Here is a 57,671-nt window from a genome sequence, read left to right as displayed (position 1 = left end):
GGCGGCAAGCCCGCCAAGAAGGCGCACGGCGACTGCGAAGTCTGTCACCACGCGGTGCAGGCTTCGGTGCCGGCCGCCGAAGCGCCATTGATGGTGGCCGGCACGCGCACCTACGCCGCGCCGCCGGCGTCGCAATACCTGTCGCATATCTCCGAAGGGCCGCCCCGGCCCAATTGGTCGCTCGTCGCTTAACGCGGCGGGGCCCATACCTATCTTCCTTTAAGTTCGAGCCTCGTCGGATTCTTTTCCCTATTGTTCGGAGAATTCGATGTTCAAGTATATTTTGCCGCTATGCGTAGCGGCATGGCCTGCCTATGGGCGAGCCGAAATCGAGCCGGCCGCGCCGTTGACGCTGCCGGCCGCGCTGGCGCTGGCCGCCGGCGCCAACCCGGAGCTGTCGGCCGCGCGCCATGAAGTGCAGGCGGTGGACGGCGCGGTGCTGCAGGCCGGTCTGCTGCCCAATCCTTCCTTGTCCGTGGAGCGCGTCGACACCCGGCGCGATACGCGCGAAACCACGCTGTTACTAAGCCAGCCGCTGGAGCTGGGCGGCAAGCGCGCGGCGCGGCTGCAGGCGGCCGAGCGCGGGCGCGACAGCGCCACGGCGGAGCTGGCGCTGAAGCGGGCGCAGGTCCGGGCCGACGTCATCGCCGCATACTTCGCGGTGCTGGCGGCGCAAGAGCATCTGCGGCTGGCGCGCGAGGCCGACGAGCTGGCGCAACGCGCGGCGGCGGCGACGGCGCGGCGTGTGGTGGCCGGCAAGGTGTCGCCGGTCGAGGAGACGCGGGCGAGGGTGGCCGCGTCCTCGGTGCAATTGGAGGCGATGCGCGCCGCCAGCACTCTGACGACAGCGCGCAAGCGCTTGGCCGGCTTGTGGGGCAACGCCGCGCCGCGCTTCGAGCGGGCGGAGGGCGCGATGGACGTGCTGCCCACGGCTTCCGCGCTGGGCAAGCTGGGCATGCCGGGCATGCCGGGCGCTCAGGGAGCTCAGGGCGCGCATGGAGCTCAGGGAACTTTGGGCGTTCAGGGCGCTCTGGGTGCTCAGGGCGTAGCGGGTATGCCGGGCGCGCTGGCGGATCCGGCGAATCGCGCGGCGCTACGGGACCGCTTGTCGCGCTCGCCGGCAATGGCGTTGGCGCGCTCGCAACTGGGGCGCTCGCAGGCGCTGGCGCAGGTGGAGTTGTCGCGCCGCGCGCCGGATCTGACGCTCAATGTCGGCAGCAAGCGCTCCGAGGAATTGGGACGTACGCAGGCGGTGTTTGGCGTATCGGTGCCGCTGCCTTTCTTTGATCGCAACCAGGGCAATGTGCTGGAGTCGGCGCGTCGCGTCGACAAAGCGCGCGACGAGCTGGCGGCGACCACGCTGCGGCTGGACGCCGAGTTGTCGCAAGCCTGCGAAGAGTTCGATCTGGCGCGCCGCCAGGCGCAAGCGCTGCGCGACGACATCCTGCCCGGAGCGCAAAGCGCCTACGACGCCGCCAGTACCGGCTTCGAATACGGCAAGTTCGGCTTCCTCGACGTGCTCGACGCGCAGCGCACCCTGCTGCAAGCGAAATCCCAATATCTGAACACCCTGGCGGAGGCGCACCGCGCCATGGCCGCCATCGACCGCATACTCGGAGTAGAAAATGACTAAGAAACAAACCATCGCCATCGCCGTCATGGCGGCGGTCGGCGCGCTGCTGGCCGTCCTGATGCTGCTGCCGAAGCGCGAAGCCGGCGAGCACGCCGACGCCGACCACGCGGACGCCGGCCACGCCGACGCAACGCAAGCCGTCAACGCCGACGCCGACCACGCCGGCGCCTCGGGTCACGGTCACGCCGCCGCAACGCATGCCGCCAGCCCCGACGCCGCAGGCCCAGCCACTGGCGGCGAGGCTGATGCCGGCCATGCTGGCGCCGCCCATGCCGGCGCCGCCGGCCACGCCGACGCAGTTAGCGCCGGTGCCGCCGGCCGACCCGCCGCCGCCCAACCGGAAATGATCAAGCTGGACGACGCGCAGGTGAAAGCCGCCGGCATCGTGCTGGCCACCGCCGCCCCGGCGAAGATCGGCACCGCGATCACGCTACCGGGCGAAATCCGCTTCAACGAAGACCGCACCGCACACGTCGTGCCCAAGCTATCCGGCGTCGTGGTCAGCGTCAGCGCCGAACTCGGAGAGAACGTCAAACAAGGCCAAGTGCTGGCGGTGGTCGCCAGCAGCGGCCTCTCCGACCAGCGCAGCGAACTGCTGTCGGCACAACGCCGGCTGGCGCTGGCCAACACCACCTTCGAACGCGAACGCCGCCTGTGGCAAGACAAAATCTCCGCCGAACAAGACTACCTGCAAGCCAAACAAGCAGTCAACGAAGCCGAGATCGCAGTGCAGAACGCGCGCCAAAAACTCAACGCCTACGGCGCCCGCCCCGGCACCGAAGGCGGCCAACTGAACCGCCTCGAACTGCGCGCCCCCTTCAGCGGCGTAGTGATGGAAAAGCACCTCGCACTGGGCGAAGCGGTCAAGGAAGACGCCAACGTCTTCACCATCTCCGACCTGTCCTCGGTATGGGCCGAACTGGCCGTACCACCGCGCGACCTGAACCGTGTGCGCGTCGGCGAAATGGTGGTGGTGCGCGCCGCCGCCTTCGACGTCAAGGCCGACGGCAAGATCACCTACGTCGGCTCGCTGCTGGGCGAACAAACCCGCACTGCCAAGGCGCGCGTCGCACTGGCCAACCCCGACCGCGCCTGGCGCCCCGGCCTGTTCGTCAACGTCGAAGTGCAAGCCGGCCAAGCCGACGTCGCCGTCACCGTCGCCGCCAACGCGCTGCAAACGGTCGAAGACAAACCAACCCTGTTCATCAAGACCCCGAGCGGCTTCGAAGTGCGCCACGTCGCCACCGGCCGCAGCGACGGCCGCCTGACCGAAGTGACGCAAGGCCTGAAAGCCGGCGAACGCTACGCCGTCGCCAACAGCTTCGTCCTCAAGGCGGAGCTGGGCAAAGGCAGCACCGAACATGAACATTGATGCGGGAGATAACCATGTTTGATCGCATCATCCACTTCGCCATCCAGCAGCGCTGGCTGGTCATGCTGATCGTCGCCGCGATGGCGGCGCTCGGCGCCTACAGCTATCAACAGCTGCCGATCGACGCCGTACCGGACATCACCAACGTCCAGGTGCAGGTCAATACCGCCGCACCGGGCTACTCGCCGCTGGAGACCGAACAGCGCGTCACCTTCCCGCTGGAGACGGTGATGGCCGGCCTGCCCAACCTCGAGCAGACCCGCTCCCTGTCGCGCTACGGACTGTCGCAGATCACCGTGGTGTTCAAGGACGGCACCGACCTGTTCTTCGCGCGCCAGCTGGTCAACGAACGAATGCAGCAAGCGCGCTCGGAACTGCCGGACGGCGTCACGCCCGCGCTCGGACCGGTGTCGACCGGCCTGGGCGAAATCTACCTGTGGACGGTGGAGGCCAAGCCCGGCGCCAAGAAAGTCGACGGCACGCCCTACACCCCGATCGACCTGCGCGAAATCCAGGACTGGATCATCAAGCCGCAACTGCGCAACGTCGCCGGCGTGGCGGAGATCAACTCCATCGGCGGCTACGCCAAGGAATTCCAGGTGGCGCCCGATCCGGGCCGGCTGGCGTCGCACGGGCTGGCGCTGGCCGACATCGTCACCGCGCTGGACCGCAACAACGGCAACGCCGGCGCCGGCTACATCGAAAAACGCGGCGAACAACTGCTGGTGCGCGCGCCGGGACAGGTCAAGTCGCTGGACGACATCCGCAACGTCATCCTCGGCAACGTCGACGGCGTCCCGGTGCGGATCCAGGACGTCGCCGACGTCGACATCGGCCGCGAACTGCGCACCGGCGCCGCCACCGAGAACGGCGAAGAAGTGGTGCTCGGGACGGTGTTCATGCTGGTCGGGCAGAACAGCCGCGCCGTCGCGCTGGCGGTGGACAAGAAGATGGTCGCCATCAACCGCACCTTGCCGGCCGGCGTGCAGGCGGTGACGGTGTACGACCGCACCGCGCTGGTCGACAAAGCCATCGCCACCGTCAAGCGCAACCTGCTCGAAGGCGCGGTGCTGGTGATCGCGGTGCTGTTCCTCTTCCTCGGCAACCTGCGCGCCGCGCTGATCACCGCGATGGTGATCCCGCTGGCGATGCTGTTCACCTTCACCGGCATGGTCTCGTACAAGGTCAGCGCCAATCTGCTGAGCCTCGGCGCGCTGGACTTCGGCATCATCATCGATGGCGCGGTGGTCATCGTCGAGAACTGCGTGCGGCGGCTGGCGCACGCCCAGGCCCGGCTCGGCCGGCCATTGACGCGCGCCGAACGCTTCGACGAAGTATTCGCGGCGGCCGGCGAAGCGCGTCGGCCGCTGCTGTTCGGCCAATTGATCATCATGGCGGTGTACCTGCCGATCTTCGCGCTGACCGGCGTCGAAGGCCGCATGTTCCACCCGATGGCGCTGACCGTCGTGATGGCGCTGGCCGGCGCGATGATCCTGTCGATCACCTTCATCCCGGCGGCGGTGGCGCTGTTCATCGGCGAACGGGTGGTGGAGAAGGAGCATCCGCGCATCACCGCCTGGTACGCGAAGGTGCTGGAGCGGGTGCTGGCCAATTCCCCGGTGGTGCTGAGCTTCGCCGGCATCGCGGTGGCGCTATCGCTGCTGCTGGCGACGCGCATGGGCAGCGAGTTCGTGCCCAGCCTGAACGAAGGCGACATCGCGATCCAGACCTTGCGCATTCCCGGCACCGGCCTGGCGCAATCGGTCGAGATGCAGAAACAGATCGAGCTGGCGCTGAAGCGCAAGTTCCCCGAGATCGAACGCGTGTTTGCCCGCATCGGCACGGCGGAAATCGCCTCCGACCCGATGCCGCCGAATATCTCGGACGGCTACATCATGCTCAAGCCGGAAGCCGATTGGCCCAAGCCAAGAAAGTCGCGCGACGCGCTGCTGGCGCAGATCCAGCAGGAAGTGGAGCGCCTGCCCGGCAATGCGTACGAGTTCTCCCAGCCGATCCAGCTGCGCTTCAACGAGCTGATATCCGGTGTGCGCAGCGACGTCGCGGTCAAGCTGTTCGGCGACGACATGGACGTTATGAACGACACGGCGGCGCGCATCGCCGCCATGCTGAACACGGTGGAGGGCGCGGCGGAGGTCAAGGTCGAGCAGACCAGCGGCCTGCCGATGCTGACCGTCGACATCGATCGCAGCAAGACCGCGCGCTATGGCCTCAACGTGGGCGACGTGCAGGAGACCATCGCCACGGCGGTGGGCGGCAAGCAAGCCGGCGCCATGTTCGAAGGCGACCGGCGCTTCGACATCGTGGTGCGGTTGCCGGAGACGATGCGCAACGACCTCGACGCGCTGGCGCGCCTGCCGGTACCGCTGCCGCGCGGGGCGGGTGCCGGCGCCGGCGCCGGCGGCGTCAACTTCATCCCGCTGGGCGAAGTGGCGACATTCAGCATCGCACCGGGCCCGAACCAGGTCAGTCGCGAAGACGGCAAGCGGCGCGTGGTCATCAGCGCCAACGTGCGCGGACGCGATATCGGCTCGTTCGTCGCCGAAGCCGAAGAGCGCCTGCAAAAAGTCACGATCCCGCCGGGCTACTGGACCACGTGGGGCGGCCAGTTCGAACAACTGCAATCGGCGTCGCGGCGCTTGCAGATCGTGGTGCCGGCCGCGCTGTTGCTGGTGATGGTGCTGCTGTTCGCGATGTTCGGCAATCTGAAGGACGGACTGCTGGTATTCAGCGGCATCCCGTTCGCGCTAACCGGCGGCATCGCCGCGCTGGCGCTGCGCGGCATCCCGCTATCGATATCGGCGGCGGTAGGCTTCATCGCACTGTCGGGGGTAGCGGTGCTGAATGGCTTGGTGCTGATCTCCTTCATCCGCAAGTTGCGCGAAGAAGGCCGAACGGTGGAACAAGCGATCCGCGAAGGCGCGCTGGGCCGCTTGCGTCCGGTGCTGATGACAGCCCTGGTGGCATCGCTGGGCTTCATCCCGATGGCGATCGCCACCGGCACCGGCGCCGAAGTCCAGCGCCCTCTGGCAACGGTGGTCATCGGCGGCATCCTCTCCTCGACCGCCCTGACGCTGCTGGTGCTGCCACTACTCTACCGCCTGCTCTACAGTGCCGACATTCGGACACGAGCTGCGCCATAGCCCCCCCATGGTGTCAGTGCCGACATTCAGACACGAGCTGCGCCGTACAACGATAAGGCCGGGCTCGTGTCCAAATGTCGGCACTGACACCTGGCTATTTGGTTGGGGTCAGGCGGATCGCTTGGCCGCCGCCGGGGGCGAGTTTGAGTTGCAAGGTGGTCTTGGCGGTGACTTCCTGCTTCTCGATGACGATGTCGAAGCGGTGGCTGGTGCGGTAGTCGGCCTGGTCGCCGTCGCGGTAGATCTCGGCGGTGTAGCGCTTGCCGGGATCGAGGAAGGTAAGCGGCAACGGCAGTGTGCGCGCCGCGCCGTCGGTCACCGAGCCGATATACCAGTCGTCCGAGCGCCGGTCCTTGCGCGCGATGGTCGCATATTCGCCCATCGCGCCGTTGATCACCCGCGTGTCGGACCAATCGGTCGGCACGTCCTTGATGAACTTGAACGGACCCGGATACTTTTCATAGTTCTCGATCAGGTCCGCCGCCATCACGATCGGTGAGTAGATCACCACGAAGCTGGCCAGCTGCTTGGCCTGCGTCGAGTTGATCGGCTTGCCCTTGACGCCTTCCAGGCTCAGGATCCCCGGCGTGTAGTCCATCGGTCCGCTCAGCATGCGCGTGAAGATCAGATTCACTTCGTGATCGACGCTGTTGATCGGATTGCCCCACGCGTTGTACTCCATGCCGCGCGCACCCTCGCGCGACACCCAGTTCGGATAGGTACGGCGCAAGCCGGTATCCTTGATCGGTTCGTGCGTGTCGATCGCCAGCTTGTAGCGCGCCGCCTCGGTCACCGCCTTCAGATAATGCCGCGAGCCCTCCTGCGAATCGGTATAGGCGAAATGCGTCGAGCCGTCCGGTCCCGCGAACAGCGCGGTGCCGGCGTCGGTCACGTAGCCGGACTTGATGCTGTCGACGCCGACTTTGGCGTACAACTGGTAGCCGGCGTCCATCTGCTTCTCGTAGCGCGCCACGTTGCCGCCGGTTTCATGGTGACCGATCAGGCGCACGCCCTTGCCGATGGCGTAGGCGCTCAGGCCCGGCAGATCGAAGTCGGGATACGACTCGGTGAAACTGAACGACGATCCGCTGCCCGACCAGTTGCCGTCCCAGCCCAGGTTCCAGCCTTCGACCAGCACGCCCCGGAAGCCGTTCTTCGCCGCGAAGTCGATGTATCGCCTGGTGTTGGCCGTGGTCGCGCCATGTTTGGCGCCGGAGCCCCAGCTGCTTTTCTCCAGATGCATCTCCCACCATACGCCGACGAACTTCGACGGATGAACCCACGACACATCGCCCAGCTTATTCGGTTCGTTCAGGTTCAGCACCAGGTCCGACATGTACAAGCCGCCGGCGCTGTCGGCGATCTGCATGGTGCGCCACGGCGTGGTGAACGCGCCCTGCCGCACCACCGGCGCGCCGGTGGCCGACGGCGTCAGATGCGCGCGCAGCTTCTGCCCCTCGACCTTGCGCAGCCACATCGACGCGTAATCGACCAGCGCCGCCTCGTGGAAGGCGATGTGCGTGCCGTCTTGGGTGCGGATAGTCATCGGCGTGTTCGCCATGCCCACTTCGCTCAGCGGCGATTTGTGCGTCGCGTACTCCAGCGCCGCCGTCTCGCCGGCCTGCTGCCACCACGCGGTGGCCGGCGGCGCAACCACGAACTCGGTCAGCTCGTCCGCGATGCGGGTTTCCTTCAGCTGCGGCTGATCCGGAATCTCGTAGCGGAAGCCGACGCCGTCGTCGAACACCCGGAACACCAGCGCCATGCGGCGGTTCTGCAATTCCTTCTGCACCAGCTCCAGCCGCAGCTCCTTGTAGTGGTTGCGCACGTAGCGGCGTTCGCCCCACGGTTGTTCCCAGGTGTCGTCATGTTCGCTGACGGACTGCTTGTCCAGCGTGAAGCCGTTGTCGAGCTGCGGTGCGTTGGCCAGCACGAAACCCAGACGCGACGGCGCGATCAGCGGCTTACCGCGCCGCTGGATCGCGTAGGCCAGCTTGCCGCCGGCGCCCAGCTGCACTTCGACGCTGATGGCGCGGTCGGGCGAGCTGACGCTGGCCAGCACTTCATCGGCCCAGGCGGCGCCGGAGCCGGCGCAGGCGGCCAGCAGCATGCAGGCGGCGGAGATCCGGCGGATGTTGACGGTATTGATTTGCACTGGTGATTCCTTATCTGGATGCGCAGCGCGCCGCGATGTAGGCGGCGTGCGACGGCATCTGGTTGACGCATGATCCAACCACCGAGGCGATGTCGCCCAGGTACTCGGTGATTTCTTTTTCATCCAGCAGGTCGGCCAGCGGATGGTGGCCGGCGGCCTGGACGCGCTGGCCGTGCAGCACCTGCAGCCAGCCGACTTCGGCGAACAGCTCGTTGTCGACGCGGACGATGCGCCCGCGCGAGCGGTACAAGTCCAGCTTGGCGCGCAGCGTGTCCGGGATTTCCATGGTGCGGCAGTAGTCCCAGAACGGCGTGTCGTCGCGCTCCGTTGCGTGATAGTGCAGGATCAGGAAGTCGCGGATGCGCTCCACTTCGAAATCGCACTGGCGATTGAACTCGGCGATGTCCGCAGCCTGGAAGCCCTTGTCGGGGAAGAAGGTCAGCAGCCGGGCGATGGTCGACTGGATCAGGTGGATGCTGGTCGATTCCAGCGGCTCCATGAAGCCGGATGACAGCCCGACCGCCACCACGTTCTTGTTCCACACCTTCTTGCGCTTGCCGGTGGCGAAGCGCAGCAGCTTCGGTTCGGCCAGCGCGCGGCCGTCCAGATTAGACATCAGGATGCCGGCCGCCTCGTCGTCGCTCATGTGCTTCGACGAGTACACATGGCCATTGCCGGTGCGGTGCTGCAGGCCGATGCGCCACTGCCAGCCGGCGGGCCGCGCCGTGGCGCGGGTGTACGGCGCGAGGTCGCCGCCGGCCAGCTCGCACGGCACCGCATACGCCCGGTCGCACGGCAGCCAATGGCCCCAATCCTCGAAGCCGGTGTGCAGCGCCTGTTCGATCAGCAGGCCACGGAAACCGGAACAATCGATGAACAAATCGCCGCCCACCAGATCGCCGTTTTCCATCCGCACCGCCTCGACATGCCCGTCCGAGCCGCGCAGCAGCGTATCGACCACCTTGCCCTCGATGCGGCGCACGCCATTGGCTTCGCTGTACTTGCGCAGGTAGCGCGCATACAGGCCGGCGTCGAGATGGAAGGCGTGCACGATGTCGCGCAGCGGCGAATTGCCGTGCGAACGGTCGGCGCGCATGAATTTGTTGGCCTTGGCCGCCATGCGGTTGATCGAATAGTGCTCGATGTCCGGCGCCTTGCCCGCCTGGTGCATGCGCAGCCAGTATTGGTAGAACGGCAGCGTCGCCAGATCCTGGCCGAAGATGCCGAAGCCGTGCATATAGCTGTCGCCGATGCGGCCCCAGTCGCGGAACTCGATGCCCAGCTTGAAGGTGGCCTGCGTCTCGCGCATGAACTCATCTTCGTCGATGCCCAGCACCGTGTTGAACAACTTGATCATCGGGATGGTCGACTCGCCGACGCCGACGGTGCCGATATCCTCCGACTCCACCAGCGTGATCCTCACCTTGCCGCCCAGGACGCGCGACAGGGCCGCCGCCGTCATCCAGCCGGCGGTGCCGCCGCCGACGATCACCACGCTGTTGATGTTTTGCTGTTCCATTATTCCGTCCCCACCAGGATCCTGTAGCTCCACGGCGCCATCTCGAAGCGGCTGCCTTCCCCGACGCGCACCGTTTCGCCGCTGCCGAAATCGCGGTAGACGCCGAAATGCAGATCGTCGCTGAAGCCGGCCTGCACCGGCTTCGCGCTCAGGTTGAATACGGCGAACACCTTGTCCTTGGCGTTGCGCCGCACGAAACTGAAGACCTGCTTCGGCGCGCTGTTCGGCACCTGCTCCATGGTCGCGCCCCATTCGCCGTTCCACAGCGCCGTATTCCGCTTCTTCAAGGCCAGCAGATTTTTATACAGCGCCTCGTACGGCGATGGCTGCCACTGTATCGCATCGCGCTCGAAGAAGGCCAGCCGCTTGCGGTTGCCGGCCTCCTGGCCGTTGTAAATCATCGGCATGCCCTCGCTGACGAAGGAGAACACGATCGCCGCGTCCACCGCCGGACCGAAGATCTCGAACTCGGTACCGTCCCACGCGTTCTTGTCGTGATTGGTGGTGTACAGCATGCGGTAGGCCTGCTTCGGATAGAACTTCTGGTTCCACGCGTAGTAGGTGTACAGCGAGGTGGCGTCGGCCTTGCCTTCGGTGACCGCGCGCAGGCCGTCCCACCAGGTCCAGGCGTAGCTGGCGTCGAAGGCCACCGCGTGCATGTCGCGGCTCTCCCACTCGGCCAGCATGAACACCGGCTTGATGGCGCGCAGCTGGCGGCTGGCGTGGTCCCAGAAGTCCTGCGGAATCAGGCCGGCGGCGTCGGCGCGGTAGCCGTCGACGCCGGCCTCGCGCACCCAGTAGGCCATCGCCTCCGTCATGTAGCGGCGCAGGCCGGGCTGGGCGTAATCGAGATCGATGATGTCGTCCCAGTCGAACCACGGCGTCGGATGCGGCTGGCCCTTGCGGTTCTTCTCGTACCACTCCGGATGGCTGGTGCGCAGCACGTTGTCCCAGGCGGTGTGGTTGCCGACCCAGTCGAGGATCACGTGCAGGCCCTGGCCGTGCGCGGCGGCGACGAAGTGCTTGAAGTCGTCCAGCGTGCCGAACTCCGGGTTGACCGCCATGAAGTCGCGCACCGCGTACGGGCTGCCCATGCTGCCCTTGCGCTTGACCTGGCCGATCGGGTGGATCGGCATCAGCCACAGGATGTCGACGCCGAGCGCCTTGAGGCGCGGCAGCTGCTGTTCGGCGGCGTGGAAGGTGCCCTCGGGCGTGAACTGGCGGGTGTTGATCTGGTAGATGCTGGCGTTGCGGGTCCACTCAGCGTGCTGGAACTGGACGTAGGGTTGCGGTTGATACGGATCGGCGGCGTGGGCGCAGGCGCCGGCGGCCAGCAGGGCCGCGAGGATGAAGGATTTGATCATGATGGACCGATAAAAAAAGCCGGATGCGCCGCGAGGGGGCGGCGCATCCGGTAAGCACGCGCTTAAAACTTGAAGTTCAGACCCGCCGTATAGGTCCGTCCGTACACCACCGTGTTGGTGATCTGGTTCGGGTCCGAGGTGTATTCGCGGAACGGCTCGTTGGTCCAGTTATGCCCTTGCAGGAATACCGAGACGCCCTTCAGCCAGCCGCGCTGGAACTCGTACGAGGCCTGCAGATCGACGATGGTCTCGCCCTTGATAAAGGTGAACTGCGAATCGCTGCGGTAGTCGAGGATCTGGCCGACGAAGCTGGAGCGGCGGTGCGCAGCCCACGCCAGTTGCAGGCCGTTGTTCTCGTAGTACAGACGCAGGCTGCTGACGTGCTTCGACAAGCCGGGCAGGCTGATGTCCGACACGGCGCCGTTGAACACCGGGCTGTTCTGCGGCGACACGAAGCCGCTGGTCGGCAGCCGCACCGAGCTGTCGGTGAACGAGTAGTTGGCCGCCGCGCCGAAGCCGTCGAGCCAATCGGTCGCCAGCGAGAACGGTACGTTGAGCGCGAACTCGTAGCCGTGCATATTGCCGCCCGAGCCATTCTGCGGCTTGGTCAGGAAGCCGACGGTCGAGCCGGCGAACGGGCCGGTGGTCGGCAGCGGCGTGTTGGCGCTGGTGTAGGGCTTGAAGTCGAACTGCTCCGGCGCGTTGATGATGTAGTTGTCCAGCTTCTTCATGAAGCCAGCGAAGCTGACATACCCCTTTTTGCCGAAGTATTTTTCATACGACAGGTCCAGCGAGCGCGCCTGGTAAGGCTTCAGCTCCGGATTGCCGGCGAAACCGCTCAGGGCCGGCGCCACCGAGGTCGCGTTCTGCACCGAGAAGTCCAAGCTGGCCTTCATGTTGTCCAGGTTGGCGCGCGAGATCTGCTTGCCGGCGCCGAGGCGCAGCTTTTGCTCGTGGCCCAGGTCGAACGCGATGTTCAGGCTCGGCAGCACATTGGTGTAGGAGGTGCCGCCGGTGCGCACGCTGTACGGGCAGGTTTCGACGGTGATGCCGGTGCAGTTCGCCAAGTCGACCTGGTTGCCGCTGGCCTCCTGCTTGGTGTTGACCACCTGCAGGCCGAAGTTGCCGCTGTACGGCAGCGACATCAGGCTGCCGTCGAGGTCGGCCATCGCATACGCGGTGGCGACCTTCTCTCCGACGGTCCAGTCGCGCGCCAGCACGGTCGAGTCGACCCAGCGGTTCAGTTCATAGATGCTGCCCAGCGTGCCGGTCGGGTCGAACGACGCCACCATGATGCCGGAGGCGCCGGCCTGTTCCACCGCCGTGCCCGGGATGGCGGCGCTGGCGTAGCCGTCGCTGCCCTTGACCGACAAGCGGCCTTCCTGCCCGGTGCGCGACTTGTCGCGCTTGGTGTAGTTGACGCCGAAATGGGTGCTGACCAGCGGACCCCAGTCCAGTTCGCGGTGCGCGGTCAGGCGCAGGCTCTTGACGGTGTCGTCGATGTTGGGCAGGCTGACGTAGCCGGCCTGCGGCGAGGTCGGTCCGCCGCCCCAGCCGTCGACGTCGGTCAGCACCGCCACGTTGCGGTTGGAGTAATCCAGGCTCGGCTTGTAGACCACGTTGGCGAAGTTGGTGCCGTTGAAGCCGCTGAAGGTGACCGAACCGAGCTGGCCGGCCGGCACGTTGCCCGGCTGGCCGGCGGTGGTTTCGTAGTTGGAGATGTTCTTTACACCGTGCGAGTACGACAGGTCGGCCTCGGCGCGCCATTTGTCGTCCAGCTTGAGTTCATTGTTCCAGCCGAACGAAGCCAGGCGGTCGGTGTTGGAGTACACGTGGTTGCGCACGTCGGCCTTGTAGTTGCTGATGGTGCCGCTGGTGGCGACGCCGTTGCTGACCACCGCGTTGGACAGCACGCCGATCGGATCGTACAGACCGGTGCTGCCGGCCACCGCGCCTTCGATACCGGTCTTCTTGGTGCTCTCGTCGCCGCGCGAGTAGAACACGTCGACGGTGGAGCGGAAGTTCTGGTTCGGCTTGTATTGCAGCGTCAGCGAGGCGCCGTCGCGGTCGTTCTTGCGGCGCGAGGTCTCGGCCAGGAAGCCGCTCGGCGCCTTGGCGGTGCCGCCTTCATACGGCATGTCGGTGGTGCCGCCGCCCCAGCTGTCGAACTTCAGCTCGCCGCCGTTGTCCTGCTTGAACTTGGTCAGACCAAGCGACAGGCCGATGGTGCGGTTGGCGAACTGGTCGACATAGGTGAAGGTGACGCGGTGGCCCGAGCCAATGTCGGAGCCGGAATCGAAGCCAATGCGCTCCTTGCGCGCGCTGGCGGCCAGCACTCGCTTGCCGAAGTCGAGCGGGCGCAGCGTGCGCAGGTCGATGGTCGAGGCCAGGCCCTGGCCCATCAGGCTGGCGTCCGGGGTCTTGTACACCAGCACCGAGCCGGTCAGCTCGGACGGGAACAGGTCGAACTCCGGGCTGCGGGCGTCGCTGGTGGACGCTTGCTCGCGGCCGTTGAGCAGCGAGCCGTTGAAGCTCGGCGACAGGCCGCGCACGCTGACGTCGGTGGCCTTGCCGTTGGTCTTGTTGCGCTGGGTGGTGACGCCGGACAGGCGCGAGATCGACTCGGCCACGGTGTTGTCGGGCAGCTTGCCGATGTCCTCGGCCGAAATGGCCTCGACGATGGAGCTCGAATTCTTCTTGATCGAGATCGCCTCCTCGATGCCGCGGCGGATGCCGGCCACGGTGACGACGGCGACGTCGGCCTCGGCCTTGGGTTTGGTTTCTGGCTTGCTGTCGTCGGCAGCGGCTTGTTGCGCCTGGGCGCTGTGGGCAAGCAGTAACAGCGCGCACGCGGCGGCCACCGGCTTGAGTCGGAACGGGGTCATGAGGTCTCCTGATTAATTATTATGATTGCCAATGAATGATGTAATAGAAGAAAAACAGGGTCAATTGCGGCGTGGCGCCGGCATAAAGGAAGCCTGAAGATTGGCCGCCAAGTGTCTGATTTCGCGCCGATTGCCGCCTGAAACCGGGCTGTGGCGTTTTTCCGACGCCGCCGTAATTCGACTACAAACGGCCTGCGCTGCTACACTGCCGTCATGAAAATACTGATGATCGAAGACGACCTGGCGATCGGCCGGGCGCTGCTGGCGGTGTTCCAGGACGAGGGCCACGCGGTGGTCTGGGTGCGCATGGCGGAGGGCGCGGTGGCGCGCATCCACGCCGAGGCGCCGGCCGGCCAGTTCGACGCGGTGCTGCTCGACCTCGGCCTGCCGGACGGCGACGGCGCCACGCTGCTGCGCGAGCTGCGGGCGCAGGGATTGGGGCTGCCGGTGCTGATCATGACCGCGCGCGACAGCCTGGAGGACCGGCTCAACGGCTTCAACGGCGGCGCCGACGATTACCTGATCAAACCGTTCGAGATCCCGGAACTGCTGGTGCGGCTGCGCGCCATCGTGCGCCGCAGCAGCGGCAATGTCGACGGGGTCGAAGCGCTGTGGCGCTCGGGCGAGCTGGTGCTCGACGAAAGCCGCATGCTGGTGACGCGCGCCGGCGCGGCGGTATCGCTGTCGCGCACCGAGTTCGCGCTGCTGCTGACGCTGATGAAGGAATCGGGCCGGGTGCTGACCCGCGCCGAGCTGGAGCAGGGCGTGCTGCCGCACAGCGAAGGACAGACCTTGGACGTGCACATCTCCAACCTGCGCAAGAAGATCGGCGACCGGGTGATCCGCACCGTGCGCGGGGTCGGCTACATGGTGCAGCGCGGCCATGAGTAACCGCGATGAATAAACCCTCGTCGCTGTTCCGCCGGCTGATGCTGGGCTTCGGCGGCGTCATCGTGCTGGTGGCGCTGGCCGGGTTCACTTATGTCGCGTTCGAAGCCAAGGCCACGCAGCGCAACCGCACCGCCAGCGAAAACGCCGCGCACACGCGCGAAGTGCTGCTGCACCTGCGCGAGATCGCCGACAGCCCGGCGCGGGTGCGCGACGCCGCCACCGAACTGGAAGCGGTGCGCAAGGAAATGTTCCGCGAACTGGACTACCACTCGCGGGTGCGGCTGCGCGTGTGGCGGCAGGGCGCACTGGTGTTCAACTCGCAGCCGGAGCTGCCGGACACGCTGCCGGCGCCGGGCAGCGCCGCCGCATACAAGGCCAACGCCTGGGTCAGCGCGGTGGAGCGCGACACCGGCAGCGGGCTGGTGGTCGAGCGCAGCCACGAGGTCGACGACGAATGGATGCTGAGTTTCAGCGGCGTCAGCTTTTTGCTGTCGTCGACGGTGTTCAGCTTGCCGCTGTTGTTGTTGCCGGCGTGGCTGATCGTCGGCATCGGGCTGCGGCCGTTGCGCTCGATCGCCGAAGAGATCGAACAGCGCTCGGTGTTCGACCTGACCGCGCTGCCGGACTCCAAGTACCGCGAACTGTCGCCGCTGGTGACCGCGATCAACCGGCTGATGATGCGGCTAAGCCAGCGCATCGATCGCGAGCACGAATTCCTCACCGACGCCGCGCACGAGCTGAAGACGCCGCTGGCGGCGATCCAGATCAACGCCCACCGGCTGCTGAGCCGCAGCGTGATGGACAACGCCGAGCGCAGCGCCGAAGCGGGGCAGGGCCTGCGCGACGGCGTGGCGCGGGCGACGCACATGGTGCACCAGTTGCTGGCGTTCGAACGCGCGCGCGCCGAGCCGGGCGCCGAACCGCTGCCGACGACCGAGCTGAGCGGCTTCGTGCGCGGACGGCTGGCGGCGGCCGCGCCGCTGGCGCTGCAGCGCGGGATCGACATCGAATTCCAGTCGGAGGCGACGGGCGCGATGCCGATGCACGTGGAAAGCATGGCCGCGCTGCTGGATAACCTGATCAGCAATGCCATCAAGTATTCGCCGGAGGCGGGACGGATCGCGGTGCGGCTGGCGGCGCGCGAGCAGGGCTACCGGCTGACGATCGCCGACCAGGGGCCGGGCATCGCGCCGGCGTTGCGGCAGAAGGTGTTCGAGCGATTCTACCGGGTGCCGGGGCAGGAGCAATCCGGCAGCGGCCTGGGGCTGGCGATCGCCGAACGCGCCGCCGAGCGCAACGACGGCACGATCAGCCTGTCGCAAGGCGACGACGGCGCCGGCCTGACCGTGACCGTTGACTTCTAAATCCGGGGTCAGAGCTAAAAACTGGACACGGGCTCTACCGTAGCAGCCGCTACGGTAGAGCCCGTGTCCAGTTTTTAGCTCTGACCCCGGAGTAGGACTTACTCTTGTGGCGTCAGCGCCAGCGCGGCGCTGAAGTCGCCCATCGGCTTGGCGCCGTTGGCGGCCAGTGCCTTGTCGCGCACGCTCAGGCCGTCCAGCACCGGCAGGTTGAAGCGGTGCGTGATCGCGCGCAGGATCGAGGCCGAATCATATTGCGTGTGGTCGACGCTGCCCTTCTTCACGTACGGCGAGACGATGATCGCCGGCACCCGCGTGCCCGGACCCCAGCGGTCGCCCTTCGGCGGGCTGGCGTGGTCGTAGAAGCCGCCGTTCTCATCGTAGGTGACGATCACCAGCATGTTCTTCCACTGCGGACTCTTCTTCAGCTTGGCGATCACGTCGGCGATGTGCGCGTCGCCGTCGGCCACGGATGCATAACCGGCGTGCTGGTTCAGATTGCCTTGCGGTTTGTAGAACGCGACAGCGGGCAACGTGCCGGCGGCGGCGTCGGCGACGAATTGCGTGTCGTAGTCCTTCAGGTGCGCGGCGCGGTAGGCCGGGCTCTTCACCGGGTCCATGTTGGCGTAGTAGTTGAACGGCTGGTGGTGGAACTGGAAGTTCGGCGGATTGTTGATCGCGCCACGGGTCGCGCCGGTGGTGGCGGCGGTCGTGTCCTTCCAGGCGCCGGCGTACCAGGCCCAGTCGATGTTTTTGCCGCTCAGCATATCGCCGATGTTCTTCTGCGTCTGCGGCGGCAGGGTGGTGGCCTTGCTGGTGTCGGCGTACAGGTGGCTGCTGTCGTCGGCGGCAAAGCTGTTGCTGCTCGGCTGGTACGGCGGCTGCATGGTGTTGACCGCGTAGAACATGCCGGTCGCGTCGGCCGGCGTGATGGCGCCGTCGTTGGCGTAGGCCGGTGCGCCGTTCAGCACGCTGGTCGGCGCGGTGGCGGACGGCGTCAGGCGCAGGAAGTTGCCCTTGGCGTCGAGGTCGATCTTGGCGATCGAGCCGGACGCCACCGACTTGTCGGCGTTCGGGTATTGCGGCGCGCAGGCGCAGATCAGGTACTGGTGCGTCAGGAACGAGCCGCCGAAGGCGCCGATGTACAGGTTGTCGGCCAGCGCGTATTGCTTGGCGATGTCCCACATCTTCATCTTGCTGCCGTCGTAGTAGCCCATGGTCAGGCCGCCGGCGTCCGAATAGGCCGCGAACTTGTCGTTGGCGCCGCCGTTGATCTGCATCTGGTTGTTGTAGAAGCGGTGCACCAGGTCGCGCGAGATCACCGATTGCGCCATCGCGATCGGGCTGTTGACGTCGTCGATCTGGAACGGCTTGTTCGGCAGGTTGGCCGATTGCGCCTGCGTGATCACCAGGCTCTGGCCGGCGGCGGTCATGCCGCCCCAGGTCGGCGGCAGTACCGGCAGCGTGCTGCCGTCGATGTCCTTCTGCGGCACGTAGGCGGCGGTCGCGGTCGGGTTCACGCCCGGTACGCCGTTGGCGCCGGGGAACAGGCCGTACAAGTTGTCGAAACCACGGTTTTCCGCGTAGATGACGACGATGTTCTTGATGTTGCCCAGCGCGGCGCCGGCGCTGATGGCGCTGGCCACGTCGGCCGTGGCGCTCTGCGTGCCGGCAGCGGCGATCACGGCGGTGAAGGTGTCGTTCTCGGTTTTCAGCTTGGCCTGGTCGTCGCCGGAAATCTTGTTGACGTCGGCCAGCAGGTTGCCTTCGCTGACGCCGATGCGCGCGGCCAGCTGGCTGCTGGCGGCGGCGAAGTCGCCGCCGTTGGCGTCCATCAGCGTCGCCACTTCGGTGGAGATGGCGTCGATGATGCCGCCGTGGCCGTTCGGCGCGCGGAACACCAGCTTCTGCGTCACCTTGACGCCGGCGTCGCCGATGGCTTCGTGGCGGATGGCGTCGGTGCCGACCGTGACCAGCAGCGCGCCCTTGTCGGCGCCGGTGACGGTGAAGCTGCCGTCGGCGGCGGTGCGCACGGTGCCGGAGTTGCTGTCGCAGGTGAGCTTGGCGCTGGTGCTCTCCAGGCAGACCACCGCGTTTTCATAGTAGCTGCCGACCACTTGGCCCTTGATGCTCGGCACGTCGTCGGAGGAGGAGCTGCCGCAGGCGGCCAGTCCGGCGCCGATGCCGAGCGACAGCAAGGTCAGCGGCAGGGGCCGCAGCGCCAGGTGCAATGGGTTTTTCATCTTTGTGCCTTCAGGGTAGGTGTGAAAACGGCTCATGCTAGGCACCAAATATGTCAGGACGATGAAATGAATCGGGCTATAAAGTATCGTTTTGTATCGTTGAATATCAGTCATGTAGCCGTCATGTCATATTGTTAGGATGGCTGCATGAAAACGATTTATATATTTGCGCTGGCGGCGCTGCTCGCCGGCTGCCATGGCGAGACACCGCCCGCATCCGCTCCCCGGACCGCAGCGCCCGCCGCCTACGCGCCCAGCGGGCAACATCGCCAACCCAGCGTGCCGGAATTGACCGCGATGGGCCGCGCCATGTTCAGCGAGCCGAGCCTGTCCGCATCGGGCCGCGCCTCCTGCGCCAGCTGCCACGATCCGGCGCATGCCTACGGCCCGGCCAACCGGCTGGCGGTGCAGCTGGGCGGCGGCGACATGGCGACACCCGGCACGCGCGCCGTGCCGTCGCTGCGCTACATCCAGAACGTGCCGCCGTTCACCGAGCACTATCACGACGACGATGGCGACGACAGCGTCGACGCCGGCCCGACCGGAGGCCACAACTGGGACGGCCGCGTGCAGTCGGCGCACGAGCAGGCGCTGGGACCGCTGCTGTCGCCGCGCGAGATGGGCAACAAGGATGAGGCGGCGGTGCTGGTCCGGCTGCGCGAAGGTCCGCTGGCGGCGCAGTTCCGCAAGACCTTCGGCGACGATATCTTCGCCCAGCCGCAGGCGGCGCTGCGCGGCGCGCTGATGGCGCTGGAAGTGTTCCAGGAAAGCCCGGCCGACTTCTATCCCTACACCAGCAAGTACGACGCCTATCTGCGCAAGCAGACCACATTGTCGGCGCAGGAGCTGCGCGGCCTGTCCTTGTTCAACGACGAGACCAAGGGCAATTGCGCATCCTGCCATATCAGCCGGATTTCGCAGGGCGGCGCCTTCCCGCAGTTCACCGACTATGGCTTGATCAATCTCGGCGTGCCGCGCAACGGCAAGCTGGCGGTCAACGCCGACCCGCGCTACTTCGACCTCGGCCTGTGCGGCCCGGAGCGCACCGACCTGCGCGACCACCCGGAATACTGCGGCCGCTTCAAGACGCCGTCGTTGCGCAACGTGGCGCTGCGCAAGGTGTTTTTCCACAACGGCGGCTTTGACAGCCTGGAGCAGGTGCTGCGTTTCTACGTGCAGCGCGATACCGCGCCGCAGAAGTGGTATCCGAAAAACGCCGACGGCGGCGTGCATAAATTCGACGACCAGCCGGCCGGCATGGACGGCAACGTCAACATGGAGGCGCCGTTCGGCGGCAAGCCGGGCGGCAAGCCGGCGTTGAACGACAGGGAAATCGCCGACGTGGTGGCCTTCCTGAAAACGCTGACCGACGGCTACACCGTCAAGTAAGCATCAGGCGCTTCCGGCGCGTTCGATCACCAGGATGCGTGCCGCGCCGCGTGGATGGGCGCAGTGGGCGTCGCCATCGGCGGCGTGGAAGATGTCGCCGGCCTGCAGCGTGACCATCCGCTCGGCGCCGCCTTCGCGGTAGTGCATGTCGACCACGCCGTCCATCACGGCGAACACTTCGTCGCCGTCGTTGACGTGCCAGCGGTAGGGCTGGTCGGTCCAGTGCAGCCGCACCGTGGCGTCGGGGATCGCGGCGATCGACTCGGCGCCCCAGGCGCGCGCGGCGGTGTAGTCCTTGCTGCGCACGATCTTCATGCTTCGCTCCAGTCGTATTCCATCTGGCGCGCGGTGCGCAGCGCCAGTTCGCGCCCGGCCAGGCGCTCGACCAGATGCAGCGACATGTCGATGCCGGCCGAGATGCCGCCCGAAGTGACGATGCCGCCGTTGTCGATCCAGCGCCGGTCGCCGCGCACGTTCAATTGCGGGTAGGCGGCGCGCAGGTCGGCCAGGTCTTCCCAGTGGGTGGTGGCGTCCTGACCGTCCAGCAATCCGGCCTGCGCCAGCAGGAAGGCGCCGGTGCAGACCGAGGCCACCAGCTCGCAGTCGCGTGCCATGGCGGCGATCCATTCAATGACCTCGGGCTTGGCCAGTTCCGCCGTGACCACGCCGCCCGGCACGATCAGCACGTCGAGCTTGCCGGCGCCGGCGAAGTCGGCTTCCGGCTGGATACTCAAGCCGGCGCGGGCGCGCAGCGGCGCCAGGCCGGCGCCGATGGTGCGCACCTGGAACGGCGCCGCCGCGCCGGCCACCCGCGAGGCGCAGGTGAATACTTCGTACGGTCCGGCGAAGTCCAGAACTTCAACATTGTCGAATACGTAAATACCGATGGTGCGCGTCATGCCGGACTCCTGTGGTGGGATCGTCGTAGCTTCGCACGATGGCGGTTGACACATATGACATCAATCGTTGAATATCTGCCACATGACCGATATTTTCCTGCTCGTGTACCAAGGCTTCGTGCTGCTGGACGCCACCGGCCCGGCGCAGGTGTTCTGCACCGCCAACGACGAGGCGCGCGACGCCGGCGACGCCGAGCCCTACCGCATCCACATGATCGCGCCCGGCGGCGGCCAAGTCGCGTCGACCGCCGGCGTGAGCGTGTTGGCCGGGCCGCTGCCCGATCCGTCCGCGCTGGCCGGCGCGACGCTGATGGTGGCCGGCGGCCGTGGCCTGGAAGAGGTCGCCGGCGCCAGCCCGGCGCTCGATCCGGCCATGCTGGCCTGGGTGGCGGCGGCGGCGGCGCATGTGGCGCGCTGTTGCGCGGTCTGTACCGGCGCCTTCGTGCTGGCCCGCGCCGGCCTGCTGGACGGCCGCCGCGCCGTCACCCACTGGCTGGACGCGGCGCAGTTGCAGCTGCAATACCCGGCGATCGCGGTCCAGGACGACGCCATCTATATAAGAGACGGTGCGCTCTACACTTCGGCCGGCATCGCCGCCGGCATGGACCTGGCGCTGGCGCTGGTTGAGGAGGACCGGGGCCGCGCCGCCAGCCTGGCCGCCGCCAAGCGGCTGGTGTTGTTCTTCAAGCGTCCCGGTGGCCAGCGCCAGTTCAGCTCGGAGTTGCTGGCCCAGGCCGACCCGCAGGGCTTGCACGGCCAGCTGACCGCCTGGCTGCGGCCGCGCCTGCAGCAGCAGATCGACGTCGAACGGATGGCGGCCGAGTTCGCCTTATCGGTGCGCACGCTGCATCGCCGCCTGCAGAGCGAATCCGGCATGTCGCCGGCGCAGCTGCTGTTGCGGCTGCGTATGGAGGCGGCCTGCGCGCTGCTGGAGCGGCCCGGCATGACGGTCAAGCGCGCCGCCGACCAGAGCGGTTTCGGCAGCGAGTACAATCTGCGCCGCGCCTTCGTCGCACAGCTGGGCGTGGTGCCCAGCGACTACCAGGCGCGCTTTGGATGAATCGGATACCGTGATGCTGGAATTTGAGAAGTGGGTGGCCCGCGTGCTGCTATTAAATAGCGCACTGGCGCTGGCGGTCAGCCTCGGCCTGCTGGGGCAGCGGCTTGACGGCGCTGGCGCGACGCTGGTGTTCGGCGCCGCGTTGCTGGGCTTTCTGGCCGCCGTTTTTTCCTTGAAACGCCGCCGGATCGGCCTATGGGGCGGCTCCTTGTATTACGCGCTGCAAGTGCTCAGCTATTTCCCCGTCGACGGCGGCCGCGAGTTCAGCGTCAAGGCCGGCGTCAGCGTCGGCGTGGTGCTGCGTTTCCACACCGGCGTGGTGGTGCTGAACGTCATCGCGCTGGCGCTGCTGGCCGCGACCGGGGCGGTGCTGGTCTGGCGCGGCCGCCGGGAGCGCGTCGCGCAGGCCTGATTTGTTGCACCACGTCATCGTATTGTCATACTAGCCCTGCACAATAGCGCTGCGGGAAATTGGTGTGTGGAAATTATCAAATCCTCTACTTTTTTGCCCGAATAATATCGTAATCCTACGCATAACTTCTGATTAATCATGAAGTTAGGACAGGTTGTGGCGTCGCAACACTCGCGATTAAAAATTCTTCAAGGCAATTACTTAATATATAATGCATGATCGGAATTGCGTATTTTTGTGTGCCGCGAGAACGGAACGACTGTTTTTCCGACTTTTTTAGCTTCGGCAAAAAGTTTACTTAATGAAAGTAAGAAATCCGTCGTTATACACAGAACAGGAACAGTTTTTGTTCCTCGGCAAGTTAAAGTTGCTCATTGGCAATTTCCCGCTCAACCAAGAACGCTTTTTGCGCATTGTTGACCGTCGGGACTATAAAAAATAGATGTTTGATAGTAAACAAACCAGAACAGGGCTCGATTCGCGGCTGCAGAGCGCGAATTGGGTGTGCGTTGAGCGGATACGGTCGTAGCCTCCAGGAGAATTCAGAATGAGCAGCATCTTTAGCACCTTTACCACGGCCCAAATCGCGGCTACGACTACTTCGCAAATCCTGACCTTGGGCACGGCCGATATCGCCGGTCTGAATTCCGATCAGTTTCAGGCGCTCACCTCGAACCAGATCCAGGCGCTGACCACGGCGGTAGTCGCCGGCGGCCTGACGACGTCGCAGGCGCAGTTCATGAAAGCCACGCAAGCGAACGGCCTGACCTCGGCGCAAGTCGCCGTGTTGGGGACCGCCAGCGTGTCCGGTCTGTCGACCGCCAGCTTCGCGGCGCTGACCACCAGTGCATTCTCCGGCTTGAGCGCCAACCAGGCCAAGGCCCTGAGCACCAACCAGATCGTGGCGTTGACCGTCAACGAAGCGGCGACGCTGTCGACCTTGCAAGTCTCCGCGCTGGGCACCAGCCAGATCGCCGTGCTGGAAACCGCCGACCTGGCCGCCATCAATACCAACGTGATCGCTTCGCTCGCCACCGCGCAGGTCGCGGCGCTGAGCACCACGCAACTGAACACTTTGTCGACCAATTCGCTGTCCGCGCTGAAAACCGGCGGCATCGCCGCGCTGGGCACGGACCAGGTCGTGGCGCTGACCGCTGGCCAGCTCGGTTCGCTGACCACCAACCAGTTCGCCGCGCTGAGCAGCACTGGCATTGCCGCGATTGAAACGGCCGACCTGTCGGGTCTGACCACCAATGAAATGGCCGCGCTGCGCACCGCGCAAGTGGCTGGCCTGAGCACCGCCCAGGTGGCGCTGCTGTCGACCAACCAGGTCGCCGCGCTGAGCACCAACGCCGTCTCGGCGCTGAGCACCGCCCAAGTGGTGGCGCTGACCGCCGGCCAGGCAGGTTCCTTGAGCACCGCCCAAGTGTCGTCGCTGTCGACCAACGCTGTCGCCGCGATGGAAACCGCCGATTTCGCCGCGCTGAGCACCAATGCGATCGTCGCACTGACCGCCGCGCAGATGAAAGCGCTGACCACGCAACAAGTGGTGGCCCTGACCGCCGGTGAAGCCGCTGCGCTGACCACCGCGCAAGTGGCCGGCCTGTCGACCAACAACGTCGCCGCGCTGGAAACGGCCGACCTGGCCGCGATCAAGACCAGCGCCATCGCCGCTTTGGGCTCCGCCCAGGTCGCCGCGCTGAGCACCACCCAATTGAACACGCTGGCGACCGCTTCGCTGGCCGTGCTGAGCACCGGCGGCATCGCCGCGCTGGGCACCAATCAAGTGGTTGCCCTGACCGGCGGCCAACTCGGTTCGCTGACCACCAGCCAGTTCGTCGCGCTGGGCAGCAACGCCATCGCCGCGATTGAAACCGCCGACCTGGCCAGCCTGAGCACCAATGAAATGGCCGCGCTGCGCACCACGCAAGTGACCGGCCTGAGCACCGCCCAGGTGGCGCTGCTGTCGACCAACCAGGTCGCCGCGCTGAGCACCAACGCCGTCTCGGCGCTGAGCACCGCGCAAGTCGTGGCGCTGACCGCCGGCCAGGCTGGCGCCTTGAGCACCGCTCAAGTCGCTTCGCTGTCCACCAACGCCATCGCCGCGATGGAAACGGCCGACTTCGCCGCGCTGAGCACCAACGCCATCATCTCGCTGACCCCGGCGCAGATGAAAGCGCTGACCACGCAGCAAGTGGTGGCCCTGACCGTCGGCGAAGCCGCCGCGCTGACCACCGCGCAAGTGGCCGGCCTGTCGACCAACAACGTCGCCGCTCTGGAAACGGCCGATCTGGCCGCGATCAAGACCAGCGCCATCGCAGCCTTGGGCACCGCCCAGGTCGCCGCGCTGAGCACCACCCAACTGAACACGCTGGCGACCGCTTCGCTGGCCGTGCTGAGCACCGGCGGCATCGCCGCGCTGGGCACCAATCAAGTGGTGGCCCTGACCGGTGGCCAACTCGGTTCGCTGACCACCAGCCAGTTCGTCGCGCTGGGCAGCAACGCCATCGCCGCGATTGAAACGGCCGACCTGGCCAGCCTGAGCACCAACGAAATGGCCGCGCTGCGCACCACGCAAGTGACCGGCCTGAGCACCGCCCAGGTGGCGCTGCTGTCGACCAACCAGGTCGCCGCGCTGAGTACCAACGCCGTCTCGGCGCTGAGCACCGCGCAAGTAGTCGCACTGACCGCCGGTCAGGCTGGTGCCTTGAGCACCGCCCAAGTCGCTTCGCTGTCGACCAACGCCATCGCCGCGATGGAAACCGCCGACTTCGCCGCACTGTCGACCAACGCCATCATCTCGCTGACCCCGGCGCAGATGAAGGCGCTGACCACGCAGCAAGTGGTGGCCCTGACCGTCGGCGAAGCCGCCGCGCTGACCACCGCGCAAGTGGCCGGCCTGTCGACCAACAACGTCGCCGCGCTGGAAACGGCCGATCTGGCCGCGATCAAGACCAGCGCCATCGCCGCCTTGGGCACCGCCCAGGTCGCCGCGCTGAGCACCACCCAACTGAACACGCTGGCGACCGCTTCGCTGGCCGTGCTGAGCACCGGCGGCATCGCCGCGCTGAGCACCAATCAAGTGGTGGCCCTGACCGGTGGCCAACTGGGTTCGCTGACCACCAGCCAGTTCGTCGCGCTGAGCTCGAACAGCATCGCCGCGATTGAAACCGCCGACCTGGCCAGCCTGAGCACCAGCGAAATGGCCGCGCTGCGCACCGCGCAAGTGGCTGGCCTGAGCACCGCCCAGGTGTCGCTGCTGTCGACCAATCAAGTCGCGGCGCTGAGCACCTCGGCAGTTTCGGCACTGAGCACCGCGCAAGTCGTGGCGCTGACCGCCGGCCAGGCAGGTTCCTTGAGCACCGCCCAAGTCGCTTCGCTGTCGACCAACGCGATCGCCGCGATGGAAACGGCCGACTTCGCCGCGCTGTCGACCAACGCCATCATCTCGCTGACCGCAGCGCAAATGAACGCGCTGACCACGCAACAAGTGGTGGCGCTGACCGTCGGTGAAGCCGCCGCGCTGACCACCGCGCAAGTGGCCGGCCTGTCGACCAACAACGTCGCCGCGCTGGAAACGGCCGACCTGGCCGCGATCAAGACCAGCGCCATCGCCGCGCTGGGCACCGCCCAGGTCGCCGCATTGAGCACCACGCAACTGAACACGCTGGCGACCACTTCGCTGGCTGCGCTGAGCACCGGCGGCATCGCCGCGCTGGGCACCAACCAAGTGGTTGCCCTGACCGGTGGCCAACTCGGTTCGCTGACCACCAGCCAGTTCGTCGCACTGGGCAGCAACGCCATCGCCGCGATTGAAACGGCCGATCTGGCCAGCCTGAGCACCAACGAAATGGCTGCGCTGCGCACCACGCAAGTGACCGGCCTGAGCACCGCCCAGGTGGCGCTGCTGTCGACCAACCAAGTCGCCGCGCTGAGCACCAACGCCGTCTCGGCGCTGAGCACCGCCCAAGTGGTGGCGCTGACCGCCGGCCAGGCTGGCGCCTTGAGCACCGCCCAGGTATCGTCGCTGTCGACCAACGCGATCGCCGCGATGGAAACCGCCGACTTCGCCGCGCTGTCGACCAACGCGATCATCTCGCTGACCCCGGCGCAGATGAAAGCGCTGACCACGCAGCAAGTGGTGGCCCTGACCGTCGGTGAGGCCGCCGCGCTGACCACCGCGCAAGTGGCCGGCCTGTCGACCAACAACGTCGCCGCGCTGGAAACGGCCGATCTGGCCGCGATCAAGACCAGCGCCATCGCCGCCTTGGGCTCCGCCCAGGTCGCCGCGCTGAGCACCACGCAACTGAACACGCTGGCGACCGCTTCGCTGGCCGTGCTGAGCACCGGCGGCATCGCCGCGCTGGGCACCAATCAAGTGGTTGCCCTGACCGGCGGTCAACTTGGTTCGCTGACCACCAGCCAGTTCGTCGCGCTGGGCAGCAACGCCATCGCCGCGATCGAAACCGCCGATCTGGCCAGCCTGAGCACCAACGAAATGGCCGCGTTGCGCACCACGCAAGTGACCGGTCTGAGCACCGCCCAGGTGGCGCTGCTGTCGACCAACCAGGTCGCCGCGCTGAGCACCAACGCCGTCTCGGCGCTGAGCACTGCCCAAGTGGTGGCGCTGACCGCAGGCCAGGCTGGCGCCTTGAGCACCGCCCAGGTATCGTCGCTGTCGACCAACGCCATCGCCGCGATGGAGACCGCCGACTTCGCCGCGCTGTCGACCAACGCGATCATCTCGCTGACCCCGGCGCAGATGAAAGCGCTGACCACGCAACAAGTGGTGGCCCTGACCGTCGGTGAAGCCGCCGCGCTGACCACCGCGCAAGTGGCCGGCCTGTCGACCAACAACGTCGCCGCGCTGGAAACGGCCGATCTGGCCGCGATCAAGACCAGCGCCATCGCCGCCTTGGGCACCGCGCAGGTCGCCGCGCTGAGCACCACGCAACTGAACACGCTGGCCACCACTTCGCTGGCCGCACTGAGCACCGGCGGCATCGCCGCGCTGGGCACCAATCAAGTAGTCGCCCTGACCGGTGGTCAACTCGGTTCGCTGACCACCAGCCAGTTCGTCGCGCTGGGCAGCAACGCCATCGCCGCGATTGAAACCGCCGACCTGGCCAGCCTGAGCACCAACGAAATGGCCGCGCTGCGCACCACGCAAGTGACCGGCCTGAGCACCGCCCAGGTGGCGCTGCTGTCGACCAACCAGGTCGCCGCGCTGAGCACCAACGCCGTCTCGGCGCTGAGCACCGCGCAAGTCGTGGCGCTGACCGCCGGCCAGGCAGGTTCCTTGAGCACCGCCCAGGTGGCTTCGCTGTCGACCAACGCGATCGCCGCGATGGAAACCGCCGACTTCGCCGCGCTGTCGACCAACGCCATCATCTCGCTGACCCCGGCGCAGATGAAAGCGCTGACCACGCAGCAAGTGGTGGCGCTGACCGTCGGTGAAGCCGCCGCGCTGACCACCGCGCAAGTGGCCGGCCTGTCGACCAACAACGTCGCCGCGCTGGAAACGGCCGATCTGGCCGCGATCAAGACCAGCGCCATCGCCGCGCTGGGTACCGCCCAGGTCGCCGCGCTGAGCACCACCCAATTGAACACGCTGGCGACCGCTTCGCTGGCCGTGCTGAGCACCGGCGGCATCGCCGCGCTGAGCACCAATCAAGTGGTGGCCCTGACCGGTGGCCAACTCGGTTCGCTGACCACCAGCCAGTTCGTCGCGCTGGGCAGCAACGCCATCGCCGCGATTGAAACCGCCGACCTGGCCAGCCTGAGCACCAACGAAATGGCCGCGCTGCGCACCGCGCAACTGACCGGTCTGAGCACCGCCCAGCTGGCGCTGCTGTCGACCAACCAGGTCGCCGCGCTGAGCACCAACGCCGTCTCGGCGCTGAGCACCGCGCAAGTGGTCGCACTGACCGTCGGCCAGGCTGGTTCCTTGAGCACCGCCCAGGTATCGTCGCTGTCGACCAACGCGATCGCCGCGCTGGAAACGGCCGACTTCGCCGCACTGAGCACCAACGCGGTCCGCTCGCTGAGCGTTGCCCAGATCAAGGCGCTGACCACGCAGCAAGTGGTGGCCCTGACCAACGGCGAAGCCGCCGCGCTGACCACCGCGCAAGTGAACAGCTTCTCGACCAACGACATCGCCGCCCTGGAAACCAGCGATCTGGCCGCACTGCAGACCGCCGCGCTCAATGCCCTGGGCAGCGTGCAAGTGCAGGCGCTGACCACGAGCCAGGTCAACAGCCTGGCGACCGCCTCGCTGGCCGCGCTGAGCAGCGCCGGCATCGCCGCGCTGACCACCAACCAGGTCGTCGCGTTGACCGGCGGCCAGCTCGGCAGCCTGAGCACGCAGCAAGTCGTGGCGCTGAGCTCGAACAGCATCGCGGCGATCGAAACGGCCGACCTGTCGAGCCTGACGACGACGGAAATCTCGTCGCTGCGCACCGCCCAGCTGGCAGGCCTGAGCTCCGGCCAGGTCGCCAACCTGTCGACCAACCAGGTCAACGCGTTGAGCACCTCCAGCATCGTCGCGCTGAGCACCAACCAGATCGTGGCGCTGACCGCCGGTCAAGTCGCCTCGCTGGCCACGGCGCAGCTGAGCTCGCTGACTTCGGTGCAGATCGCGGCGCTTGAAACCGCCGACTTCGCGGCCATCACCACCACCAGCATGTCCGCGCTGAGCAGCGCCCAGCTGGCCGCGCTGACCACCAACCAGGCGGTGGCGTTGACGGTCAACCAGGCCGCCGCGCTGAGCAGCCGCCAGGTGAGTGGCTTGAGCACCAGCGCCATCGCCGCGCTGGAAACCGCCGACCTGGCCGCGCTGTCGACCGCAGCGGTCGCGTCGCTGAGCACCCGTCAGGTCAGCGTGTTGTCGACCAACGGCATCGCCGGCATGACGACCAACCAGATCCACGCGCTGACGACGGTGCAGATCCACGCGCTGACGTCGGACCAGTTCCATGCGATGAGCACCACCCAGACCTCGGTCCTGGTGTCGCTGACCCCGATCGTGCTGGACCTGAACGGCAACGGCATCGAGACGCTGGGCGCCAACCAGGGCGTCAAGTTCGACCTGCTGGCCAATGGCAACAAAGGCAACACCGGCTGGGTCGGCGGTGGCGATGGCCTGCTGGTACTGGATCGCAACGGCGATGGCACCATCAACGACGGTAGCGAGTTGTTCGGCTCGGGCACCACGCTGGCCAACGGCAAGAAAGCGGCCAACGGTTACCAAGCCATGGCCGAGCTCGATACCAACGGCGACGGTACCATCGACAGCAAGGACAGCGACTTCGCCAAGCTGCAGGTCTGGGTCGACGGCAACGCCGACGGCATCAGTCAGGCCGACGAGCTGAAATCGCTGACCGATCTGGGCATCACCAAGCTGAACCTGGACGTCAAGCAAACCCTGACCGGCACCGGCAACGGCAACTTCGTCGGCGCCACGTCGAGCTTTGAAACCAGCGACGGCGCGACGCACCAGGCGGCCGACGTCTGGTTCGCTCAAGGCCTGAGCGGCAACGTCAGCGGTCTGGCCCAGGCGATGTCGACCTTCGCGGCAAGCAACAAGCCGGCGGCGCCCGCGGCGCAGCAACTGGATATCCGTGGTGGCGGCGTCAACGCCAGCGCGGCCCAGTTGGCCGATGCGCTGAAACGCTACGATGCCGACGGCAAGCCGGCCGCCGCGGCCAGCACCGCGGTCGACAGCGAGCTGCGCTTCAAGGCGCTGCACGGTGCGACCCAAGGCTTCCTGGCGGCGCCGCACAAGTAATCGGCGCACGACGGTAGTCAAAAAACGACAGGGCCGCGGCCTTGTCGTTTTTATTTGTACGTTCGATAACGGCTCAATTAGATTTCCACACGTAAACAAAATAATTTAATGCGGTGCGGAAAAATGTCGCTTTATGGGAGGCAGGCGGCGGTTTTGAATGCGGACGTGGTTTTTTCGTCCATGCTGAGTTGATGTGTGGAAAAATTTCCTGCGAACATCCTAAAGTTGTTATGCTTGTTGACGTTAAGAATCTAAGTAGTCCTTCCCGCAGTTCCTCAGTTGTTGCAGTTAAATCAAGAAATCGTAGTCCCAAATTTGATACGGAGCCCACGGGAAAGACCTGTCGGCTCCCATGTTTGTCCAGACAGAACCGTGTAGTGCCCCAAGGAGAATGGAAATGAGCCTCGTAACTAGTATGAACACCGACCAGATCGCCGCACTGTCGACCGCTACCGTCGCCAGTCTGGTTACCGCCGATATCGCTGCGCTCAATTCCAGCCAATTCCGGGCCTTCACCACCGACCAGATCGGCGCGCTGACCACCGCGCATGCGGTCGCGATGACCACCAGCACGCTGGCCAACGGCCTGACCACCGACCAGATCGTCGCGTTGAGCACCGCCCAGGTCGGCGCCTTCAATTCGCGCCAGGTCGCCGCGCTGTCCACCGATTCCATCGTCGCGCTGCAAACCGACGACCTGCAGGCGCTGAAAACCGCCTCCATCGCCGGCCTGAGCACCAGCCAGGTCAACACCCTGTCGACCGACCAGATCGTCGCGCTGCAAAGCACCCAGGCCGCCGCGCTGAGCTCCGCCCAGGTCGCCGCGCTGGGCACCTCGGCGCTGGCCGCGTTCGAGACCGCCGACCTGCTGGCGATCAAGACCGGCGGCATCGCCGTGCTGAGCACCGACCAGGTCGCCGCGCTGACGACCGACCAGGTCTCCAAACTGAGCACCGGCCAGATCGGCGCCCTGAGCACCAACGCGCTGGCCTATGGCCTGACCACCGACCAGGTCGTCGCACTGACCTCGACCCAGCTGGCCGGCCTGAGCACCGGCCAGTTCGGCGCGCTGTCGACCAACGATGTCGCCGCGATTGAAACGGCGGATCTGGTGGCGTTGAAAACCGGCGTCATCGCCGCACTGAAAACCGCGCAACTGGCCGCGCTGACCACCGACCAGGTCAGCAATCTGACCACCGGCCAGGTCGCCGCGCTGGGCACCTCCAGCATCGCCGCACTGAGCACCGACCAGGTGGTCGCGCTGAGCACCAGCCAGGCCGCCGTGCTGAGCTCGGGCCAAGTCGCCGCGCTGAGCACCGACGACATCGTCGCGCTGGAAACCGCCGACCTGCAAGCCATCAAGACCAGCGCCGTCGCCGCGCTGTCGACCGCCCAGACCGCCGCCTTGTCGACCGACCAGGTCGTCGCCCTGACCAGCGGCCAGGTGTCGGCGCTGAGCAGCAAGCAAGTCGCCGCGCTGGGCACCGCCGCCATCGCCGCGATTGAAACCGCCGATCTGCTGGCGCTGAAAACCGGCGCCATCGCCGTGCTCAGCACCGACCAGACCGCCGCGCTGACCACCGACCAGGTCTCGACCCTGAGCAGCAGCCAGATCGCCGCCCTGAGCACCAGCAGCCTGGCCTACGGCCTGACCACCGACCAGATCGTGGCGCTGAGCTCGAAACAGCTGTCCGTCCTGAGCACCGCCCAGTTCGGCGCGCTGTCGACCGACGACATCGCCGCCATCGAAACCGCCGACATCGTCGGCCTGAAAACCGGCATCATCGCCGCGCTGAAAACCGCACAACTGGCGGCGCTGACCACCGACCAGCTGAGCAACCTGACCACCGGCCAGATCGCCGCGCTGACCACCGCCAGCGTCGCCTCGCTGAGCACCGACCAGGTGGTCGCGCTGAGCACCACCCAAGCCGCCGTATTGAGCTCGGGCCAGATCGCCGCCTTCAGCACCGACGACATCGTCGCGCTGGAAACCGCCGACCTGCAAGCGATCAAGACCGCGTCGATCGCCGCGCTGTCGGCCGGTCAGGCCGGCGCCTTGTCGACCGACCAGATCGTTGCCCTGACCAGCGGCCAGGTGTCGGCGCTGAGCAGCAAACAAGTCGCCGCGCTGGGCACCGCCGCCATCGCCGCGATCGAAACCGCCGACCTGGTGGCGCTGAAAACCGGCGGCATCGCCGTCCTCAGCACCGACCAGATGGCCGCGCTGACCACCGACCAGATCACCTCGCTGACCAGCGCCCAGATTTCGGCGCTGAGCACCACCGACCTGGCCTACGGCCTGACCACCGACCAGATCGTCGCCATGGCGTCGAACCAGCTGGCCGGCCTGACCACGCTGCAGTTCGGCGCGCTGTCGACCAACGCCGTCGCCGCCATCGAGACCGCCGACATCGTCGGCCTGAAAACCAGCGTCATCGCCGCGCTGAAAACCGCACAACTGGCGGCGCTGACCACCGACCAGCTGAGCAACCTGACCACCGGCCAGATCGCCGCGCTGAGCACCGCCAGCGTCGCCTCGCTGAGCACCGACCAGGTGGTCGCGCTGAGCACCAGCCAGGCTTCGGTCCTGAGCTCGGGCCAGATCGCCGCGATGAGCACCGACGACATCGTCGCGCTGGAAACCGCCGACCTGCAAGCGATCAAGACCGCGACCATCGCCGCGCTGTCGACCGCCCAGACCGCCGCCTTGTCGACCGACCAGATCGTCGCCCTGACCAGCGGCCAGGTATCGGCGTTGAGCAGCAAGCAAGTCGTCGCGCTGGGCACCGCCGCCATTGCCGCGATTGAAACCGCCGACCTGCTGGCGCTGAAAACCGGCGGCATCGCCGTCCTCAGCACCGACCAGATGGCCGCGCTGACCACCGACCAGATCACCTCGCTGACCAGCGCCCAGATCGCGGCGCTGAGCACCACCGACCTGGCCTACGGCCTGACCACCGACCAGATCGTCGCCATGGCGTCGAACCAGCTGGCCGGCCTGACCACGCTGCAATTCGGCGCGCTGTCGACCAACGCCGTCGCCGCCATCGAGACCGCCGACATCGTCGGCCTGAAAACCGGTGTCATCGCCGCGCTGAAAACCGCACAACTGGCGGCGCTGACCACCGACCAGCTGAGCAACCTGACCACCGGCCAGATCGCCGCGCTGAGCACCGCCAGCGTCGCCGCGCTGAGCACCGACCAGGTCGTCGCGCTGAACACCAGCCAGGCCGCCGTGCTGAGCTCGGGCCAGATCGCCGCCTTCAGCACCGACGACATCGTCGCGCTGGAAACCGCCGACCTGCAAGCGATCAAGACTTCGTCGATCGCCGCGCTGTCGGCCGGCCAGGCTGGCGCCTTGTCGACCGACCAGATCGTCGCCCTGACCAGCGGCCAGGTGTCGGCGCTGAGCAGCAAGCAAGTCGCCGCGCTGGGCACCGCCGCCATCGCCGCGATCGAGACCGCCGACCTGCTGGCGCTGAAAACCGGCGGCATCGCCGTCCTCAGCACCGACCAGATGGCGGCCTTGACCACCGACCAGATCACCTCGCTGACCAGCGCCCAGATTTCGGCCCTGAGCACCACCGACCTGGCCTATGGCCTGACCACCGACCAGATCGTCGCCATGGCGTCGAACCAGTTGGCCGGCCTGACCACCGTCCAGTTCGGCGCGCTGTCGACCAACGCCGTCGCCGCCATCGAGACCGCCGACATCGTCGGCCTGAAAACCAGCGTCATCGCCTCGCTGAAAACCGCACAACTGGCGGCGCTGACCACCGACCAGCTGAGCAACCTGACCACCGGCCAGATCGCCGCCCTGAGCACCGCCAGCGTCGCTTCGCTGAGCACCGACCAGGTCGTCGCGCTGAACACCAGCCAGGCCGCCGTGCTGAGCTCGGGCCAGATCGCCGCCTTCAGCACCGACGACATCGTCGCGCTGGAAACCGCCGACCTGCAAGCGATCAAGACCTCGTCGATCGCCGCGCTGTCGGCCGGCCAGGCTGGCGCCTTGTCGACCGACCAGATCGTCGCCCTGACCAGCGGCCAGGTGTCGGCGCTGAGCAGCAAGCAAGTCGCCGCGCTGGGCACCGCCGCCATCGCCGCGATCGAGACCGCCGACCTGCTGGCGCTGAAAACGGCCGGCATCGCCGTCCTCAGCACCGACCAGATGGCCGCGCTGACCACCGACCAGATCACCTCGCTGACCAGCGCCCAGATTTCGGCGCTGAGCACCACCGACCTGGCCTACGGCCTGACCACCGACCAGATCGTCGCCATGGCGTCGAACCAGCTGGCCGGCCTGACCACGCTGCAATTCGGCGCGCTGTCGACCAACGCCGTCGCCGCCATCGAGACCGCCGACATCGTCGGCCTGAAAACCGGCGTCATCGCTTCGCTGAAGACCGCGCAACTGGCGGCGCTGACCACCGACCAGCTGAGCAACCTGACCACCGGCCAGATCGCCGCCCTGAGCACCGCCAGCGTCGCTTCGCTGAGCACTGACCAGGTCGTCGCGCTGAACAGCAGCCAGGCTTCGGTCCTGAGCTCGAGCCAGGTCGCCGCGCTGAGCACCGACGACATCGTCGCGCTGGAAACCGCCGATCTGCAAGCGTTCAAGACGGCGTCGATCGCCGCGCTGTCGACCGCGCAAGTGTCCAACCTGTCGACCGACCAGGTGGTCGCCCTGACCAGCGGCCAGGTGTCGGCGCTGAGCAGCAAGCAAGTCGCCGCGCTGGGCACCGCCGCCATCGCCGCGATCGAAACCGCCGACCTGCTGGCGCTGAAGACCGGCGGCATCGCCGTCCTCAGCACCGACCAGATGGCCGCGCTGACCACCGACCAGATCACCTCGCTGACCAGCGGACAGATCTCGGCGCTGAGCACCGCCGACCTGGCCTACGGCCTGACCACCGACCAGATCGTCGCCATGGCGTCGAAACAGTTGGCCGGCCTGACCACGCTGCAATTCGGCGCGCTGTCGACCAACGCCGTCGCCGCCATCGAGACCGCCGATATCGTGGGCCTGAAAACCAGCGTCATCGCCGCGCTGAAAACCGCACAACTGGCGGCGTTGACCACCGACCAGCTGAGCAACCTGACCACCGGCCAGATCGTTGCCCTGAGCACCGCCAGCGTCGCCTCGCTGAGCACCGACCAGGTGGTCGCGCTGAGCACCAGCCAGGCTTCGGTGCTGACCACCGGCCAGGTCGCCGCACTGAGCACCGACGACGTCGTCGCGCTGGAAACCGCCGACCTGCAAGCGTTCAAGACCGCGACCATCGCCGCGCTGTCGACCGCCCAGGTGGCCAATCTGTCGACCGACCAGATCGTCGCGCTGACCAGCGGCCAGGTGTCGGCGCTGACCAGCAAGCAAGTCGTCGCGCTGGGCACCGCCGCCATCGCCGCGATCGAAACCGCCGACCTGCTGGCGCTGAAGACCGGCGGCATCGCCGCCCTCGGCTCCGACCAGTTGGGCGCGCTGACGACCGATCAGGTCACGGTGCTGACCACCGGCCAGGTGGCCGCGCTGAGCACCAGCAACCTGTCGACCGGCCTGAGCACCGACCAGGTCGTCGCGCTGAGCTCGTCGCAGATCAACGCGCTGACCACGGTGCAGTTCAACGCACTGTCGAGCGACAGCATCGCCGCGATCGAAACGGCCGACCTGTCGGTCCTGCGCACCAGCCTGATCGTCGCGCTGAAGACCGCGCAACTGGCGGCGCTGAGCACCGACCAGATCGGCAGCCTGAGCACCGCGCAAGTGGCGGCGCTGTCGACCAATAACCTGGCCACCGGCCTGACCACCGACCAGGCGGTCGCGCTGACCTCGACGCAAGTCGCCGTGCTGAGCTCCGGCCAGGCCGGCGCGTTGAGCACCGCCGCCATCGCCGCGCTGGGCACCGAAGACCTGGCTGTGCTGAAAACCTCGGCCGTCGCCGCGCTGAAGACCGCGCAGATCCAGGCGCTGACCACCGACCAGGTGGTGGCGCTGAGCACCGGCCAGACCGCGTCGCTGACCACCACGCAGATCCGCGCGCTGAGCACCGACCAGTTGAAATCGCTGGAAACCACCGACCTGGTGGCGCTGCGCACCGCGGCGGTCGCGGCGCTGACCTCGGACCAGATCAGCGGCCTGAGCACCGACCAGATCCATTCGCTGACCAGCGGCCAGGTGTGCGCCATCACCAGCGCCCAGGTGCCTGGTCTGTCGACCGACCAGATCGCGGCGCTGAACTCGCCGCTGGGCACGCCGATCGTGCTGGACCTGAACGGCAACGGCATCTCGACGCTGAACATCGCGGCCGGCGTGCAGTTCGACCTGCTGGGCAACGGCCAAAAAGGCGGCACCGGCTGGGTGGGCGGCGGCGATGGCCTGCTGGTCCTGGACCGCAACGGCGACGGCACCATCAACGATGGTACCGAGCTGTTCGGCGCGGGCACCACGCTGGCCAATGGCAAGAAAGCCGTCACCGGCTACGAAGCCATGGCCGAGCTGGACACCAACGGCGACGGCGTGATCGACAGCAAGGACGCCGCGTTCGGCAAGCTGCAGGTCTGGATCGACGGCAACGCGGACGGCATCAGCCAGGCCGACGAGCTGAAATCGCTGGGCGACCTGGGCATCACCAAGCTGAATCTCGATGCCAAGCAGAACGCGTCGCTGAACAACGGCAACATCGTCGGCGCCACGTCGACCTTCGAGACCAGCGACGGCGCGACCCACGAAGCGGCCGACGTCTGGTTCCAGATGTCGAGCGCGGCGCAAGCCACCACGCTGACCGCCTCGGTCAGCGGCCTGGCGCAGGCGCTGTCGAGCTTCACGGCGGCGGCCCCGGCGGCCAACACGGCCAAGCTGGAAGTGCCGGGCAGCAGCAGCGGCGGCACGGCGGCGGCGCTGGCCAGCGCCATCGGCGACTACAGCAACAGCCAGCTGACCGCCGTCAGCAACGCGGTGGCGACCGAAACCTCGCTGCGCCTGAAGGCGCTGCAAGGCGGCGCGTCCAGCCACGGCATCCTGGCAGCCAAGTAAGCGCAGCCAAGCGGCCGATGCCGAAGCGGCAAGACCTCGCGGTCTTGCCGTTTTTTTTTGCCGCGATGCCGGGAACAGCGGGCGTAAACCGCTGTTGTTCAGCAACAGAAAATGCGCCGTGAGGGAGCATGCTGGGGTAGAATCCAAAGGCGGCGTAATAGTGCGCTGCTGCAAGCTTTACCCAGGTCAACCAACAAGGTGGTCATTGATGTTGCCATGCTCGACCATGCATCTGTCCCGTCACAATGCACGATAAATTCCCCCATACCGCCATCCAGTGCCTGACCGCGATCGCTCAGCATCACGGCCTGCAAATCAACCCGGAACGCTTGATCGACGACTACGCGCTGCGCGCCGAGGAGCCGGGCAACGGCGAGCTGTTGCGGATCGCCTCCGACATCGGCCTGAAGGCCAAGGCCGACCGCCTGACCTGGGCCCGCCTGATGGCGCAGGACGGCGTGTTCCCGCTGATGGCCCGCCTGAACGACGGCAACATGGTGATCGTGGTCGGGGTGCGGCCGGCCGAGGCCGGCGGTGAAGAGCAGGCCGCCGTGCTCAACCCGGTCAACGCCGGCGCCGCCGTGGTGATGGTGCCGCGCAGCGACTTCGAACGGCGCTGGAGCGGCGAGGTGTTCTTCGTCAAGCGGCAGCACAAGTTCAGCGACCCGAACCAGCCGTTCGGCCTGCGCTGGTTCATCCCCGAAATCCTCAAGCAGAAGTCGGCCTTCCGCGACATCTTCATCGCCGCCATCGCGATGCAGCTGCTGGCCTTGGCCTCGCCGATCTTCTTCCAGCTGGTGATCGACAAGGTGCTGACGCACCAGAGCATCACCACGCTGTGGGTGCTGGCGGTCGGCATCGTCATGGCGCTGCTGTTCGACGCCGCCTTCGGCTTCCTGCGGCAGACGCTGACGCTGGCGGCCAGCAACAAGATCGACATGCGGCTGACCCGCCGCACCTTCGCCCACCTGCTGTCGCTGCCGATCGATTTCTTCGAGACCACCAGCGCCGGCGTGGTCACGCGCCACATGCAGCAGCTGGAGCGGATCCGCAGCTTCCTCACCGGCCGCCTGTTCTTCACCGCGCTCGACCTGGTGGCGCTGCTGGTGTTCGTGCCGGTGCTGTTCACCTACTCGTACAAGCTGGCCAGCATCGTGCTGGTGTTCGCCGGCCTGATCGCCGCCGTGGTGGTGGCGATGGTGCCGACCTTCCAGCGCCGCCTCAACGCGCTGTACTCCGCCGAAGGCCAGCGCCAGGCGATGCTGGTCGAAGTGATCCACGGCATGCGCACCGTCAAGGCGCTGGCGATCGAACCGACCCAGCGCCGGGTCTGGGACCAGCGCTCGGCCGAGGCCATCACCATGCACTTCCGCGTCGGCCAGATCTCGATCGCCGGCAACGCGGTCACCGACTTCCTCGGCAAGCTGATGCCGGTCACGCTGATCGTGCTGGGCGCGCAGGACGTGTTCGACCAGCAGCTGTCGGTCGGCGCGCTGATCGCGTTCCAGATGCTGTCCGGCCGCGTCACCGGGCCGCTGATCTCGATCGTCGGCCTGGTCAACGAATACCAGGAGACCGCGCTGTCGGTCAAGATGCTGGGCGAGGTGATGAACCGCGCGCCCGAGGGCCGCGCCGGCGCCAACGGCCTGCGTCCCGAACTGCAGGGCGAGATCCGTTTCGACGACGTCACCTTCCGCTATCCGGGCGCGCAGGCGATGGCGCTGAACAAGGCCAGCTTCACCATCACGCCGGGCACGGTGGTCGGCATCGTCGGCCGCAGCGGTTCCGGCAAGACCACCTTGACCAAGCTGATCCAGGGCCTGTATCCGGTGCAGGAGGGCATTGTCCGCTTCGACGGCCTGGACGCGCGCGAGATCGAGCTGTCGCACCTGCGGCGCCAGATCGGCGTCGTATTGCAGGAAAACTTCCTGTTCCGCGGCACGGTGCGTGAAAACCTGTCGGTGGCCAAGCCCGACGCCACCTTCGAGGAGCTGGTCGAGGCCGCCGCCGCCGCCGGCGCCGACGAATTCATCGAGCGCCTGCCGATGGGCTACGACACCATGCTGGAGGAAAATGCCTCCAACCTGTCCGGCGGCCAGAAGCAGCGGCTGTCGATCGCCCGCACGCTGGTCAACAAGCCGCGCATCCTGATCCTCGACGAGGCGGCCAGCGCGCTCGATCCCGAAAGCGAAGCCATCTTCATCGGCAACCTGAGCCGGATCGCCGTCGGCCGCACGGTGGTGATGATCTCGCACCGCCTGTCGACGCTGGTCAACGCCGACAAGATCATGGTGATGCAACAGGGCCGCCTGGTCGACAGCGGCCGCCACTCCGAACTGCTTTTAACCAGCGACACCTACCTGCATTTATGGAACCAGCAAACAAGCCACATGTAAACGGGTCCGGACGCGACAAGCGCGACCAGACCGAGATCGACTTCCTGCCGGACGCCGACGCGATCGAACGCGGCCCGCTGCCGCGCTCGGTGCGCGTCACGCTGCATGTGCTGCTGCTGGCGTTCGCCAGCTTCATCCTGTGGGCCTGCCTGTCGCACGTGCCGAAGGTGGTCACCGCCAAGGGCCGGCTGGTCAATCCGCTGCCCAACATCGTGGTGCAGCCGCTGGAGACTTCGGTGATCCAGCGCATCGACGTGCGGGTCGGCCAGGTGGTGCGCAAGGGCCAGCTGCTGGCCTCGCTCGACCCGACCTTCACCCAGGCCGACGAATCGCAGCTGCGCACCCGGCTGCAAAGCCTGGACACCCAGACCGCCGCGCTGCGCGCCGAGCTGGCCGGCAAGCCGGGCGCCGCCGGCGGCGGCAAGGGCAACGCCGACAGCGAACTGCAGTCGCAGCTGTCGGACGAGCGTCGCGCCAACTTCGAGGCGCAGAAGAACAAGATGGACCAGAACATCGGGCGCCTGATCGCCGGCCTCGAAACCAACAAGCGCGACCGCGTGATCCTGGCGCAGCGCGTCAAGTCGCTGCGCGAAGTGGAAGCGATGCAGGAGCAGCTGATGGCCGAACAGTTCGGCGCCAAGATGCACCTGCTGGAGGCGCGCGACCGCCGCCTCGAAGTCGAACGCGACATGACGCTGCAGCAGAACAAGTCGCTGGAGATGGAGCGCGAGCTGGCCTCGGCGCACGCCGAGCGTTCCGCCTTCGGCAAGAGCTGGCGCCAGAAGATGATGGAAGACCTGTTGTCGGCCACGCGCGAGCGCGACGGCATCAACGAGCAGCTGGTCAAGGCCGACATGCGGCACCGCATGGTGCAGATGCTGGCGCCGGCCGACGGCGTGGTGCTGGAGATCGCCAAGCTGTCGGTGGGCTCGATCATCCGCGAGGCCGAGCCGCTGTTCACGCTGGTGCCGCTGGGCGCCGAGCTGGAGGCCGAGGTGCAGGTCGATTCGCAGGACATCGGCTACATCAAGACCGGCGACAAGGTGCAGCTGAAGGTCGACGCCTTCTCCTACCAGGAGCACGGCATGTTGGACGGCAAGATCCGCACCATCAGCTCGGACTCGTTCCGGCGCGACCAGGCGCAGGGCCAGAACGGCCTGGATTCCTTCTACACCAGCCGCATCAGCTACCGCGGCGCCAAGCTGAAAAAGATGGAGGCCGGCGCCGCGCTGCTGCCCGGCATGACGCTGTCGGCCGAGATCCTGGTCGGCGAGCGCACCGTGATGTCTTACCTGCTGTGGCCGCTGACCAAGGCCATGGACGAATCGATCCGCGAACCCTGATCAGGCGGCGATGATGCGCACGTGGGCGGCGCCGGGGCGCGCCGCGCCGCGCAGCAGCGCGAACACGCCCGGTTGCGCGGTCGACGCGAAGCCGGCGCGGGCGTAGACGTCGCGGCAGGGCGTGTTCAACTCGGTCTCCACCAGCGCGCCGACCACGATCTCGGCGCCGTCGCGGAACAGCTCGCCGACCACATGGTCCAGCGCGGCGATTTCCACATCCATCCCCAACACCCGGCAGCTCATCACGAACTGGCGGATCACGCCGCCCTGCAGCAGCAGCGCGCCGACCTGGCCGTAGTCGGAAAACTTGTCGCGCACCGAGAACGAATGCACGCTGCCGCCGGCGGCGAAGAAGGCGCCGAACTCGGCCGCCGTCCAGCGCACGCCGGAGGTGTTGAACTGGTTGGTCTTGTTGACCAGCTCGTTGACGCGGGTGAAGCCGTCGGCGGCGCTGTCGTGGATCACCTCCATCGTCAGCTGCACGTCCAGGCCGGCGAGGAATTCGGCGCGGCCGCCGCCGGCGCTCTTCTGCTGTTCGCGCGCGATCAAGCCCTTGTACGACTGTTCGCGCTGCTGCGCCTCGGCGCCCAGCGTGATGCGCTGGGTTTCCGCGCTCCACAGCAGGATGCGGCGGGTGACGAAGGGATCGGCGCCGATCACGCGGATGCCGGGAATGTTGTTGCGCACCTCGTCGCGCTCGACCGGGTTGTCGTCGACGAACACCACGCTCTTGGCGGTCAGCGCCAGCGTCGCCAGCGTGTCCTTGATGTTGTCCGACTTGGGCAGCCAGTTAATCTTGGGCAGCAGGAAATCGTCGTAGCTGAGCCACGGCAGCACCGCGCGGCGCCAGCGCTCCTTGACGATGTGCTCGTCGTTCTTCGAGCACAGCGACACCATGATGCCGCGCCGGCGCAGGTGCTGCACCGCCTCCCAGATGCCGACCGGCCAGAAATGCGATTCCGGCTGCGGCCGGCCCGGCTCGTAGTGCTCGGCGATCTGGCCGCGCCACAGCGTGTTGTCGAGATCGAAGATCACCAGCTTGACCGTGTCGACCTGCTGCACGATGCGGTAGATCGACTCCATCTGGCGGAACACCATTTCGCTGAACACCGTCGGCTGCAGGCCGTAGGTGGCGTAGACGTCGGGAATGGCCTCGATCCGGCCGCTGTGCGGCGCGGCCCAGTCCGGCTGGTTGTCGAGCAGCGCGACGTCCGCCACCAGCGTCGCGGTGTGCGAGTAGAACGAGGCCACGTCGTCGAGGAAGAAGCGCTTGCCGAAAGTCGAGGCCAGGCTGTCGACGTCGGCCACGTAGGCGTGCTTGTGGCCGGCCAGCGTGTCGTCCAGGCACTGGTTGACGACCCGCACCAGGCGGCCGAAATCCTTGGCGCCGCCGCGCTCCGACAGCGACGGCGCCAGATTGCTTTGCGGGACGATGAAATTGGACACCAGCGTCAGCAGGCCGTGCTCGCGGTTGTGCTTGAGCACCGCCTCCAGCACCGCGCGCAGCATGGCGCAGGCCTGCGCCTCCAGCGCCTCGTAGGCGCCGGGCTGGTCGAAGTCGACCACGCGGATGATGTTGTCGCCGACCAGCGTGCGCAGCGGAATCTGGATGTATTGCAGCTGGTAGCCGGCCGCCTGTTCCGGCGTCAGCGCCGGCAGGTTCAGCAGGTTGTTGAACTGCGTGTAGTCGAACTGGACCTCGGGATACAGCCGGCGGAAGTCCTGCAGGTACTGGTCGGTCAGGCAGGAGCCGATCACCAGCAGCTTGGTCAGCGGCAGCGCGGTGGCCTGCAGCTCGCGGGGAAACAGATAATCGGCTGGATGCATGGGGTTCTCTGGGTGCGGTTCAGCCCAGCAGCAGGCGGGTGGCGCGCGCCACCGTGGCGCTGAGCTGGTCGGGGTTGAAGATCGGGTCGCGCAGGATGTCGCGGGCGCGCGCCAGCAGCGACACGGTGGTGGTCAGCGAGGCGTGCAGCTGCTCGTGCGGCGGCTGCTCGGGACGGATGAAATAGCCCTGTTCCCAGACGTCGCAGATCAGCCGCATCGACTCCAGGTGGCCGCGGATCTGCGTGCGCGTGACGCGCTGGTCCTGGTCGGCGTGGACCCGGAAGTAGCTGAGCGGCTGGTGCAGGTAGACGCAGTCGTGGCTCGACAGGATGGTCATCCAGGTGGCCAGGTCGGACATCACCGAATACTGGTGGCCCTGGTAGACGCCGAACACCGGGCCGGCGACCGCCTTGCGGAACAGCGCCGTGGTCGGTTCGCCCAGCACGTTGCCGTTGCCGGCCGCCATGTGCGCGCCCAGCGACAGGCCGGTGACGTGGGTGTCGACGCTGAACAGCGGCGCCAGGTGCGGCGGCGACGCCATCGGCTGGCCGTTGGCGTCGATCAGTTGCCGGCTCGAGGTCACCACCCCCAGGTTGTCCTGGGTCAGCATCACCTGCATCATGCGCGCGATCTTTTCCGGATGGTACAGATCGTCGTCCATCAGGAAATTGACAAACTCGCCGCGCGCCTGGCTGTAGCAGTTGTTGAAATTCTCCATCGGCGGGCAGCTGGCGATGCGGTGGTAGCGCAGCTGCGGATGACGCTCGGCGTACGGCGCGAAGCGCTGCCGGGTCAGCTCGTCGTCGCTGTTGTCGCTGACCACGATTTCCAGGTTGGGGTAGGTCTGCGCCAGCGCGCTGCGCAGCGCCAGTTCGGCGTAGTCCGGCCGGTTGTGGGTCGGCAGCAGGATGCTGACCAGCGGCGCGCTCGCGGCGGCGCTCATCGCGGCGCTCCCGGCAGCGTCAGGCCCATGTGCTGGCGCAGGTAGTCCTGGCTGCCGGCGACGCTGACGAAACGGTTCGGGATGGCGATGCGGCGGATCGCCGGCAGCGCCGCCAGGCGGCCCTCGTACAGCAGGTCATGCAGCTGTTCCAGGATGGCGGAGCCGAAGCCGCCGTTGGCCTGGTGCTCCTCCAGCGTGACCAGGTGGGCGTAGCGCGTCGCCAGCAGCGCCAGCGCCGCCGCGTCGATCGGGTTGACGAAGGGGAAGCTGTACAGGTCGTAGTCGAGCTGCTCGCGCTCGATCTGGCGCGCCGCCGCGCCGACCATGTCGCCGGTGGCGAACACGGCGCGGGTGGCGCCGGCGCGTTGCAGCACCGGCACGATGGCGCCGGCGTGCGGCAGCGCCGGCGGCGCGGCGTGCAGGCGCGGCTCGCCGGCCTTGTTCAGCCGCATATAGCAGGGGCCGGGGTGGTTGGCGATGAAGGCCGTCACGCTCTCGACCTCGGCCGGATCGCCCGGCGCCGTCACCACCATGCCGGGGATGGTGCGCAACATGCCCAGCTCCTCGGTGGTGTGGTGCGAGGTGCTCAGCGGGCCGTAGGCATAGCCGCCGCCGACCGCGATGATCTTGACGTTGGCCTCGTGGTAGGCGACGTCGTAGCGGATCTGCTCCATCGCGCGCAGCGTCGGGAAGTTGCCGATCGAGTAGCAGAACACCGTGTAGCCTTCCATGCTCAGGCCGGTCGCCAGGCCGACCATGTTCTGCTCGGCGATGCCGACGTTGAGGAAGCGGTCCGGGAATTCCTGCGCGAACGGTTCCAGCACCGAGTAGCCGAGGTCGCCGCACAGCAGGAAGATGCGCTGGTCCTGGCGCGCCAGGTGCAGCAGGGAGTTGATGAAGGCGGTTCTCATGCCGGTTCCTGTGTTGTCGTGGTCAGTTGCGCCATCGCCGCGCGGAATTGCTCTTCGCTGGGCGACTTGTAATGCCAGGCCAGCTGGCCTTCCATGAAGTCGACGCCCTTGCCCTTGACGGTGTGGGCGATCACGGCGCGCGGCTTGCCGGCGGCGCGGCCGTCCTTGGCCAGCGCGGCGGCCAGCGCGGCGTGGTCGTGGCCGTCCACTTCCAGCGTGTCCCAGCCGAAGGCCTTGAATTTGTCGGCCAGCGGGTCGAGGTTGAGCACCTCGGCGGTGCTGCCGAAGCTCTGGATCTTGTTGTAGTCGACCACCAGGGTCAGGTTGTCGAGACGGTGGTGCGGCGCGAACAGGATCGCTTCCCAGTTGGAGCCCTCGTCCAGTTCGCCGTCGCTGACGATGACGTAGGTGTGCCAGCCGGTCTGGCGGCGCTTGCCGGCCAGCGCGACGCCGGCCGCCACCGACAGCGCATGTCCCAGGCTGCCGGTCGACAGCTCGACCCCCGGCACCTTGTGGTTGACGTGCGAGGTGAAGTGGCTGCCGTTGTCGGTGAAGGTGGCGAGCGCGGCCTTGTCGTAGTAGCCGGCCTCGGCCAGCACGGCGTATAGCGCGGTGCAGGCGTGGCCCTTCGAATAGAACAGGCGGTCGCGCTGCGGCGCGTCGGGTTGGCCGGGCGCGATCGTCATCACGCCGCCGTACAGCACGGCCAGCACGTCGGCCACCGAGAACGCGCCGCCCAGATGGGAGGCTTTCTTGTGGTAGCACATGGTCAGCGCCGACTGGCGGATGCTGAGCGCCAGGGCGCGGCTGTCGGGGATGGCGGACATCAGGATTCTCCGGAATGTGGGGTGGTCCAGGCGGCCGTGCGCGCGATCGCGTCGGCCAGGCTGGTGTATTGGCGCAGGCCCAGGCCGGCGGCGCGGGCCACCGATGGCACGTAATAGCTGGCCGGGGCGCCGGACGGCGCGCCGGCGATGCGCACCTCGGCGCCGCCGCCGAGCGCGGCGCTGACTTCGCGGGCCAGGCCGGCGATGCTGATTTCCTGCCCGGCGCCGACGTTGTAGGGGCGGCGGTCGCCCAGCACCAGGATGGTCAGCAGCCACACCACCAGGTCGGCCGCGTACAGGTAGGAGCGGAACGGCGTGCCGTCGCCGCCGACGCGGATCGGGTCGCCGCGGCGGGCGTCGCGGATGAAGTTGCCGATGGCGAACTGGGCGTCCAGCGCCATGTAGGGGCCGACAAAGGCGAAACAGCGGGCGATGCGGGTTTCCAGCGCCGGCTGGCGCTGCTGCTCGCAGGCCACCAGCCATTCGGCGATGCGCTTGCCCTGGCCGTAGGCGCTGCCGGCCTGGGCCGGATCGGGCGCGCCGCGATAGTCTTCGTCGACGTGGGTCAGGCCGGGCGGCTGCACGCCGTACACGGCGCCCGAGCTGGTCAGCAGGTAGCGGCCGGCGCCGCAGCGCCGCGCCAGCGCCAGCGTCTGTTCGGCGCCGGCGACGATGTCATGGTAGGTGGCCAGCGGCTCGGCCGCCGGCGCCACCACGTCGGTGGCGGCGTGCAGCACGATGTCGTAGCGGCCGTGTTCCTGCGCCAGATCGCGCACGTCGCCCTGCAGCAGCCGCACGGCGGGATGGCTGGCCAGGTGCGGCGCCCTGGCGCGGAAGGCGTCGGGACGGCGGCTCAGCACCGTCAACCGCAATCCCAGTCCGAGCTGCCGCTCCGCCCACAGCAGGCCTTCCAGCAGCCAGCTGCCGATGAAGCCGGTGCCGCCGGTGAGGAACAGGTGCTGGCCGCGCAACGCTTGCCAGACCTCGGCCGGGGTCTGCTCGAGGATCAGCGCCAGGTCGGCGGCGTCCACGCCCGGCCGGTAAGGGCCGGGGCTGCTGCTGTTGTGCATCTCGGACTCAGTCAAAGTTAACGCCGAAAAACTGCTCCAGCTTGGTGATCGCGAAGTCCAGCATCTCGCGCGTCAGGCCCGGGTAGACGCCGATCCAGAAGGTGTCGTGCATGATGCGGTCGGTGTTGGTCAGCTCGCCGGAGACGCGGTAGTTGCGGCCGATCATGTACGGCTGGCGCGTCAGGTTGCCGGCGAACAGCAGGCGGGTGCCGATCTTGTGCTGGTCCAGATAGGTCAGCAGGTCGACCCGCGACACATTGGCCTCCGGCTTCAGCGTCATCGGGAAGCCGAACCAGGACGGATCGGAATTCTCGGTGGCGCGCGGCAGGATCAGGAATTCGGTGCAGGACTGCAGGCGTTCGGTCAGGTAGGCGAAGTTGTCCTTGCGCGCCTGGATGAAGCCGGCCGCGCGGTCGATCTGCGCCAGGCCGCAGGCGGCCTGCATGTCGGTGATCTTCAGGTTGTAGCCGAGGTGGCTGTAGGTGTATTTGTGGTCGTAGCCTTCCGGCAGCGTGCCGAAGCACTGGCAGAAGCGCTTGCCGCAGGTGTTGTCCTTGCCCGGCGGGCAGTAGCAGTCGCGGCCCCAGTCGCGGAACGATTCGGCGATCAGCTTCAGCTGCGGATCGTTGGTGAACACCGCGCCGCCTTCGCCCATGGTGATGTGGTGCGCCGGGTAGAACGACATGGTGCCGATGTCGCCGAAGGTGCCGACCATCTTGCCGTCGTAGGTCGAGCCCAGCGCGTCGCAGCAATCCTCGATCAGCCACAGGTTGTACTTTTTGCACAGCGCGCAGATCACTTCCAGGTTGTACGGATTGCCCAGCGTGTGCGCCAGCATGATGGCCTTGGTCTTGGGCGAGATCGCCGCCTCCAGCTTGGTCACATCGATGTTGTAGGTGCCCAGCTCGACGTCGACGAACACCGGCACCGCGCCGAACTGGATGATCGGGTTGACGGTGGTCGGGAAGCCGGCGGCGACGCCGATCACTTCATCGCCCTGCTGGATCGCGCGCGGTCCCAGCTTCGGCGAGGTCAGCGTGTTGAACGCGACCAGGTTGGCCGACGAGCCGGAGTTGACGGTGATCAGGAAGTCGACGCCGATCAGCTTGGCCAGCCTGGCTTCGAACTGGTCGTTGAAGCGGCCGGTGGTCAGCCAGGCGTCGAGCGAGGCTTCGACCATCAATTCCATTTCCGGCGCGCCGACCACCTTGCCGGCCGGCGGGATCACGGTCACGCCCGGCTCGAACGGCTTGGGCAAGCTGGCCAGCGCGCCGTATTCGGCCACCAGCTGGTTGATCTCCGCGCGGAGTTGTTCTTTGGTTTTTGCTTCACTCATGGTTGCTGCCTTAGCTATGTGCGGTGTTTTGATAGGTGTCGATCTGCGCCAGCGTCAGCGCGCGCATGGCGGCGCCGTCCGGATTGGCGGCGTACGCCTGGTGCCAGGCGACGATCATGTCGATGGTGTGGCCGAGCTGCCAGCGCGGTTGCCATTGCAGCCGGGCGCGCGCCTTGGAGCAGTCCAGCTTGAGGTAGTGCGCCTCGTGCGGCTGCGGCGCGCCGTCCAGCTCCCAGCCGGCGCCGTCGCCCCAGCTGGCGCACAGCCGCCCGACGATCCATTCGACCGGGCGGGCGTCGATGTCGTGCGGACCGAAGTTGAAGCCTTCGGCGTATGCGGCGCCGTGCCGGTACAGATGCTCGGCCAGCGTCAGGTAGCCCGACAGCGGTTCCAGCACGTGCTGCCACGGCCGGATCGCGTGCGGGCTGCGGATGCGCACCGGCTGGCCGGCGGCGATGGCGCGCACCATGTCCGGGATCAGCCGGTCCTCGGCCCAGTCGCCGCCGCCGATGACGTTGCCGGCGCGGCCCGAGGCCAGCGCCACGCCGTGCTCGGCGTATTGGTCGGGATGGAAGAACGAGGAGCGGTAGCCGGCCGTGACCAGCTCGGCGCAGGCCTTGCTGTTGCTGTACGGGTCGTAGCCGCCGAAGGCTTCGTTCTCGCGGTAGCCCCAGGCCCATTCCTTGTTCTCGTAGCATTTGTCGCTGGTGACGTTGACCACCGCCTTGACGCCGGGGGTGTTGCGCACCGCTTCGAAGAAGTTGACCAGGCCCATGACGTTGGTGGCGTAGGTCTCGACCGGGTTGGCGTACGAGTAGCGCACCAGCGCCTGCGCCGCCATGTGGATCACGATCTCCGGCCGCGCCTGCCGCATCGCGGCCTGCAGCGCGGCGCCGTCGCGCACGTCGCCGATGACCGAGGTCATGCCGGCGCCGACCCGGGCCACCTCGAACAGGCTGGGCTGGCTGGGCGCGTCGAGCGCGTAGCCGGTCACGTGCGCGCCGAGCTGCTGCAACCACAGGCTCAGCCAGCTTCCCTTGAAGCCGGTGTGCCCGGTCAGGAACACCCGCTTGCCGGCCCAGAACGCCGGATTCATGGCCAGCGCTTCCACGGCGCCTTGCCGCTGTCCCACAGCTGTTCGAGCAGCACCTTGTCGCGCAGGGTGTCCATCGGTTGCCAGAAGCCGTGGTGGCGGAAGGCGTCGAGCTGGCCCTCGGCGGCCAGCCGCTCCATCGGTTCCTTTTCCCACACGGTGCTGTCGTCGGCGATGTAGTCGATCACCTTGGGCGACAGCACAAAGTAGCCGCCGTTGACCCAGGCGCCGTCGCCCTGCGGCTTTTCCTTGAAGCTGGTGATGCGCTGGCCGTCGATGTCGATCGCGCCGAAACGGCCCGGCGGCTGCACCGCCGTCATCGTGGCCAGCTTGCCGTGCGCCCTGTGGAAGGCCAGCGAGGCGCCGATGTCGAGGTCGGACACGCCGTCGCCGTAGGTGAAGCAGAACGCCTCGTCGTCCTCGACGTAGCGGCGCACGCGCTTCAGGCGGCCGCCGGTCAGGGTGTCGGCGCCGGTGTCGACCAGCGTCACCTTCCACGGTTCGGCGAAGCGCTCGTGCACCTCCATGCTGTTCTTTTGCAGGTCGAAGGTGACGTCCGACGTGTGCAGGAAATAGTTGGCGAAGAATTCCTTGATGACGTAGCCGCGGTAGCCGCAGCAGATGACGAAATCGTTGATGCCGTGCGCCGAGTAGCTCTTCAGGATATGCCACAGCACGGGCTTGCCGCCGACCTCGATCATCGGCTTGGGCTTGACCGTGGTTTCCTCGCTCAGCCGCGTGCCCAGCCCGCCCGCCAGTATGACTGCCTTCATGCTCTCTCCGCAATGTGATGATGTGACCGTATTATCCGTCGCAACGCTGGTATTCTAAACCAAAAGCAAGACGGTTTTAGCCCTGTTTTCCCGCCCCCCACGGGGAAAGGTCTTTGCTATACTGTGTCCACTATATCTTAGGAGCAATAGTGATGGCGATTGAAAAAGTGCTGTTGTTGCACGGCCCGGCCGTGTTGCCCTACCGGCCGCCGTATCCGGATGAATTGTTTTATCCGTATGTGGCCTACGACAGCCGTCCAGGCATCGTCCTGATGGCGCGCGTGTTCCGCGCCATCGGCTTCAAGATCGCCTTCAGCGGCTGGGAGGAGGACGGCGAATGGCTGCGCGAGAACGCCGCGCTGTTCGACTTCCTGGTGGTCTCGGACCAGCACACGCTGAACACCGAAAGCAATTTCTTCGGCGATGTCATCCCGAACAACAAGGAAAAACTGTATTACGCGGCGCTGGCCGGCATCCGCGCCATCCGCGCCGGCCTCGGCGACGACGCCGTGGTGTTCCGCGTGCGCGCCGACGTCACCGTGCACCAGGGCCATATCGCGCTGCACGTGTCGCAGATCCGCCGCGGTTCGGGCGACCTGATGATCGAATATTGCGACGTCAGGAATATGTATTCGACCCCGGACTTCATGCTGCTGGGCGAGGTGGCGGTGCTGGACGCGATCTATACCGGCTTGTACGAACGCAGCCGCGCCGGCGCGGCCTACCACGTGTCGTCGCATATCGACCACACCCTGAGCTATCTGGCGCTGCAGGAACAGGGCGTGATCGGCCGCATCATCTGCATGCAGAAGACGGTGCACGACACGGTGATCTGGCGCGGCCTGCCGCGCCACTTCCAGGAGGTCAATCCGGCGCTGCACGCGACCCGCTCGTTCGGCACCGAACTGGCGATGGGCGGCGGCCTGACGGTGGCGCAGCTGATCGCGCAGATCCATCCCGGCGCCTCGGGCCTGAACGAGCGCGTGGTTCCGGCCCCGGCCCCGGCCGCACCGGCCGGCTAGGCCAGCGCCCGGCCCAGCGGATGGGCCAGGAAGTAATCCAGGTCCTCCGGCACGCCCAGGCCGTACATGCCGGCGCGGTCGGCGCCGATGTTGTAGTAGCCGAGCCGGGCGCCGTTGGCCAGCATCGCGTTGTAGGCCGGGGCGACGTAGAACTCGCCGTTGACGCGCAGCTCGGCGGCGATCATGGCGTCGGCGGCGGCGACGAAATCGCTGCCGCGCGCGTAGTTGTAGATGCCCACCGTGGCCTCGTTCGAGACCACCTGCTTTTCCACCACCTCGACGATGGCGCCGCCGGCGTCGAGCCGCACGTACGACCATTTCGGGTGGTCGGCGCTCATCGTCATGATCAGGCCGTCCAGCTGTTCTTCGTCCATGCGCGCCAGGTAGTCGTCGATGCGGATGTCGATGTACTGGTCGCAGTTGGCGATCATCAGCGGGGTGGCGTCGTCGATCAGCGCGCGCGTCAGCAGCACGGTGCAGGCGGCGCCCTGCGTCACCTGCGACACCGGCACGACGGCGCAGCCGGGCGCGATCGCCTGCAGCCGCTCGCCCAGGCCGTACTGCGCCAGGTGCGCCTGCTGGCAGACGAAGATGAAGCGGTGCGGCCGGCTCGGACGCAGGTTGTCGATCACCACCTCGATCATCGGCCGCGCGCCGAGCGGGATCAGCGGCTTGGGATCGGTGTAGCCGGCGTTGGCGAAGCGGCTGCCATGGCCGGCCATCGGCACCACGATGTTGATCATGGCGCCTCGCCCAGGTATTTGTCGTCGACCGCGCCCGGCACCTTGACCACCAGCGTCACGGTGTCCTCCAGCACCACGAAGTCGGTCGACTCCAGCGGCGCGATCACCACGATGTCGCCGGCGACGTATTCGACCCCGTTCATCTGCACCCGGCCGCTCTGGATCACGGTGATTTCCTGGGCGATCTTGTGGTAGTGGCGCGCCTCGCGGTCGCCGGCGCGGTAGTGCTTGACGCCGACTTCGGCGGCGCGGGTGGCCAGCGCGGTCGGCGTGAAGTCGCCGACGAACCAGCCGCGCACCATGTCGTCGAGTTTGTAGTGTTGCATGCTCAGCCTTTCGGAATGTCGAGGTAGGCGCGCAGCGCGTGCATGCGGCCGTCGCGCCATTCGATGATGTCGACCCCTTCCAGGTGGGTGGCGTCGAGGTCCAGCGTGAATTCGATCAGCGTGGTGGCGCCGTCGGTGTAGATGTTGCGGGCGCGGAAGGACAGCGTGGCGCAGCCGTCGAACATGCCCTTCATCATGGCCAGCGCGGCGGCCTTGCCGTCGATGCGCTTGACCACCGGGTCCTGCAGCGAAAAGTCGTCGGCCAGCAGCGCGCCGACGGCCTCCAGGTCGCGCGCGTCGAAGGCGCGGATATAGGCTTCGGTCAGTTGTTTGCTCATGGTGTCGCTCGGTTGGTGGTGCGGTGCAGCGCGGCTTCGTATTCCTCGATCTTTTTCGGCGAATAGAAGGTGTGGTAGGCGTGGTTGGGCACGGCCAGCGCGGTCAGCTTGCGGTTCAGCAGGATCAGTTCGTTGAGCACCGGGGCGATGTAGAACACCTCGTCGACGCTGGTGTTCTTGCGGATCGAATGCTGCGCCGCCAGCACGAAGTCGGCGCCGTGCGCGAAGTAGTAGAAGCCGGCGATGGCGTTGCGGCTGACCGGATGCTTCTCGGCGGTCTCGATGATGTCGTCGCCGTTTTCCAGCCGCGCGTACGACCAGCGCGGGTGCACCGAATCGAAGGTCAGCGTGCCGGCGTCGCTGCCGCGCGCGCGGAAGCGCGCCAGGTAGTCGTTCAGGTCGACGTCGAACACCTGGTCGCCGTTGACGATCAGCAGCGGCTGGTCGGCGCCGATGTAGTCGATCGCCAGCAGCGCGCTGCAGGCGGCGCCCTGGGTCTGGTGCATCAGGCGGATGATGACGCTGTCGGCGCCGGCCAGCAGCCGCACCGTGCTGTCGAGGTGGTAGCGGCTGCAATCCTCGTCGCGCAGGATGAAGATGAAGCGCTTCTCCTCGGCGATGCCGTCCAGGTTCTCGATCAGGTACTGGATCATCGGCTTGCCGGCGATCTCGATCAGCGGCTTGGGAAACGGGAAGTCGGCGCCCTCGAAGAACATCGACGGCACGCTGAGCGGAACGATAATGTTAAGCATGTCCGGCCTCCAGCGCGGCGATGGTTTGCGTGATGTTGGCGTGGTTCACCTCGCGCACGTCGTGCACGCACAGCACGTGCGCGCCGGAATCGCGCGCGGCCTTGATGCCGTTCGGGTTGTCCTCGACGATCAGGCATTGCTCCGGCAGCAGGCCCATGCGCTCGATCGCCTTCAGGTACATGTCCGGCGCCGGCTTGGGCGCGGCCACGTCCTCGTTGGACAGGAAGAATTCCAGGAAGGGCAGCAGCTCGGCGCGCTCCAGCATCATGGCGATGGTGTTGCGGATCGAGTTCGAGCACACCGCCATGCGGTAGCCCTCGGCGCGCAGCCGCGACAGCGCGAACTGGTGCTGGAACACCGGCTTGCAGCGGGCGTAGATCACTTCCATGGTGTAGATCTGCTTCATCTCGTTGATGAAGCCGTGCAGCGCCTCGGGCAGGCCGCGCTCCAGCGACAGCATGCGCAGCTTGGTCTTGGTCGGCAGGCCGTCGTAGGTCACCAGGTGGTCGTAGCGGCTGATGGCCATGCCGAACAGCGTCAAGGCGCGATTGAGCGCCTCGAAATGCCACTCCTTGGCATCGATCAGTACGCCATCCATATCGAAGATGATGGCTTTAATCTTGGTCACGGAAAAAATCCTTTGCGGCTTGGGGGAAGTCGGTGCACAGGCTCAGCGCCGGCTGCCGGTGCAGGCCGGCGTCGCGCAGGCGGCGCCATAATTCCAAATGCGGGCGGCGGTGCAGTTCCGGCGACACGATGCATACCGCCTTGCCCTGTTCCAGCCAGGCGGCGATCTGCGCCGGCTGGTACCACTCGCCGTGGAAGGCGTCGAGCCAGACGCCGGCGGCGCGCTCGAGGAAGGCGGGGACGGTTTCGTATTCGCTGCTGCGGGTGTAGGCGGGCAGGCCGTGCTGCAGGTAGCCGAGCGCGTCGGGCACCGCCATGTCGAACACGAAGGCGTCGGCGGTGCCGTGCGCGGCCAGCGCCGCCGCCACCGGCGCCTGCAGGCCGTCGGCCTTGATGTTGAGCGCCAGCGGCCGTCCGGCCGGGTAGCGCGCGCACAGCGCCAGGAAGGCGTCCAGCGGCATTTCGCCGCCGGCCGGCATGTCGTGCGCGATCACCACGCCACGGCCGGCGTCGCGCAGGTCGGTCTCGATGCCGAAGCCGCCCGCCAGCGCGCGCTCGAACGCGGCCGGCGTGTTTTTTTCGCTTGCGTCAAGCCAGTATCCGCGATGGGCGACGATTTTCATCGGCCGCTCCGTTTAGTAGATCTTGCGGCCGGCCTGGGCGGCGTCGGCGATCTGGCGCGCGTTGGCTTGGCCCAGCTCGCGGCGGTAGCGCGCCTCGGCCAGCGCGTTCTCGCCGTCGTAGGCGCGCTCGCCCTTGCGGTAGACCTCGGCCGGGAAATCGCGGATCCACGAGCGCGGGGTGCAGATCTTCAGCAGGCATTCCCAGTGCCGTGGATAGTGCCACGCGCCGCGGAACACGTGGTCGCGGCGGTTGCACAGATAGGCGACCGCGCCCGGCTTGAGCACCGAATCGAACCATTCCAGGTAGTAGTCGACGTGGTGCTGCGCCATCTCCTGCATGCTCTGGACGTTGATCGCCAGGTCGAACTGGCCGGCGCCGGCGGTCTCGAAATGCCAGATCGGGCAGATGTAGATGTCGAAGCGTTCCAGGTCGTAGGCGTCGCCGCGGTAGAAGGAACCGATGCGCAGGTCGGGACGGGCGCGGGTCAGGTATTCGTAGGCGAAGATCAGGCTGGCCGGGACGGCGTCGATCATCACGTACTTGAGCTGGCCGTCGTAGACGTTGAACATCGCCTCGGCCAGGCGGCCGTAGCCGCCGCCCACTTCGATCACGCGCAGCGGCTGCTGCGGCTCGCCGGCCGGCAGGTAGGGGGCGATCAGGTTGAGGTCGATGATGGTGCCGAGGTCGGCGATCAGCAAGTCTTCGGCGGCGGGCTTGAGTTGTTCAGCGCCGGCGAAATAGGTGTCGACGATGCCCAGCGTATCGATGTCCTTGAGGAACGGGTAGTACCACGACAGCGACTCCGGCGACACCGGCGTCTTGCCGAAGCCCAGCCACGGCGTGATCAGGCTCTTGGCGTCGAACTCGCTGGCGGCCTCGTCGCCGCCGCCGCCGGCCTTCAGCCAGACCGGGGCCGGCATGTGGCGGCCGGAGTTTTGCACCAGGTCGTCGTGGATGCGGTTGAACAGCGCCTCGTCCAGGTCCAGGCTTTCCAGTTCCACGATGTGCTTACGGATGCGGGAGTCGGTCGCTTGCATAGGGTTCCATTGAGTTAAAAGGGCGCGGCGCCCGGGGGGTTAGAAATGGCCGTTGGCGGCCACGAAGGCGCGCCAGGCGTCGAGGTAGGGACCGTCGGCCCCGGCCTCGCCGGCCATCAGCGCCGGCAGGGCGTCGCGGATGGCCTGGGTGTCGGCTTCGTTGCGGTAGTGCCACAATACATTGCTGCCCACCGCGTCGAAGCAATACTTCGCCTGCTCCTCGCTGATCAGGCCGCGTTTTCGGCCGATCAGCGCCAGGCCGAAGTAGCTCATGATGGCGCACTTCATGGCGGCCGAGGTGCCGTGGGTCGAATTCTGGTTCGGGCTCTGGCGGAAGTAGCCCAGGTGCTCGTTGATGTAGCACAGCGGATGCGTCTGCGCGCCGCAGATGAAGGCGCCCAGGTCCTCCAGGCCGGCGATCGGAATGCCGTCCACCTCGCGCCGCACGATCAGCTCCGCCACCTCGGCGCGCATCACGGTGTTCGACACCTCGCCCAGCCAGTTGGCGGCGCGGCCGACGGTGGTGGTGAACAGCACGTTGGCGTCCAGCGACAGCATGCGCTGCGGGTGCTGGGCCACCGCGTCCGGCAGGTTCAGCGCGTGGCGCAGCGGCTGGCCGGCTTCGTTGGCGTACCAGCGGCTGCTGACGGTCGAACTGAAATGGCCGGACCGGTGCGCCTGGCGGTGGCGCGCGTAGAACTGCGGATAGATGATGTCGTCGTCGCACAGGATGTGCAGCAGCTCGGTCTCGCCGCCCCAGGCGTTGATGCATTGCGACCAGTTGGCGTAGGCGCCGCGGCGGGTGCCGGGAATCGCGCTGACGTTGAGGTGGGCGATCAGCGACTTGACCGGCTCCGAGGCCAGCATGCGGATGAAGCTCTGGTCCGGGCTGTCGTCGGAAAACAGGATGCGCTCCGGCGGCTCGGTCTGCTGTGCCAGCGCGGCCAGCAACTCCATCAGATACTTGGATTTGTACGCGGGTATGACGGTGGTGATTTTCATCGATGGCCGGGGCTGGTTTCTGGTCGGGCGCCGCCGCCGGCGCCCATGGGTGGTGGGGTGATTATCACATACTCGCGATTCATTCAGCCAGCTTTATCGGGCGGTTCCCAGCCGGCGACGGCGTCGGCCGGATAGCCGCGGCGGAAGTGGCTGGTCCAGGGATAGGCCGGCGCGCCGCTGCCGTCCTTGAGCTTGATCTTGTCGGCGTCGCACAGGTAGCGCGCCGGATTGCCGGCCACCACGGTGCGCGGCGCGACGTCGCGATGCACCTTGCTGTGCGCCGCCACCAGCGCGTGCTCGCCCACCGTCACGCCGGGCAGGATCACCGACATCGCGGCGATCGCCGCGTAGTCGCCGATGGTGGCGCCGAGCAGCACGTTGCTGGGCGGGTGCGGATCGTTGGTCAGCACCACATAGGGCAGCAGCCAGACGAAGTTGCCGACCCTGGACATCTTGCCGATGAAGACGTTGGACTGGCAGCGCACGTAATCGCCGATCTCGCAGTCGCCCTGGATATCGTTCATGGTGCCGATCTGGAACGCGACCCCGGCCACGGTCTTCTCGCGCACCACCACCCGGTGGCCGGTGACCAGCCGCTCGCCGAAGCGCGAGCCCTGGTAGAACACCGAGTGCGAGCGGATGCGCGCGCCGGCGCCCAGCACCAGCGGCAGGCCGTCGGCCAGCGGGGTCGGGTAGCCGATCTCGCAATAGCCGTCGATCACCGAACCGGCGCCGATCTCGACGTGGTCATGGACGATGGTGAACGGGCCGATGCTGACGTTGTCGCCGAGCCGGGCGAGCGGCGAGACGATGGCGCTCGGATGGATCATCGCGCCCCCTCAGCCGGCGCAGAAGGCGCGCACCGCCGCCGCCACCCGCAGCGCCTGGTCGTCGCTCATGGTCGGTCCCATCGGCAGGCTCAGCACCTCGTTGTGGATCGCCTCGGCCAGCGGGAAGTCGCCGGCCTTGTAGCCCAGTTCGGCGTACGCCGGCTGCAGGTGCGGCGGCACCGGATAGTGGACGATGGTGCCGATGCCCTGTTCGGCCAGCGCCTTGGCCAGCGCGTCGCGGCGGGCGTGGCGGATCACGTACACATGCCACACCGGTTCCGCCCAGTCCGGCACCTGCGGCAGCGCCAGCCCGGCGACGCCGGCCAGTTCGCGCGTGTAGATGGCGGCGATGGCGCGGCGGCGCGCGTTGTCCTGGTCGAGCCGGGGCAGCTTGACGCTCAGCAGCGCCGACTGCACTTCGTCCAGCCGCGAGTTATAGCCCGGCACCTCGTTGTAGTACTTGACCTTGGAGCCGTAGTTGCGCAGCGTGCGGATGCGTTCCGCCAGCGCGTCGTCGTCGCAGGTGACGGCGCCGCCGTCGCCCAGCGCGCCCAGGTTCTTGCCCGGGTAGAAGCTGAACGCCGCCGCGTCGCCGAGCTGGCCCGCGACGCCGCCGCGGTAGCGCGCGCCGTGCGCCTGCGCCGCGTCCTCGATCAGCTTCAGGCCGTGTTGCGCCGCCAGCGCCTTCAGC

The 57,671-nt window shown here is 67.0% G+C and carries 39 protein-coding genes (2 of these 39 running past the window's edge); 14 read left to right on the top strand and 25 right to left on the bottom strand.

Annotation, left to right across the window (positions count from 1 at the left end):
- The 4 genes from GW587_RS02475 to GW587_RS02460 form a co-directional block, all read left to right on the top strand.
- A protein-coding gene (locus tag GW587_RS02475; RefSeq protein ID WP_166098109.1) for a hypothetical protein crosses the window boundary here: on the top strand, positions 1-192 show its 3' portion. 159 nt of this gene lie to the left of the window's left edge; only the last 192 of its 351 coding nucleotides appear in the window; its start codon lies off the left edge, out of view; the stop codon is at positions 190-192.
- Between the two features lie 76 nt (positions 193-268).
- On the top strand, positions 269-1,633 hold the full coding sequence (locus GW587_RS02470) for a TolC family protein (protein ID WP_166098107.1): 1,365 nt from the start codon (positions 269-271) through the stop codon (positions 1,631-1,633).
- Entirely contained in the window at positions 1,626-3,005 is a 1,380-nt protein-coding gene (locus tag GW587_RS02465) for an efflux RND transporter periplasmic adaptor subunit (protein ID WP_166098105.1), read from the top strand. Before GW587_RS02470 ends, GW587_RS02465 begins: the two co-directional genes overlap by 8 nt.
- A gap of 14 nt (positions 3,006-3,019) precedes the next feature.
- Positions 3,020-6,166 (top strand): efflux RND transporter permease subunit, encoded by a 3,147-nt coding sequence (locus GW587_RS02460; protein WP_166098103.1) that lies wholly within the window; start codon positions 3,020-3,022, stop codon positions 6,164-6,166.
- A 94-nt stretch (positions 6,167-6,260) separates the two neighbouring features.
- Here GW587_RS02460 and GW587_RS02455 read toward each other — a convergent pair whose 3' ends face one another.
- The 4 genes from GW587_RS02455 to GW587_RS02440 all read right to left on the bottom strand — a co-directional run bounded on the left by GW587_RS02455 (position 6,261) and on the right by GW587_RS02440 (position 14,089).
- Positions 6,261-8,321 carry a glycoside hydrolase family 97 protein gene (locus GW587_RS02455; RefSeq protein ID WP_371875533.1) on the bottom strand — a complete coding sequence of 687 codons (2,061 nt, stop codon included), beginning with the start codon at positions 8,319-8,321 and terminating at the stop codon, positions 6,261-6,263.
- A gap of 10 nt (positions 8,322-8,331) precedes the next feature.
- Positions 8,332-9,840 carry a tryptophan halogenase family protein gene (locus GW587_RS02450; protein ID WP_166098100.1) on the bottom strand — a complete coding sequence of 503 codons (1,509 nt, stop codon included), beginning with the start codon at positions 9,838-9,840 and terminating at the stop codon, positions 8,332-8,334.
- Positions 9,840-11,204, bottom strand: a complete 1,365-nt coding sequence (locus tag GW587_RS02445) for an alpha-amylase family glycosyl hydrolase (protein ID WP_166098098.1) — start codon at positions 11,202-11,204, stop codon at positions 9,840-9,842. Before GW587_RS02445 ends, GW587_RS02450 begins: the two co-directional genes overlap by 1 nt.
- A gap of 62 nt (positions 11,205-11,266) precedes the next feature.
- Positions 11,267-14,089 (bottom strand): TonB-dependent receptor, encoded by a 2,823-nt coding sequence (locus GW587_RS02440; RefSeq protein ID WP_166098096.1) that lies wholly within the window; start codon positions 14,087-14,089, stop codon positions 11,267-11,269.
- Positions 14,090-14,314: 225 nt separating this feature from the next.
- Between GW587_RS02440 and GW587_RS02435 the strand changes: the two genes are divergently transcribed.
- Both GW587_RS02435 and GW587_RS02430 read left to right on the top strand, forming a co-directional pair.
- Positions 14,315-14,980, top strand: a complete 666-nt coding sequence (locus tag GW587_RS02435; protein ID WP_308495366.1) for a response regulator transcription factor — start codon at positions 14,315-14,317, stop codon at positions 14,978-14,980.
- Between the two features lie 5 nt (positions 14,981-14,985).
- Positions 14,986-16,344 carry an ATP-binding protein gene (locus GW587_RS02430; protein WP_166098092.1) on the top strand — a complete coding sequence of 453 codons (1,359 nt, stop codon included), beginning with the start codon at positions 14,986-14,988 and terminating at the stop codon, positions 16,342-16,344.
- A gap of 98 nt (positions 16,345-16,442) precedes the next feature.
- Here GW587_RS02430 and acpA read toward each other — a convergent pair whose 3' ends face one another.
- On the bottom strand, positions 16,443-18,584 hold the full coding sequence (gene acpA / locus GW587_RS02425; protein ID WP_166098090.1) for an acid phosphatase: 2,142 nt from the start codon (positions 18,582-18,584) through the stop codon (positions 16,443-16,445).
- Between the two features lie 147 nt (positions 18,585-18,731).
- Between acpA and GW587_RS02420 the strand changes: the two genes are divergently transcribed.
- Positions 18,732-19,973, top strand: coding sequence for a cytochrome-c peroxidase (locus GW587_RS02420; RefSeq protein WP_166098087.1), 1,242 nt, complete (start codon positions 18,732-18,734; stop codon positions 19,971-19,973).
- Between the two features lie 3 nt (positions 19,974-19,976).
- Here GW587_RS02420 and GW587_RS02415 read toward each other — a convergent pair whose 3' ends face one another.
- Together GW587_RS02415 and GW587_RS02410 are read right to left on the bottom strand one after the other, a co-directional pair.
- Positions 19,977-20,288, bottom strand: coding sequence for a cupin domain-containing protein (locus GW587_RS02415; RefSeq protein ID WP_166098084.1), 312 nt, complete (start codon positions 20,286-20,288; stop codon positions 19,977-19,979).
- Complete coding sequence (locus GW587_RS02410) at positions 20,285-20,872, bottom strand: DJ-1/PfpI family protein (RefSeq protein WP_166098082.1); 588 nt, start codon at positions 20,870-20,872, stop codon at positions 20,285-20,287. Before GW587_RS02410 ends, GW587_RS02415 begins: the two co-directional genes overlap by 4 nt.
- Positions 20,873-20,954: 82 nt before the next feature.
- On the opposite strand from GW587_RS02410, the gene GW587_RS02405 reads away from it, so the two are divergent.
- The 6 genes from GW587_RS02405 to GW587_RS02380 all read left to right on the top strand — a co-directional run bounded on the left by GW587_RS02405 (position 20,955) and on the right by GW587_RS02380 (position 40,899).
- Complete coding sequence (locus GW587_RS02405; RefSeq protein WP_166098079.1) at positions 20,955-21,932, top strand: GlxA family transcriptional regulator; 978 nt, start codon at positions 20,955-20,957, stop codon at positions 21,930-21,932.
- A 13-nt stretch (positions 21,933-21,945) separates the two neighbouring features.
- Positions 21,946-22,344, top strand: coding sequence for a hypothetical protein (locus tag GW587_RS02400; protein ID WP_207393308.1), 399 nt, complete (start codon positions 21,946-21,948; stop codon positions 22,342-22,344).
- Positions 22,345-22,891: 547 nt separating this feature from the next.
- Positions 22,892-30,130 (top strand): SPM autocatalytic domain-containing protein, encoded by a 7,239-nt coding sequence (locus GW587_RS02395; RefSeq protein WP_166098077.1) that lies wholly within the window; start codon positions 22,892-22,894, stop codon positions 30,128-30,130.
- 397 nt (positions 30,131-30,527) lie between these two features.
- The gene (locus GW587_RS30955; RefSeq protein ID WP_229259255.1) at positions 30,528-37,160 is read left to right on the top strand and encodes an SPM autocatalytic domain-containing protein; all 6,633 of its coding nucleotides are present in this window, start codon (positions 30,528-30,530) and stop codon (positions 37,158-37,160) included.
- A gap of 245 nt (positions 37,161-37,405) precedes the next feature.
- On the top strand, positions 37,406-39,556 hold the full coding sequence (locus GW587_RS02385; RefSeq protein WP_166098075.1) for a peptidase domain-containing ABC transporter: 2,151 nt from the start codon (positions 37,406-37,408) through the stop codon (positions 39,554-39,556).
- Entirely contained in the window at positions 39,529-40,899 is a 1,371-nt protein-coding gene (locus tag GW587_RS02380) for an HlyD family type I secretion periplasmic adaptor subunit (protein WP_166098073.1), read from the top strand. Before GW587_RS02385 ends, GW587_RS02380 begins: the two co-directional genes overlap by 28 nt.
- Here the strand turns inward: GW587_RS02380 and GW587_RS02375 are convergent, their stop codons facing one another.
- The 8 genes from GW587_RS02375 to rfbF are packed head-to-tail and all read right to left on the bottom strand — an operon-like array spanning position 40,900 to position 49,679.
- Positions 40,900-42,726 carry an HAD-IIIC family phosphatase gene (locus tag GW587_RS02375; RefSeq protein ID WP_166098071.1) on the bottom strand — a complete coding sequence of 609 codons (1,827 nt, stop codon included), beginning with the start codon at positions 42,724-42,726 and terminating at the stop codon, positions 40,900-40,902.
- 19 nt (positions 42,727-42,745) lie between these two features.
- Positions 42,746-43,669: a glycosyltransferase family 2 protein gene (locus tag GW587_RS02370; RefSeq protein WP_166098068.1), complete on the bottom strand. Its 924-nt coding sequence runs from the start codon at positions 43,667-43,669 to the stop codon at positions 42,746-42,748.
- Complete coding sequence (locus GW587_RS02365; protein ID WP_166098066.1) at positions 43,666-44,580, bottom strand: transketolase family protein; 915 nt, start codon at positions 44,578-44,580, stop codon at positions 43,666-43,668. Before GW587_RS02365 ends, GW587_RS02370 begins: the two co-directional genes overlap by 4 nt.
- Positions 44,577-45,407 (bottom strand): transketolase, encoded by an 831-nt coding sequence (locus GW587_RS02360; protein ID WP_166098064.1) that lies wholly within the window; start codon positions 45,405-45,407, stop codon positions 44,577-44,579. Before GW587_RS02360 ends, GW587_RS02365 begins: the two co-directional genes overlap by 4 nt.
- Positions 45,407-46,477: an NAD-dependent epimerase/dehydratase family protein gene (locus GW587_RS02355; RefSeq protein WP_166098061.1), complete on the bottom strand. Its 1,071-nt coding sequence runs from the start codon at positions 46,475-46,477 to the stop codon at positions 45,407-45,409. The genes GW587_RS02360 and GW587_RS02355 overlap by 1 nt, the downstream gene beginning before the upstream one ends.
- Positions 46,478-46,484: 7 nt before the next feature.
- Complete coding sequence (gene rfbH / locus GW587_RS02350; RefSeq protein ID WP_166098058.1) at positions 46,485-47,813, bottom strand: lipopolysaccharide biosynthesis protein RfbH; 1,329 nt, start codon at positions 47,811-47,813, stop codon at positions 46,485-46,487.
- A 10-nt stretch (positions 47,814-47,823) separates the two neighbouring features.
- Positions 47,824-48,909, bottom strand: a complete 1,086-nt coding sequence (rfbG, locus tag GW587_RS02345) for a CDP-glucose 4,6-dehydratase (RefSeq protein WP_207393334.1) — start codon at positions 48,907-48,909, stop codon at positions 47,824-47,826.
- Complete coding sequence (gene rfbF, locus GW587_RS02340) at positions 48,906-49,679, bottom strand: glucose-1-phosphate cytidylyltransferase (RefSeq protein WP_166098055.1); 774 nt, start codon at positions 49,677-49,679, stop codon at positions 48,906-48,908. Before rfbF ends, rfbG begins: the two co-directional genes overlap by 4 nt.
- Positions 49,680-49,831: 152 nt before the next feature.
- Between rfbF and GW587_RS02335 the strand changes: the two genes are divergently transcribed.
- Positions 49,832-50,701: a hypothetical protein gene (locus GW587_RS02335; RefSeq protein WP_166098053.1), complete on the top strand. Its 870-nt coding sequence runs from the start codon at positions 49,832-49,834 to the stop codon at positions 50,699-50,701.
- Here GW587_RS02335 and GW587_RS02330 read toward each other — a convergent pair.
- The 10 genes from GW587_RS02330 to GW587_RS02285 form a co-directional block, all read right to left on the bottom strand.
- Positions 50,698-51,444, bottom strand: a complete 747-nt coding sequence (locus GW587_RS02330; RefSeq protein WP_166098050.1) for a glycosyltransferase family 2 protein — start codon at positions 51,442-51,444, stop codon at positions 50,698-50,700. The genes GW587_RS02335 and GW587_RS02330 overlap by 4 nt on opposite strands.
- Entirely contained in the window at positions 51,441-51,770 is a 330-nt protein-coding gene (locus tag GW587_RS02325; protein WP_166098048.1) for a hypothetical protein, read from the bottom strand. The genes GW587_RS02330 and GW587_RS02325 overlap by 4 nt, the downstream gene beginning before the upstream one ends.
- A gap of 2 nt (positions 51,771-51,772) precedes the next feature.
- Positions 51,773-52,108 (bottom strand): nuclear transport factor 2 family protein, encoded by a 336-nt coding sequence (locus GW587_RS02320; protein ID WP_166098046.1) that lies wholly within the window; start codon positions 52,106-52,108, stop codon positions 51,773-51,775.
- Positions 52,105-52,860, bottom strand: a complete 756-nt coding sequence (locus GW587_RS02315; protein WP_166098044.1) for a glycosyltransferase family 2 protein — start codon at positions 52,858-52,860, stop codon at positions 52,105-52,107. The genes GW587_RS02320 and GW587_RS02315 overlap by 4 nt, the downstream gene beginning before the upstream one ends.
- Positions 52,853-53,488, bottom strand: a complete 636-nt coding sequence (locus GW587_RS02310) for an HAD family hydrolase (RefSeq protein ID WP_166098041.1) — start codon at positions 53,486-53,488, stop codon at positions 52,853-52,855. The genes GW587_RS02315 and GW587_RS02310 overlap by 8 nt, the downstream gene beginning before the upstream one ends.
- Positions 53,475-54,110, bottom strand: coding sequence for a PI-PLC domain-containing protein (locus GW587_RS02305; protein ID WP_166098039.1), 636 nt, complete (start codon positions 54,108-54,110; stop codon positions 53,475-53,477). Before GW587_RS02305 ends, GW587_RS02310 begins: the two co-directional genes overlap by 14 nt.
- 12 nt (positions 54,111-54,122) lie before the next feature.
- Positions 54,123-55,148 (bottom strand): putative sugar O-methyltransferase, encoded by a 1,026-nt coding sequence (locus GW587_RS02300; protein WP_166098036.1) that lies wholly within the window; start codon positions 55,146-55,148, stop codon positions 54,123-54,125.
- Between the two features lie 39 nt (positions 55,149-55,187).
- On the bottom strand, positions 55,188-56,150 hold the full coding sequence (locus GW587_RS02295) for a glycosyltransferase (protein WP_166098033.1): 963 nt from the start codon (positions 56,148-56,150) through the stop codon (positions 55,188-55,190).
- An 83-nt stretch (positions 56,151-56,233) separates the two neighbouring features.
- The gene (locus tag GW587_RS02290) at positions 56,234-56,980 is read right to left on the bottom strand and encodes an acyltransferase (RefSeq protein ID WP_166098031.1); all 747 of its coding nucleotides are present in this window, start codon (positions 56,978-56,980) and stop codon (positions 56,234-56,236) included.
- 9 nt (positions 56,981-56,989) lie between these two features.
- Positions 56,990-57,671: the 3' portion of a DegT/DnrJ/EryC1/StrS family aminotransferase gene (locus GW587_RS02285; RefSeq protein ID WP_166098028.1), read on the bottom strand. The gene runs 425 nt beyond the window's last position; the window shows 682 of its 1,107 coding nt (coding positions 426-1,107); the start codon falls outside the window, past its right edge; its stop codon occupies positions 56,990-56,992.

Source organism: Duganella aceris, assembly GCF_011090165.1.
Taxonomy (GTDB): Bacteria; Pseudomonadota; Gammaproteobacteria; order Burkholderiales; family Burkholderiaceae_D; genus Rugamonas; species Rugamonas aceris.
This window is presented reverse-complemented; position numbering and strand designations above follow the sequence as displayed.

Bases quoted from the DNA above. Each gene is read 5' to 3' on its own strand.
- GW587_RS02470 (WP_166098107.1), top strand. From the start codon at position 269: ATGTTCAAGTATATTTTGCCGCTATGCGTAGCGGCATGGCCTGCCTAT.
- GW587_RS02465 (WP_166098105.1), top strand. From the start codon at position 1,626: ATGACTAAGAAACAAACCATCGCCATCGCCGTCATGGCGGCGGTCGGC.
- GW587_RS02460 (WP_166098103.1), top strand. From the start codon at position 3,020: ATGTTTGATCGCATCATCCACTTCGCCATCCAGCAGCGCTGGCTGGTC.
- GW587_RS02450 (WP_166098100.1), bottom strand. From the start codon at position 9,840: ATGGAACAGCAAAACATCAACAGCGTGGTGATCGTCGGCGGCGGCACC.
- GW587_RS02445 (WP_166098098.1), bottom strand. From the start codon at position 11,204: ATGATCAAATCCTTCATCCTCGCGGCCCTGCTGGCCGCCGGCGCCTGC.
- GW587_RS02440 (WP_166098096.1), bottom strand. From the start codon at position 14,089: ATGACCCCGTTCCGACTCAAGCCGGTGGCCGCCGCGTGCGCGCTGTTA.
- GW587_RS02435 (WP_308495366.1), top strand. From the start codon at position 14,315: ATGATCGAAGACGACCTGGCGATCGGCCGGGCGCTGCTGGCGGTGTTC.
- GW587_RS02430 (WP_166098092.1), top strand. From the start codon at position 14,986: ATGAATAAACCCTCGTCGCTGTTCCGCCGGCTGATGCTGGGCTTCGGC.
- acpA (WP_166098090.1), bottom strand. From the start codon at position 18,584: ATGAAAAACCCATTGCACCTGGCGCTGCGGCCCCTGCCGCTGACCTTG.
- GW587_RS02420 (WP_166098087.1), top strand. From the start codon at position 18,732: ATGAAAACGATTTATATATTTGCGCTGGCGGCGCTGCTCGCCGGCTGC.
- GW587_RS02415 (WP_166098084.1), bottom strand. From the start codon at position 20,288: ATGAAGATCGTGCGCAGCAAGGACTACACCGCCGCGCGCGCCTGGGGC.
- GW587_RS02410 (WP_166098082.1), bottom strand. From the start codon at position 20,872: ATGACGCGCACCATCGGTATTTACGTATTCGACAATGTTGAAGTTCTG.
- GW587_RS02405 (WP_166098079.1), top strand. From the start codon at position 20,955: ATGACCGATATTTTCCTGCTCGTGTACCAAGGCTTCGTGCTGCTGGAC.
- GW587_RS02400 (WP_207393308.1), top strand. From the start codon at position 21,946: ATGCTGGAATTTGAGAAGTGGGTGGCCCGCGTGCTGCTATTAAATAGC.
- GW587_RS02395 (WP_166098077.1), top strand. From the start codon at position 22,892: ATGAGCAGCATCTTTAGCACCTTTACCACGGCCCAAATCGCGGCTACG.
- GW587_RS30955 (WP_229259255.1), top strand. From the start codon at position 30,528: ATGAGCCTCGTAACTAGTATGAACACCGACCAGATCGCCGCACTGTCG.
- GW587_RS02385 (WP_166098075.1), top strand. From the start codon at position 37,406: ATGCACGATAAATTCCCCCATACCGCCATCCAGTGCCTGACCGCGATC.
- GW587_RS02380 (WP_166098073.1), top strand. From the start codon at position 39,529: ATGGAACCAGCAAACAAGCCACATGTAAACGGGTCCGGACGCGACAAG.
- GW587_RS02375 (WP_166098071.1), bottom strand. From the start codon at position 42,726: ATGCATCCAGCCGATTATCTGTTTCCCCGCGAGCTGCAGGCCACCGCG.
- GW587_RS02370 (WP_166098068.1), bottom strand. From the start codon at position 43,669: ATGAGCGCCGCCGCGAGCGCGCCGCTGGTCAGCATCCTGCTGCCGACC.
- GW587_RS02365 (WP_166098066.1), bottom strand. From the start codon at position 44,580: ATGAGAACCGCCTTCATCAACTCCCTGCTGCACCTGGCGCGCCAGGAC.
- GW587_RS02360 (WP_166098064.1), bottom strand. From the start codon at position 45,407: ATGTCCGCCATCCCCGACAGCCGCGCCCTGGCGCTCAGCATCCGCCAG.
- GW587_RS02355 (WP_166098061.1), bottom strand. From the start codon at position 46,477: ATGCACAACAGCAGCAGCCCCGGCCCTTACCGGCCGGGCGTGGACGCC.
- rfbH (WP_166098058.1), bottom strand. From the start codon at position 47,813: ATGAGTGAAGCAAAAACCAAAGAACAACTCCGCGCGGAGATCAACCAG.
- rfbG (WP_207393334.1), bottom strand. From the start codon at position 48,909: ATGAATCCGGCGTTCTGGGCCGGCAAGCGGGTGTTCCTGACCGGGCAC.
- rfbF (WP_166098055.1), bottom strand. From the start codon at position 49,679: ATGAAGGCAGTCATACTGGCGGGCGGGCTGGGCACGCGGCTGAGCGAG.
- GW587_RS02335 (WP_166098053.1), top strand. From the start codon at position 49,832: ATGGCGATTGAAAAAGTGCTGTTGTTGCACGGCCCGGCCGTGTTGCCC.
- GW587_RS02330 (WP_166098050.1), bottom strand. From the start codon at position 51,444: ATGATCAACATCGTGGTGCCGATGGCCGGCCATGGCAGCCGCTTCGCC.
- GW587_RS02325 (WP_166098048.1), bottom strand. From the start codon at position 51,770: ATGCAACACTACAAACTCGACGACATGGTGCGCGGCTGGTTCGTCGGC.
- GW587_RS02320 (WP_166098046.1), bottom strand. From the start codon at position 52,108: ATGAGCAAACAACTGACCGAAGCCTATATCCGCGCCTTCGACGCGCGC.
- GW587_RS02315 (WP_166098044.1), bottom strand. From the start codon at position 52,860: ATGCTTAACATTATCGTTCCGCTCAGCGTGCCGTCGATGTTCTTCGAG.
- GW587_RS02305 (WP_166098039.1), bottom strand. From the start codon at position 54,110: ATGAAAATCGTCGCCCATCGCGGATACTGGCTTGACGCAAGCGAAAAA.
- GW587_RS02300 (WP_166098036.1), bottom strand. From the start codon at position 55,148: ATGCAAGCGACCGACTCCCGCATCCGTAAGCACATCGTGGAACTGGAA.
- GW587_RS02295 (WP_166098033.1), bottom strand. From the start codon at position 56,150: ATGAAAATCACCACCGTCATACCCGCGTACAAATCCAAGTATCTGATG.
- GW587_RS02290 (WP_166098031.1), bottom strand. From the start codon at position 56,980: ATGATCCATCCGAGCGCCATCGTCTCGCCGCTCGCCCGGCTCGGCGAC.